Here is a 56554-nt window from a genome sequence, read left to right on the forward strand (position 1 = left end):
TCCCTGGTGGGTTTAGATGGTTGTGTAGGAACTTTCATCTTCACACCAGGGACCCCTATATGTTGTGGTGACCCGCTGAACCCATCGTGTTCTACTTCACCCCGCTACGCACCCCGAAACCGGAAGAGCCCCTATAGTGGATAGGCCGCTTGGATAGGCAGCTTAGATAGCTTGGCCTGCCGGGTACAGCGGGTAGGGGACAGGCTGATTCTGTGTTGAGGCGGGAGCAGGAGTGGACTGCTGTGAATCCGCGGCTGCTGCTTGCGCCGGGATCTCTGGAGCTTCCTGCTGGACCGTTTCACCGTTGAGAATCGGCGTGATGATGTCACGGATGAGCGGGATCATGGAATCAGCGAAGGCCTTCGTGAAGTGGTGCATATCGCGGTAGACCATCACGTTGCCGATGACAACGGGGCAGTCTCCAGCATCGTTGCAGAACCACTTGGAGGTATCCACCGCCAGCATGTTCTGGTACTGCGACAAGACTGCGGCACCAGGGTCGTAGCTCTCGTAGACCTCCTCGAAGCGCATGCCACAGCCCAGAGCATCCTTGGTGGCAACGTAGCATTCATCAAACTCCAGCCCGTTGCCTTCATCATCGAAACCCCACGGGTTATCGCGGAAACCTACGAAGGGAATCTCGTGCTTCGCCAGCTCGTCCCAAAAGGCCTTGTATCCTGGCGGGACAGCGTCGGGGCCGTGGCCGAAGGGCTGGCCAGGACGGGTCGAGTTCGACACCACCAAGGCTGGGTCGGCATCGATGATGCGCTGCACGGCGTGTTTGCTCCATTCTGCGCACTCGGGCTTCACAGAGAGCTCATCGCCCAACTCAATTGGGCAGCCCACACGAGTGAGCGGGACAAGCTTAAAGCCCATCTCACGGCCCAAGTAATCCAAAGCAGAGGAGTACTGTTCGGCGTGCGAACCTCCCACCAAGAACACCTCGACATCGGAATCCATATCGCCAAAGACACAGGGAGTTTCGCCGTCTCTGCGGGTTTCGAAGAAGTAGTCCGTGGGTTGGTCCTCCGGAATAAAGCACCAGTTATCCGCCACCGGCGGAGTAATACCGCGTGCCAAGATGGGGTCAGGCTTAAATTCGACGTTATCGGGAGGCGTGATGCCATAGGGGAAGGTGGTTGCGCCCGGGTAGAGCGCCGGATCCAGCACCTCAGCATTGGCTTCGTCCAAAGTACGTGCCCACAGTGGCTGAATAGCCACGAGCGCCACGGTGCAGGCGGCCACCACGACGCCGCCAACTCCGCGAGCAGCGCCCTTGCGGGTGCGCAAGTCAGCGAGGCCGCGGTGCACTGGGAGATCGTCGGCAAGCGGGCGTTTGCGGTGCTGACGCAGAGGCTTCTCGACGAATCGATGAGTCACATCCGCCAACCCCAGCGACACCGTGATGATGATGACGCCCAGCCACCATGGAGGAGTCTCCAGACCCAGAGCTACCGTAAAGATAATGAGCAGGGGCCAGTGCCATAGGTAGAGGGGATAAGCAATATCACCCAGCCAGCGCGAGATACGGGAGGTCAACACACGGGAGAAGGAACCACCGGAGCCGATGATGATGAGTACAGCGCCGCCAATCGGCAGTAGCGACAGTGGGCCGGGGAATGCCAAAGTATCGGAAATGACAAGGCCCGTGCAGGCCAGAGCAGCCAAACCCACGGCAACGGCGATGTTAGACAGACGCTGTGGCATCTGCAGGCGCGAGCCATAAATCACCAGCACAGCACCTAAAGTGAGCTCCCACGCGCGCGACCACGTGGAGTAGTAGTTCTCCGGGGTGCCGAAGAGGCCGTCGCGGCTAGCGTAGGCGAAGGACGCGATGGTGACCACAATTAGAATGGGGCCAGCAATCGAATTGACGGTGGGGAAGCGCTGGGGAGTAAGGCCCGTGTGCTTCGGGCGCAGCCGCATAAACGCCGCCAAGCCAAGGGCGAACAGGATGCCGATGAGATAGAACTGGCCCTGTACTGCCATGGACCACATGTGCTGCAGCGGTGATGTCGTCGCTGATGCCGCCGCATAGTCGGCATTTTGACGCGCTAGCTCCCAGTTCTGGTAGTAAAAGACCGTCGCCGTAATCTGCTTGGTGAGCTCGGTGTTCATGAGCTCTGGGGCGAACAGCCGCACGAGAATATAGCTTGCGCCGATAACCAGCACTAGGGCGGGCACGAGGCGGCGAATCGTTCGCCAGATGGGCCACCACGGGTTGAGGGAGGCATTCGGGCGTGCGGCGTAGCGAAGCTGGGAACCCAGGAAGAAGTAACCGGACAGCAACAGGAAGACGTCCACGCCACCCGAGACACGGCCGACGAAGACGTGGTAAATCACGACCAAAGCGATCGCGATGCCACGCAGGCCGTCAAGGTCGTAGCGGTAGCGGAATCTGGATGGGGCTTGTTGAGTCATAAAAAGATCTATGTGTGGCAGCGAATTGACCGCATTACAGACTACCCCTTTCACGGGGAGGGGCATAATACCGCGGCGAAAGGGTGGATTTCCTATTTTCCACCTGTATCGCTAAAGTTGGAGAGGTTGTCTGCGTACCGTGCGTGGATAACACTGATAACTTCATTTCTGCGTAACGCCGCAACCGCCCACGGACGGCCGGCACGTCACGCGCAGGATAAATCCAAGGGTTGAACCGGCGCGCCATTCCAAGGCGCGTGGCTGCACTGCCCGGTGACTAGAAAAGGAGCCAATCATGGCTGTAAAGATCAAGCTTCAGCGTATCGGCAAGATCCGCAACGCTGAGTACCGCGTCATTGTTGCTGACGCTCGCACCCGCCGTTCCGGCAAGGCTATCGAGAACATCGGTATCTACCAGCCGAAGCAGGAGCCGTCCCTCATCAAGATCGATTCCGAGCGCGCACAGTACTGGCTGGGCGTCGGCGCTCAGCCGACCGAGCCGGTTCTCGCCCTGCTTAAGGTGACCGGTGACTGGCAGAAGTTCAAGGGCCTGCCGGGTGCAGAGGGCACCCTGAAGGTTGCTGAAGAGAAGCCGTCCAAGCTGGATCTCTTCAATGCTGCTCTGGCTGAGGCCAACAATGGCCCGACCATCGAGGCCATCACCGAGAAGAAGCGTAAGGCCAAGGAAGAGGCCGAGGCTAAGGCTGCCGCTGAGAAGGCTGCCGAGGAGGCCGCTGCTGCTGAGGCTGCTAAGGCTGAGGAAGAGGCCGCTGAGGCCGAGGAGTCCGAGTCTGCTGAGACTGAAGAGTCCGCAGAGTAATCGCACTCGAAATACTTAATCCCCGCTTGCCTGTGATGGCCAGCGGGGATTTTTTATGACTTTTTGTAATTGCGGTGAGGATCCGAGGAATTCTCAAAGTCCAAGCCACGAATTGCGGCGGCAAAGACGGCCTTCGCCATCTCTTCTCTCTCTTCATCCGATAGCGACGCCAAGTGGCCGCTCGTGCACAGGACGGTAAAGCCATGCACAGTGGACCACCCAGCCAAGCAGTTGCGCATCATGTGCTTCCGGTCCGGGGTCTGCCCACTTTCACGAGCGTATTGCTCCATGTAGTCATAAAAATTATACGTGGCTTGCACACGCGGGTCCTCGCTAGGCCCGTCGGTCGCGGCTGCCAAGCCGCCGGGAATGTCGTAGCCTCGTGAGGCCATCATGCACTCGAAAAAGTCTGGCTCATCGAGGGCGTAGTGGTAGTAGGCAAACCCGGCCGCCATCATCTTGTCCACGATGGAGCCCTCGGTGTCCTGAAAAGCAGCGCTGAGGCGATTAATGAGCTCAGTGGTGGCGACGTCAGAGACGGCGTCGAGAAGCTCGGCTTGGTCTTTAAAGTGGCGGTATGCCGCAGTGGGGGAGACCCCAACTGCGCGAGTGGCTGCGCGAATCGTGACGGCTTGGGGGCCACCTTCGCGGCCAAGGACGATCGCCTCGTGGAGGATCGCCTCATGCAAATTTCCGTGGTGGTAAGGCTTAGAACTGTTCACGATAAAACGATGCTACTACGTGTCTATACATTCGTGCTAGTGTTCGGTGTCAACATCGTGAGCAGCATGAGCGCCGGTTCATCGCGACAAGATACCGCATGGGGAACATATGCCGGGAGGTGCACGATGTACCCAGGAGTGAGGGTTTCTTCTTGTTCCCCGCAGCTAAAGGTCACCGCACCCAGCAGTACCTGGACCGTAATCGGGTGTGCTGCCTTGTGATCAGGAAGATCCTGGCCAGGCGTGAAGGAAAAGAGAATCAGGTTCGCGCCGTCGGCGCTGAGCACGCGCTTGACCGCTGGGCGTGGGCGCGTGGAGTCGGGAGTTGGAGCTTCGTCGAGCAGGTTCAGAGTAGTGAGCACAGAACCGTCGTGGGTCGCATCGCCGAACGTGGTGACATCATTGATGGGAAGGTCAGTCATACTTTTCCAGGTTAGCCCGTTAAGCTTTAGGGCATGGAACTACTTATTGGCCGCGTGGTGAAGTCCCACGGCATCAAAGGCGAGGTTGCCGTTGAGGTAACTACGGATTCCCCCGAGGAACGCTACGTTGTGGGCGAGGTCCTTCACGGCAAACAAGGAAAGAAGGAACACGAGCTCACTATCGCCACGCTCCGCGCACATAAGGGGCGTCTGCTTATTAGCTTTAAGGAAATACCCGACCGTACCGCGGCGGACTCGCTACGCGGAACCCAGTTCTTTGCGGAACCCATCGAGGATCCAGACGACGACGGCTTCTATGACCACGAGCTGGAGGGGCTGCGCGTATTACTGGACGGCCAGGACATTGGGGAAGTGACCGGCGTGACGCATGGACCCACGCAGTCACTGCTCGAAGTCGAGCTGGCGAACGGAAAGGAAGCGTTGGTTCCCTTCGTCGAGGCGATTGTCCCGGACGTTGACCTTGATGCCGGTACCTGCACCATTACCCCGCCGGAGGGGCTGCTCGAGCTATGAGAATCGACGTTGTTACTATTTTTCCCGAGTACCTCGACCCGTTGCGTCACGCGCTGCTGGGCAAGGCGATTGAGCAAGGAAAGCTCGCCGTGGGTGTTCATGACCTGCGCCAATGGGCTACGGACGTGCACAAGTCCGTCGATGATTCCCCGTATGGGGGTGGGCCCGGGATGGTGATGAAACCTGAGGTGTGGGGCCCTGCGCTTGACGACGTCTCCTCCGGCACCGCCTCCACGTCCGATCTCGGCAGTGCCCTGCCGCACCTGTCAAAGCCGCGGCACGACGATATCCACGGCGTGGAATCCCGCGCTTATGCCGAGCCCAGCGCCGAAGAAAAACCTCTGCTTATTGTGCCGACCCCGGCGGGACAACCTTTTAGACAGGAAGATGCACAGGCGTGGTCGGCTGAGGAGCACATCGTGTTCGCTTGTGGGCGCTATGAGGGGATTGACCAGCGCGTTGTGGAGGATGCCGCTAAGCGCTACCGCGTGCGGGAAGTCTCGATCGGGGACTACGTGCTCATCGGCGGTGAGGTGGCAGCACTTGTCATCGCGGAGGCCGTGGTGCGCCTTATCCCGGGCGTGCTGGGAAATCGGCGCTCCCACGAGGAGGATTCTTTTTCCGACGGTCTTTTGGAAGGGCCAAGCTACACCAAACCTCGCGAGTGGCGTGGCCTTTCCGTACCAGACGTTCTTACATCCGGTGACCACGCCAAGGTGGACCGCTGGCGCCGCGAGCAGTCGCTGAAGCGAACACTGCAGCGCCGGCCTGAGCTGCTGGAGACAGCTGAACTAGATGCTGCCGACCGCGCATATCTTGAAGCACTCAAGGAGGATACGTCATGGACGTGAGCACTGACCTGTCAATCTTGATGACTGAAGCTGAATGGAACACGGTCCTAGCGGACATGCCGCAGCGCCTGCGCGAGGGCGGCGTCGAGCCGCGAGACATCAATGCTGAGATCGTGTCTTTTACCTGCGAGCCGGACAACATCCTGGTCAATGAGTATCTGAACAACCACGGTCACCCTCCGGTGAGCGAACACGTGTGGCGCGTCATCGTGAACGGCTCTTCAGATTTACCGCTCACGAAGGTGACCACGGCAGTTGCGGATTGCCTGCCGCCGCATACCTTGTGGTACGGCACCTCAGAAATTGGGCATACCGAATTTGGGCTAGGCACTTCCTGCGCGTGGCAGGGCGGGGTATAGGGTGGGAAGGTCTTAAGTCCCCGACCCATACAAAGAGGTTTTGTGAATATCGCAGCCACCATCGCCGGCGAGCTGGGCGTGAAAGAACAGTTCGTCGACGCCGCTCTCACGCTCATGGCGGAGGGTAATACCGTTCCGTTCATCGCTCGTTACCGCAAGGAAGCCACGGGCGGGTTGGATGATTCCCAGCTGCGCATCATCGAGGAACGCTCCACCTACCTGCGCGAGCTGGAGGAGCGCAAGGAGACCGTCTTGTCCGCGATTGAGGAGCAGGGCAAGATGACCGAGGAGCTGCGCGCGCTCATCGTGGCGTGTGAGACAAAGGCGCGCCTGGAAGACCTTTACTTGCCGTACAAGAAGCGACGCAAGACTAAGGCGGATATCGCGCGCGAGGCAGGCCTCGAACCGCTCACGGATAAGCTCATTGACAATCCCACTGCGGACCCGGCGGAGCTGGCGGGGGAGTACCTCACCGAGGGGTTTGAGGACACTAAGAAGGCCCTCGATGGCGCACGTTCCATCCTCATCGACCGTTTCGCGCTGGATGCCGACCTCGTCGGTGAGGTCCGTGAGCGCATGTACTCTAGTGGTTCCATGAACTCCGGCGTGGTGGAAGGTAAGGAAGCCGAGGGAGCGAAGTTCAAAGACTACTTCGAATTCTCTGAGCCCTTTGAAAAATTGCCCTCGCACCGCATCCTGGCGCTGTTGCGCGGTGAGAACGAGGGCGTGCTGCAGCTCAACCTCGATGCTGGCGAGGACGCCATGTACGAGGGCATGATTGCAGAACGCTTCGACCTCGACGTTGCCAGCTCGCGCTGGCTTGCCGACGCCGTCCGCTGGGGCTGGCGCACCAAACTCTCCATCTCCTCCGGTCTGGACGTGCGCATGCGGCTCAAAGAAAAGGCGGAGGAAGGCGCCCTCAAGGTTTTCGCCACCAACCTGCGCGACGTGCTCTTGGCCGCCCCAGCTGGCCAGCGCGCCACCTTGGGCTTGGATCCCGGTTACCGCAATGGCGTCAAGTGCGCGGTTGTCGACCCAACGGGCAAGGTCCTAGCCACCACGATTGTCTACCCGCACCAGCCACAGCAGAAGTGGGCTGAGGCGGTGAGGGAGTTGGCGTCGCTAAGCGCTGCTCATTCGGTGGACCTCATGGCGATTGGCAACGGCACCGCTTCGCGTGAGACGGAGAAGCTGGCCGGCGAGGTTGCTGACCTCATCGCGCAAGCAGGAGGTGCTCGCCCCACGCCGGTGGTGGTGTCTGAGGCCGGCGCCTCCGTTTACTCGGCCTCGCAGCTAGCGGCCGATGAATTCCCCGACATGGACGTCTCCCTGCGCGGCGCCGTTTCGATCGCGCGCCGTCTCCAGGACCCGCTGGCGGAGCTGGTGAAGATTGACCCGAAGGCGATTGGCGTGGGGCAGTACCAGCACGACGTCAACCAGGTGGCGCTTGCTCGCACCCTCGACGGCGTGGTGGAGGATGCCGTGAATGGCGTTGGAGTGGACCTCAATACAGCCTCAGCACCGTTGCTGGAGCGCGTGGCCGGCGTGAACTCCACGATTGCCGCCAACATCGTGGCGTATCGCGATGAGAATGGCACGTTTGTCTCGCGCAAGGAGCTGAAGAAGGTGCCGCGCTTGGGGCCGAAGGCATTCGAGCAGGCGGCAGGCTTTTTGCGCATCAGCGGTGGTAAGGATCCGCTCGACGCCTCGGCCGTACACCCGGAGGCCTACCCGGTGGTGGCGCGCATTGCGGAGAAAACCGGCCTGGGAGTGTCGGAGCTCATTGGTAATTCACGGGTGCTGACAAAGCTTAGCCCGTCCGACTTCGCTGACGAGACCTTTGGCGTCCCGACCGTTACGGACATCATCGCGGAGCTGGACAAGCCCGGCCGCGACCCGCGCCCGGAGTTTAAGACCGCGACGTTCAAGGAAGGCGTGGACAAGGTCTCGGACTTGAAGCCGGGGATGATTCTGGAGGGCACCGTGACGAACGTTGCGGCTTTTGGCGCGTTTATCGATGTGGGCGTGCACCAGGATGGCCTCGTCCACGTCTCCGCCATGAGCCACACGTTCGTCTCCGACCCGCACGATGTGGTCCGTTCGGGCCAAGTGGTCAAGGTGAAGGTCATGGAAGTCGACGTGGAGCGCCAGCGCATTGGCTTGTCGCTGCGGCTCGACGACGAACCCGGCCAGCCCGCCCCCAAGCGCCGAAACGGTAATAACGGTGGTGGCCGCTCGGATGGAAAGAACTCGCGCCGCACTTCTGCTCGTAGCGGTGGGCGCTCCGATCGCGGCCGCGCCGACCGCGGTAGCAGCTCGATGGCTGACGCTCTGAAGAAGGCCGGCTTCTAAACAGGCTTAACCACCCCCTATCGATCAAACGGTCGGGAGTTCAACCGTTTCAGCGTCCAACCGGCAGCTGGGATCGCCGATGTCGCGGATGCCCGGTGGTGGGCGTCCGCGTGGCGATTTACCCGCCGGGCGGCCCGTTTGGGCGCCTGCACGACCGGTGATGCGTGTCCGGTAGCGCGTGGCGGTTTAACCGGGTTTGTCTGGTCCCCGTGCTGTAGCTTGCTGGGCTAGTTGATACGCCGTTTGGGCAGTGATTGGTTCTGCCCACGGTGGGACGTAGGTGACGTCGCCGCGAATTCTAAACACGTAGCCAGCACCGGTGGGTTTATCCGGGTCATCATCATTAACCCCGTTGTGATAGGCACACAACATGGTCAGATTCGGCGGGTCAGTCGCCCCTCCTGCCTTCCATGGCACTAGGTGATGCACCTGGGCATAGTCAGCAGGCTTGTTGCACCCCTTCCTGGCACAGGTGGGGTGCTCAGCACTAGCCATCATGCGCTGCTCGAACCCGGCTAAGCGCTTCATGCGGTGCAGCCACACCGGCCCAATCGTGGGGTGAATGAGGGTGACGTAGCCGATCTCAGCAAACTTGTAGTTCAAGAACTGCGTGCCGGTCATACGCCCACCATTGGTGAGCTCAAGGACGATGTCGTCACCGTCGCCGGAGATAATCTTGTCGAGCTTGTCCAAGGTCACCACCACGCTGGTGAGAACAGCTGGTTTGGTACCGCCGTGAGATTTATTGAAGAAAACGTGCCGGGAGGCGTCAAGCAGGTTTTTCTGGTTGATGGATTCCAGCACGCCGCGCATCTCGGTGACGGTCATGGGGTCATCGGTAATTGTGAGTGAATGCGGACCGTCAGCACGATAGGTCATGCGCACCCCAGGGGTGGGGATGCGCTTGGGTTTGAGCTCTTTGAGCCGTTTGGCCGCCACAGCAGGGATGTTCGATGCTGGTGTACCGGCGAGCTTGACACGCAGGTTCCACGCGTGCAGCTGGTTCTTCAGCTTCTTCGTGTAGGACTCAATAAGGCTTAGCGTGGCCAGATCATGGCCTTGTTCGGCGGCTCGGCTACGGGCGGTGCGTTGCTTACCCGTGAACTTGGTGGTGCCGAAGTAGATGTGGTTTAAGCGTGCAAGCTCGGCGGCATCGGCAGGTGCAGCGCCGAGCGCGCGTAAACGTTTCTCGCCTCCTACCGCTTGCTTCACCAATGTGATCCCCGAGTTGCGGTAGGAGAAATAGGTTTCTAAATCCCCCATGACCCAGAACCCTAAAACAACCCGCCCAACCCCGCAACCGGAAGGGGAATGCGTGACATGCAGACAACGAATGCCCGTAAGTTCACGCTAGTAACTCATCCGGTGGTATGTTTGTTGAAACAAACGACATAGTGGCCTCGCTCACGTTTGACCTTTAGATGAAAATGCCTGGAAGGACGGCTACCAGCGGACCTGAACTAGCACTATGAGGAGGCGGGCATGAGCCAAGCAACCGAAACGAGTAGTACGCATGCAGCGAATGGCGCTTCGCCAGCGAAGGTGGACAGGGGAGCTGACAGCGGTGAAGCGATGGGGTGGCACCGCGTATTGGACTGGCGTCCACGGAGCACGCTGTCGCGCGTTTTGATTGTCTTTCTGCTCGTCGCACCCATCGTCGTTGCCGGCACCATGATGTGGGCCATGTGGGATCCCTCGAAGTACATGCGCAATATTGACTTGGCGGTGGTGAATGAGGATGTGGGCGTCGAGAAGCAAGGCAAGTACACCAATTACGGTGATCAGGTTGTCGAAGGCCTCATGGAAACGGATTATCTCAACTTTTCAGAGGTCAGCAAAGACGATGGCGACCAAGGACTGCTCAAAGGCAAGTACCTCATGGTCGTGACCATCCCGAAGAACTTCTCCGAGCAGGCCGTGACGATTATTAGTGAGAAACCGGTCAAGCCGGAGATTCACTTCGCCACCAACGATTATTACGGAACGAATGGCTCGGTGATTTCGTCGAGCCTCATCCCGCAGGTACAGACCAGCGTAGAGAACGCGATTTCCAAGAAATATGCCGACCAGGTCATTGAGGGACTCAACAAGCTCAGTGATGGATTGGGAACGGCAGCGGAAGGCGCAGGGCGTTTGGACGAGGGCGCGGGCAAGCTGCAAGACGGCGGTGGCCGCGCGGTCGAGGGCATTGCCAAACTCGACTCCGGTGCGACTGAGCTCAATAACGGTACGGGTCAACTTTTGGATGGCACGACGCGGCTTAATGATGGTGTGGGGCGCTTGAGTGCTGGCGCCGCACAATTGGATGATGGTGCAGCACAGCTTGCCGACGGCTCGGATAAACTGCTCGCTGGCACCGGGCGCCTTGCTGATGGTGCAAGCCAGATTGATGGCGGTGTCAATCAGCTCACGGGCATGCTAATTCCAATTCTCAAGCAAGCCCAGGCAGTCGCACCGGCACTGCTGCAGCTTGTCGACGTCCTCCGCAACCTCGGCATGACCGAGCAGGCCGAGCAGTTGTACTCTTTGGTCTCCAAGCTCGACCCGGCAGCTAGCGGCAATATGGTGGCTCAGTTAGAGAAGCTGTCAGCCGGTACTGGCCAGCTTTATTACAACTTGTCCGACCCAAACTCGGAATACCTGGGCGGCATGACGGCGCTCAACGACGGTGCCCACCGCCTGGCCGGAGGAACTCAAGAACTGCGCAACGGTGTGGGTGAGCTCAGCAGTGGTGCCGTCCAGCTTCACGATGGTGCTTCTCGTCTTCATGAGGGCACAGGCACACTCAAAGATGGCACAAGCCAGTTGGCGGCGGGTGGCACAGAGTTGAAGGCAGGTATGGACCAGCTCAAGGAAGGCTCCAACGAACTAGCCACCAAGCTGGCCGATGGCGCCGCGAAGGCTCCGTCTATCAGCCAGCCAGATACTTCTGCACAGAACATGGCGGTGCCTATTAATTTCACCTCGTCCAATGTTCATCCGGTGCAGACCGTGGTCAACCCGATCGACCCGACGCACAAGAACATCACGGGCGGAGCATCGATGCTCTTCGTGCTTGTCTTTGGCTTCCTCGTTATGCTGCTTCTCGCGATGACGCTGCCGTACTATCTGGGGCGGCGCAATGGGGCCGCATCCAGTCCGGTTCGTGGCGTCTTGGCAGCGTTCGGTGTGGTGGCAGGTCTCAACTTCCTGGTTTTGGGCTTCATGGCGTTCATGTCAGCCACGGTGGGGTGGTCCCCAGCCAGCTGGCCGATGATGCTGCTCGTTATTGCTGCAATTGCGGCGGTCGGTGCGGCGACGTACCAGTTCTTCCTGGTCACGTTCGGCCGCAAGATTGGAGCTATCTTCTCCGTCGGCGCCTTTGCCCTCGGAATCATGGTCTTTGGCGGCGTGTGGCCAGTGGCGGCTATTCCACGTCCGCTGAGCATTTTGCATCCTTTCCACCCGATGTCGTATGCGAAGAATGCCTTTACCCGAGCTACTGACGGCATCCACGATGGCACCTTCTGGGCGGGCATTGCCGTTCTGTTTATCGTGACCGCGTTGGCGCTGGTGGCCTCTTGCGTGGTGTTCCGCGCGCGCCACCACGGTACCGCTCGCATCCTCGACGAGCACCTCTTCCGCCCGAAGGTGGCGGCGAGCGCCTAGAAGCTGTACGCGCCGAAGCCTCCGGGGAGGTTGCGCAGCTCGATGCCCATTTCGGCAGCGAGGTCGGCATAGCGCAAGACAAAACCGGCGCTTCGCCCGCCTGAGGGGCAGGCCACGTACACCAGGTCCGAGTCACAGGAAGAGAGGGCGAGGCGCACAGAGTCGTTGTCAGTGACGGTATGCCATGGCAGTGATACCGCGTCCGCAGTGAGAGTGGGGTGCTCAGAGATGTCGAGGAGGGCGGCGTGGCCGTCGCGAAGCTCCGGCGGTAGTTGCGGTTCGTCGGGCAAGGCGGTGACGAGGAGGCGGTCTGGGTCGGCGCCCACGCGCAGCGAGCGGAAGCCGCCGGGGAGCGCGTCGTAGGATGTCACGCGCCCGACCATGTACCGATGTTCGGGGAGTGCGCCGAGCGTGGCGAGGGCTGCGGTGGCCATCAGTCCGGCAATGACAGACGTCGTGGCCCCGAGAACCCCAGCGGTGGAGCACTCGAGGGACTCACCTGTGGGCGGGGAGGGGAAGAGATCGCGCAGGCCCACCCCGCGCCCGTCAGCGCAATTGGGGCCGGAGTGCCACAGAGCGGCCTGCCCGCCGTAGCGCAGCACGGTTCCCCAGGCCAGCGGGGTGGAGGTAATTTCGCAGGCATCGGCGACGAGGTATTTCGTGTCGAAGGTATCTGAGCCATCGAGGACGAGGTCGGCCGCAGCGCATAGCTCGAGGACGTTAGTGGAATCGAGGCGTTCTTTACGCGCGGTGATGGTGAGCTCGGGGGCGAGTTCACGGGCGCGTGCGGCTGCGACCTCCGCCTTGGGCTTGCCGACGTCCCCCGCACCAAACAACACCTGCCTGTGCAGGTTACTGATGTCGACGGTATCGGAATCAATGAGCGTGATGCGCCCGATGCCTGCCGCAGCGAGTTGCTGAAGGGCGGGGCAGCCAAGACCTCCTGCGCCAACGACGAGCACGTGTGACGCGTGGAGTCGTTCTTGGGCGACGTCGCCGAAGCCCGGCAGGAGGCGTTGGCGCGCGGTCCGGGCGCGTTCGGTTTTGCTGAGCACGATGGCAGTCCTTCTAGATTGTGGGCTACAGGACCTGGTCAGCCCAGTTGGCCAGACCTTCGAAGGTGGAGGAAGCCTGGGCGTGCTCGCGCTGCGGGATGCGCCCGGCGTTGCGTGCGAGGCGTCCTGCTTCGACGGCGTGGCGCATGGCGGTGGCCATGGCTTCCGGGTTCTGGCAACGGTTGACCGCGCTGGCGAGCAGCACGCCGGAGCAGCCGAGTTCCATGGCGAGGGTGGCGTCGGAGGCGGTGCCGATGCCGGCGTCGACAAGCACGGGCACTGAGGCGCGCGAGCAAATGAGCTCGAGGTTGTGTGGGTTGAGGATGCCTAGGCCGGTGCCGATGGGGGCGCCGAGCGGCATGACGGCCGCGGCGCCTGCATCCTCGAGGCGCTGGGCTGCCACGGGGTCATCGCTGGTATAGGCCAGCACGGTAAAACCTTCGGCGCTGAGCAGCTCGGTGGCGTCGAGGGTCTCTACGACATCGGGCAGTAGCGTGTGTTCATCGGCGATGACCTCGACTTTGACCCAGCTCGTGCCGAGCGCTTCGCGGGCCATGCGGGCGGTGAGTACCGCCTCGCGCGCGGTGCGGCAGCCGGCGGTATTGGGCAATGGCGCGATGTTGAGGCGGCGCAGCAGATCAAAGACGCTCTCGCCGCCGCTGGTGCCAGCGTGGCGCCGCATGGCCACGGTGGTCAGCTCGGTTCCGGATGCGACGAGCGCGCGCTCGAGCGCCTCGTGGCTCGTGGCCCCACCAGTGCCCATGATGAGGTGGGAGGAAAAGGTGGTATCGGCGATGGTGAGCATTTAACCTCCTTGGACTGCGGTGAGGATTTCCACGGCTGCGCCTTCGTTAAGTGGGGTGGAGTCCCACTGTGAGCGGGGAATGACCTGTTCAGCGACGGCCACTGCGGTGCCGTCAGGAGCGATGCCCTTTTCCTTAAGCAGCTGGGCGACGGTATCGGCCGCCGTGTCATAGGCCTGGCCGTTGAGGATGAGGATCATTGTGGCTCCTTGAGATGTCGCAGGGGATTGCAGGCAGTGAGATCGATACTGGGATCGGTTCCTTCGATGAGCTCGCGGGTACAGCGCGCGGCTAGGGCCGTGAGCAGGATGCCGTGGCGGAAATAGCCGGTAGAGATGACGAGCCGGTCGCTGACGCGGCCAAGATAAGGCAGGTCATCCGGCGTGCCGGGACGAGCACCTGCGCTGGCCTCGAGGAACTCGCACTCCTCGACGGCGGGGAGGATGCGGATGGCGTCGCGAAGCAGCGCGTAGACCCCGCCGGCTTGTGCGGAGGCCAGGGAATCCTCGCGGGTCGTTGCGCCGACGGCGAGGGTGCCATCGGCTCGAGGGATGAGGTAGATGGGGCGATCCTCCACGAAGCCGCGGACGACCCGGGTAAGCAGCGGTTGTAGGTGCTCTGGCACGCGCAGGCGCACGATGTCGCCATACACCGGGCGCAGTTGGAGGGGAGAGCGTTCAAATCCCGCTGAGCGTGCCCAGTCGACGTCGCGGGCGCCCAGTCCAGCAGCCAGGACGACGTCATCCGCGTGGAAGTTGCCAGCGGGAGTGCTGACCATGCCTGTAGCGGCATCAATCGACTGTGCCGCCGTACGGAAGAATCGCACGCCGAGCTCTTGGGCTGCGCTCAGCAGCGAAGCGGCCCACTGGCGGGGAAAGACCTGGGTATCACCGGGGATGCTCACGGCAGCGGCGAGACGCGGGGAGAGAAGCGGTTCGGCGCGGCGGGCCTCGCGCACGGTGATGCGCTCGACCTCCATGCCGTGGAGAGATTGATAGTCAGCTAGCTCAACAAGGTGCTGGGCATCCGCACGGTCGGCGGCGACGACGAAGGTGCCTTCATCGCGGTAGCCGGTGGGTACCTCCGTGTGGGACGCCACCAGATCGATAAGTTCCGGGTACCACTCGCCGGAGGCTCGCATCAAGGGAAAGAGCGGATCCTGCTGGTACATCACCTCTGCAGTGGGGGCGAGCATCCCGCCGGCGAAGTGCGTGGCTCCGGAGGCCGGCGCAGGATCCAGCACGGTGACCTCGTGACCCCGGGAAGCCAGCTCCACTGCGGTGGCTAGGCCCACTACACCTGCGCCGACAATGATGACGGAAGAATCAGAGGCGATAGTCATCGCGCACCTTCATCGAAGCCGGACAGCAGCTCGCGGCAGTAGGCTTCAGGGTCGTCGGCATGCATGATGCCGCGCACGACAGCTAGGCCGGCCACGCCAGTTGCGGCAAGATCAGCTGCGTCGTTGGCGGTGACATCCCCGATGGCCACGAGAGGAACGCGGGAGAGCTTCACCAACTCTGGATAGGCATCAAGGCCCAGCGGCGGGCGGCCGGAGTCCTTCGTTGGGGTGGAACGGAAGGGGCCGCAGCCGATGTAGTCAATATATTGAGCTACCTCGTTGGCCGCCTCGACCAGCTGGCGAGTACCCGTGGTTAGCCCAATGATCGCCTCTGGCCCTAACAGTGCGCGGGCCTGCGCCACGGGCAGATCGTCTTGACCAATGTGCACTCCGTGAATTGCTTCGCCGTCGTGGCGGAGGGCAGCGGCGACGTCCACGCGGTCGTCGATAAGCACACGCGTTTCTGGGTTGGCCTGTGCCACCGCACGCGCTACGTCACGGCCCAGCAGGTAGAGGTCGCGGGCAGAAATCGGCTTAGAACGTACCTGTACGACCCCCGCCCCGCCGCGCGCTGCAGCAGCCGCGATGCGAACGACGTCCGCATGCGAGCCCGCGCCCGTGACGAAGTAGCAGCGAAGATCAGGCATTGACGCCGTCTTCCTCGTGGTACAGCTGCGAACCCTGCGCCTTAAACTCCTTCGATTTGCGCTCCTCGCCTGCGCGGGCAGCAGCGATAACGTCCGGGTCTACGGAGCCTTGGCCTGGGAAGCTGGGCATGCCGAGGGAATCGGAGAACGTATCGCGAATGTCTTGGCTGATGCGCATGGAACAGAACTTTGGCCCGCACATGGAACAGAAGTGTGCGGTCTTGGCCGGCTCGGCGGGCAGAGTCTCATCGTGGTAGGCCTGCGCGGTATCCGGGTCGAGGGAGAGCGCAAACTGGTCGTGCCAGCGGAACTCGAAGCGGGCCTTGCTCATCGCATCGTCCCAAGCGCGCGCCCCCGGGTGGCCCTTGGCCACGTCGGCCGCATGGGCCGCGAGCTTATAGGTGATAACGCCGGTCTTCACATCATCGCGGTTGGGCAGGCCCAGGTGTTCCTTCGGGGTGACGTAGCACAGCATGGCCGTGCCACCCATGGCGATGTGTGCCGCGCCGATGGCGGAGGTGATGTGGTCATAGCCCGGCGCGATATCGGTGACCAGTGGGCCTAGCGTGTAGAAGGGAGCATCAGACGCCCAGTCCTGCTCCAGCTCGTTGTTCTCCTGAATCATGTTGAGCGGCACGTGGCCGGGGCCTTCCACCATGACCTGAACGTCGTACTCCCAGGCGCGCCGGGTGAGCTCGCCGATAGTCTTGAGCTCAGCGAACTGTGCGGTGTCATTGGCGTCCGCCAGCGAACCCGGGCGCAGGCCATCGCCGAGGGAGAAGGCGACGTCGTAGCGCGCGAAAATCTCACACAGCTCGTCGAAGTTTTCATAGAGGAAGGACTCCTTGTGGTGTGCCAGGCACCAGCCCGCCATGATGGAACCACCACGGGAGACAATGCCCGTCACGCGGTTCGTGGTCAGCGGCACGTAGGGCAGCAGCACGCCGGCATGGATGGTCATGTAGTCCACGCCTTGTTCGCACTGTTCGATGACGGTATCGCGGAAGATTTCCCAGGTCAGGTCTTCTGCGACGCCGTTAACCTTTTCCAAAGCCTGGTAGATGGGCACGGTGCCGATGGGCACCGGCGAGTTGCGCAGGATCCACTCACGGGTGGTGTGGATGTCATCTCCAGTGGACAGATCCATGACGGTATCCGCACCCCAGCGCGTGGCCCAGCGCAGCTTCGACACCTCTTCCGCAATGGAGGACGTCACCGCAGAGTTGCCAATGTTGGCGTTTATTTTGGTGAGGAACTTCCGTCCGATGATCATCGGCTCCGATTCCGGGTGGTTCACATTATTGGGCAGGATGGCGCGGCCGCGCGCGATTTCGGAGCGCACAAACTCCGGGTCGCAATGCTCGCGCAGGGCTACAAATTCCATCTCCTTGGTGATGATGCCCTGGCGTGCGTAGTGCATCTGGGTCACACGCTTGCCTTCCTTTGACCGCAGCGGCTGGCGACGTTCGCCCTTCCACTCTTGGGAAGCCGCACCGCGGCGCTCGGCGGAGCGGCCGTCATCTGCCAGGTTGCGGGCGCGGCCTTCGTAGGGCTCTACATCGCCGCGCTCGGCAATCCATTCTGCGCGCAGTGCCGGCAGGCCCACCTCAGGTTCACACTCCGGGCCACGGGTGCGGTACACGCGGAAAGGTTCGTTGGGGCCGGTGGGGGAATCATCCAGCTGGATTTCCGTCTCAGGCACCTCGAGGCCCTTCTCCCGGATGGGGGAGTAGGAGTGCTTGGGGTGGATCTCTCCGGAGTCGGAGGACTGGATGGGGTTATGGGTAGCCGTCATGGCTGCTCCTCTCTTCCTTCGCTGGTGCTAACCAGACAGGTTCGAACGGTGCAGGCGCGGTGTCAGCGCCACTCTCAGCCCGCTTCCTGCGGGCACCCGTGGGGTATCAGTGCGTTTCCCACCATAGAGGGTAAATCCCAGCCATGTCAGGCATTTGGAACAATTTGGCCGGTGGGGGTGGGATATGGAAAGATGACGTTGTTCTATGTAACAGGCACGAACCGGTCAGCTACCGAAAGGTTGCGCTAGGGTCCTCTGTCTTAAACTGAAAAGGAAAACATTCAATGGCAAACCTCATTGACAAGGTTGACGCAGCACAGCTGCGTGACGATATCCCGTCCTTCCGCCCGGGCGACACCCTCGACGTCAACGTCAAGGTTATCGAGGGCAACACCGAGCGTACCCAGCTCTTCAAGGGCGTCTGCATCCGCCGCCAGGGAGACGGCATCCGCGAGACCTTCACCGTCCGTAAGGTCTCCTTCGGCATCGGCGTGGAGCGTACCTTCCCGGTTCACTCCCCGAACATCGCCTCCATCGAGGTAGTTCGCCGCGGCCGCGTTCGCCGCGCCAAGCTGTACTACCTGCGCGACCTGCGCGGCAAGAAGGCCCGCATCAAGGAGCGCCGCTAGTTCTAGCTGCTCTGCTCAGCCCTCCGCTTCCCACCTTTCCTGGTGGGAAAGGCGGAGGGCTTTGTGCTTTACAACGCCGCTCCTGCCGAGCCGCATACCGAGGATGTCGTTACGCATTGCTAGGATTTAGCGCGTGGATAAAGACAAGGACATGACTAAAGGTGTCTCTGAGGACCTCACCGATGGCGTCGCGAGCGGTGAGCAGGGCGCAGAGAAGAACGTGGATGCGGCGGTAGGGGGGACGTCGGCAAGCACTGCACTGCCTGCGAAGAAGCAGGATAAGGAAAAGAAGCAGATGCCGTGGTTCCTGGAGACCGTCATCGTCGTGGTCTGCGTACTCGCGGTGGTTGGCGTGTTCCAGAACTTTGTGGGCCGCCAGTACGTCATCCCTTCCGGTTCGATGGAACCGACCTTGCATGGCTGCGCCGGCTGCAACAATGACCGCATTTTCACCGAGAAGGTCTCGTATTACGGCGACAAGAACCCAGAGCCGGGTGATGTTGTGGTCTTCAAGGGCACCGAGGATTGGGATACCAACTGGCAATCCCCGCGCTCGGATAACCCGGTGATTCACCGCATTCAGGATGCTTTGAGCTATGTCTCCCTCACCCCTCCGGATGAAAACACCCTGGTTAAGCGAGTCATCGCTACCGGAGGCCAGACTGTGTCCTGCCAGGAAGGTGACCCAGCCGTCATGGTGGATGGCAAGCCCATCGAACAGGACTATGTTCAGGACCCGCCCACCTACCGCGTGGATGAAACCACCGGCTCCTATGCTTGCGGCGGCGCGTATTTTGGTCCGGTGACCGTACCGGAAGGCAATATTTGGGTGATGGGTGATAACCGCACGGCGTCGGCGGACTCGCGCTACCACATGCAAGATGAGTACCAGGGCACCATCCCCCTGGAGAACGTGCGCGGCAAGGTCATGTTTGTCTTCTTCCCCTTCAACCGCATCGGTGGGGTCGATGACCCGGACATCCAGTCCTAAACGCAGCCCGGAAGCCGCACGCCTGCGCACACGCGATGTGCTGTGGGCGCTTGCGGTCACCTTTGCTGTGTTGGCGCTCATCCAAGCCTTCGTGGGGCGGATGTACCTTATTCCATCGTCCTCGATGGAACCGACCCTGCATGGCTGCCCTGGGTGCGCGAACGACCGCATCGTTGTGCAAAAGGTCAGCTACTATTTCTCTGACCCGCAGCCGGGAGATGTAGTGGTCTTTTCTGGACCAGATTCGTGGAATACCTCGTTTGACGTCGCACGTTCCCGCAACGTTGTCGTGCGCGGGCTGCAAAACTTGGGTGCCGTGGTGGGGTTGGTGCCTAATGGGGACAACATTCTGGTCAAACGTGTCATCGCCACAGGTGGGCAGACCGTGTCCTGCGAGGAAGGCGATCCTTCCATCATGGTCGACGGCCATGCCACGAGTCAGGAATTTGTCCTTGACCCGCCAGAGATTCCCATCGATAGCAGCGTGGGCTCCCAGGCGTGTGGTGGTGCCTTTTTTGGCCCGGTGACTGTACCGGAAGGCCACCTGTGGGTCATGGGAGATAACCGCACCAATTCCCTCGACTCCCGCGCGCATCTGGGCGATAAACTGCAGGGCACCATCCCCGTAGAGAATGTGCGTGGCAAAGTCGAAGCCGTGGTCCTGCCGGTCAACCGTGCGCATCCCATTGACCATCCAGATCTATGAGGCGGCTGAAGCAAAAGCGCACGTATGAGGTGGCGTTAACAAAGGCGGGCCTAGGGCCGGTGGCGGGCGTGGATGAAGCCGGTCGCGGGGCCTGCTGTGGACCGGTGACGATTGCAGCCTGTATCCTTCCGGAGCGCATCGTGCCTGGGCTTGAGCGTCTTGATGATTCCAAGAAGCTGAGCCCTGTTGCACGCGCCCAGTTGGAGCCGATTATTAAACGGCGGGCTTTAGCCTGGTCCGTGGTGCACATTGAAGCCCGAGACATCGACACCTTTGGAATCCAACACGCCAATGTGTCCGGAATGCGCCGCGCGGTGGCGCAATTGGAGGTCCGTCCGGGCTATGTGCTTACCGACGCCCTCCTCGTCCCCGGTATCCCTTCCCCGCAGCTGCCGATCATCGGTGGCGATGCCGCCGCGCGGTGTATCGCAGCAGCGAGTATCTTGGCCAAAGTGTCGCGGGACCGTTTCATGGACGACCTTGAAGAGCGCTACCCGGGCTACGGGCTGGGCAGTCACAAGGGATATGGCACCGCTGCGCACCAAGAAGCCATCGCTCAGATGGGGGCAACCCCGGAGCACCGGATGAGTTATCGCAATGTTGCTGGCGCCCATGCGGATTTCCTCGCGCGCGCCTGAGCGCTTCAACGCTGTGCGGGAAGTAAGCTGAGGCACGTTCTGTCACAACACGTGACAACCGCCGTAGACGTGAGCGAAGGAGAAGCACACCGTGAGCGCTGAGGAACTCGATAACTACGAGGCTGAAGTCGAGCTGTCGCTGTACCGCGAGTACCGCGATGTGGTCAGCCAATTCTCCTATGTGGTGGAGACCGAACGCAGGTTTTACCTGGCCAACGCCGTCGAATTAATCCCGCACACGTCCGGACCTGATGTCTATTACGAGGTGCGCATGTCGGATGCGTGGGTGTGGGACATGTACCGCTCCGCGCGTTTTGTGCGCTACGTCCGCGTCATTACTTACAAGGACGTCAACATTGAGGAGTTGGACAAGCCGGACTTCGTGCTTCCGGACTAGTCCAAGCTGTGGATAACCCTGAGGGTGTGGGGTGACCCCGGACTCGTTATCCACAGATATGCCGTGTGGGGCTGTGGGCCCCTCGTCGGGAGATAGGTGCCTAGGGTGTTCTGGATAGTGCCGTGAGGTCCACGGCACGAGGACTGGGCTTGTGTCGTGCTTGCGGCGTGTAGTGAACACGACCATTTCAAGGAGCACCTCCATGACCAGAACCTCAGCAACCTCGCTTCGGACAGGAGCCGTAAACACCCCGGCCGCAGGCCAGACCATCCGCCCTCAAGACGCTTTAGGGCGAGCGGGTGAAAAATTCGCCGCCGACTTCTACCGGGCACGCGGCAGCCAAGTAATAGCTGCAAACGTGCAGTATTCGGTGGGGGAGATAGATCTCGTTGTACGTGAGCGGGATGGAACCATCGTCTTTGTTGAGGTAAAGACCCGCGCCACGCGCAACTATGGCGTCGCAGAAGCGGTGACGAAGCGCAAGCTGCAGCGCCTACGCAAGGCTGCCGCCTACTGGCTCGATGGAAAGCCGCTTTCCGACGTCCGCTTTGACGTCCTCGGCCTCGTACAATCTGGCGCCGACTTCGATGTGGAGTACTTCCAGGGGGTGGAACATGGCGCTCGGTAGGTGCGACACGATTGCGCTTGACGGTGTACTTGCCAAAGTCGTTGAAGTGGAAGCCAATGTCGGGCCAGGACTCCCGGGAGTACACGTGGTGGGCTTGGGCGATGCCGCGATTTCTGAGTCACGCGACCGCATCCGCACAGCGGTGAGCAACTCTCACTTGCCTTGGCCCAAGACCAAAGTCGTGGTGTCGATGTCCCCGGCGTCGCTGCCCAAGGCCGGAGCCCATTTCGACTTACCCATGGCACTTGCCATTCTGGCAGCGGGGCAGGCGGACAATAGCCGTCTTGACGGGACAATCGTGCTGGGTGAACTGGGACTTGATGGCCGCGTGCGTCCTGTCTCCGGCATTATCCCCGCGCTCCTGGCGGCACGCTCACAAGGCTACGACACGCTCATCATCCCGCCAGGCAATGCCGCGGAAGCAGCGCTCGTACCGGGCGTGCGGGTTCTTGTCGCGGAGACACTGTGGGATGCCTTCGCTTGGGCATGCGGTAGCGATTGCCTTGCCACAGCGGACCTCGTTGCACGCGACGTCGTAGCGCTGCGCGAGGAGGTGTCCGACTTCAGCGAGGTGGCCGGGCAGAAGGAAGCGAAGTGGGCAGCAGAAGTTGCCGCAGCCGGCGGACATCACGTCATGATGGTCGGCCCACCTGGGTCTGGAAAGTCTATGATTGCCTCCCGTTTGCCCAGCATTCTGCCGCGGTTGACTACCGACCAATCAGTTGAAGCTACCGCTATTCATTCGGTGGCAGGTTCAGTAGGGACTGTCATTTCCCGGGCACCCTTTATCGCCCCGCATGCCTCAGTGACGAGAGCCGCGCTTATTGGTGGTGGTTCGGGCCGCCCGCGGCCGGGAGCGGTGAGCTTAGCTCACCATGGAGTTCTCTTCCTCGATGAGGTCAGTGAGGTACCAGCACAAGTGTTGGACGGCCTTCGCGCGCCGTTGGAAGAAGGGCAGGTGCGTTTAGCCCGGGCGCGCCGGGAGGTCACATTCCCTGCACGTTTTCAGCTGGTGCTCGCGGCGAACCCCTGCCGCTGCGGCACAGAAGATTCAGCGCGCTGTGAATGCAGGTCGGTGGACCGGATGAACTATCTCTCCAACCTTTCGGGCCCCTTGCGTGATCGCCTCGACATTATCGTCTCCTTGTCCGGCCAGTCCGCAGTGCTCAATGCCGAAGGCGAGGAGACCTCAGCTGTCATTGCGCAGCGCGTAGCCGAAGCCCGTGGACGCATGACCGCTCGATGGGAGAAGGACGGTCTAGGCGTGGTGAATAACGGTGCTGTTCCGGCCTCGTATCTGCGGCGTCATCGTCCCGCAGCTGAATCCGCCATGATCATGCTGGCAGCCTACTTGGCTGAAGGGGAGCTCAGCCAACGCGGTGTAGACCGAGTACTGCGATTGGCCTGGACACTGGCGGATCTCGACGGCACAGTTCGACCTGACCTCGACCACGTCAGCCGGGCACTCGACCTGCGCGGCGCAGGAACAATCGAAAGGCTGGCGGCATGAGTGAGCTCAATCTATCGACACCCCAGCACACTTGGGCCTACCTCAACCGCGTGGTGGAGGGACCCTCACCTGTGCTGCATGGATTGCTCACTCACTACCCCGCAGAAGAGATTGCCCACGGCATTTATAGGGGAGAGGACTGGATCGGTCCGTTGCGCCAGTCCACGGCTTCGCGGCGTGATTGGTTGCGTCAAGACGAGGACCTAGCCGCCGCGGAAGCAGTAGGAGCGAGGTTGATTACCCCGGACGACAATGAGTGGCCGGGCGAGGAGTTCTCCAGTGCTTTCGGTTTCTATCAACAGGGGCTTGTCGATGCACCCGCCACCTTCGATGACCAAGCTGTCCCTCCCCATAGTTTGTGGGTACGCGGCGGTAATCTGCGTGAGGCCGTAGCGCAGTCTGTTGCTCTGGTCGGCACTCGTGCAGTTAGCCGCTACGGCTGGGAAGCAAGCCGGTTATTAGCAGGCGGCTTAGCTACCCACCAGTGGACAGTTATCTCTGGCGGCGCGGTTGGTGTGGACACCGCTGTTCACGAAAGCGCCTTGGACGCAGGCGGCCAAACAGTGGCGGTGGCCGCCTGCGGCATCGATATTTCCTATCCGGCGCGCAACGCACAGCTCTTTGAGAAGATTGCCGCGTCAGGCTGTGTTGTTTCGGAGTTCGCGCCTGGGACCCGGCCGCAGCGCTTTCGATTTCTTTCTCGTAACCGGCTGGTGGCAGCGATGACGGCAGGCACTGTTGTAGTGGAGGCTGGCTTTAGATCGGGTGCGCTCAACACCTTGAACTGGGCGGAAGCTCTGGGCAGAGTAGCTATGGCGGTGCCGGGGCCGATCACTACGTCGGGTTCCTTGGGCTGCCACCAGCGCATCCAGGAAGGTCGCGCGCAGTTGGTGGCTTCTGCTGATGAGGTACGAGGTTTGGTTGGCCAAGTCGGTGCCGTGGACGCGGCGGGACAATACGAGTTGGAATTCCAGCCCACAGCGGTCCAGCGGCTTTCTCGAAACGAGCTCAAGGTGTATGACTCCACGCCTCCTGAAACCGCGGATGAAGGAGCGAGTGCTGAAGACATTGCCGCGGCGGCAGGGATGCGCGTGGCCTTGACAGTGCACCTGCTGGTGGCGATGCAGAAGATGGGGGTGATAAGCCGCACTGGCTCGCTCTGGCAGCGTACCTGAGTACACTCTTGAGCTATGAGTGGCGCAAGTGAAAGCAGTGGGCGGCGCGTCGGGGCACAGCTGGAGGAAGCGATAGAGGATTTCGCTGAATACCAGCGTGTGGTCCGCGGCCGCTCTTCCGCCACGGTTCGTGGATACTGCTCAGACTTGCGTCTATTGAGTGATAGCGTTCCTGACTTTGCCTCCTTCACGTTGACTGCGCTGCGCGCATGGCTGGCCCGCGCAGTCGAGGAAGGGAAGTCTCGGTCCACGCTTGCACGACGTACCGCCTCAGTGCGCGCATTTTCGGCTTGGGCTGCGCGTGAAGGCTACCTCGCCACCGATGTGGCGCAACGCCTGGTTACGCCGAAGGTGGGTAAGCACCTGCCCACCGTCATGTCACCCTCGGCTGCCGGTGAACTTATGGGCAATGCAGTCTCCACTGATGAGGTTCACTTCCTACGTGATAGCGCCATGCTGGAATTCCTCTATGCCACGGGCGTGCGTGTTGCGGAACTGGTTGGGCTGGATATCGGCGATATTGACCTTGCACGGCGAACCGCGCGCGTCACCGGTAAAGGAAATAAGCAACGCGTTGTGCCTTTCGGGGTAGCAGCCGCAGAAGCGCTTGAGGCGTGGTTAAGTTCTGGGCGCGGCCAGCTAGCGGGTGACACGGAGGCAGTGTTCGTAGGAACCCGTGGCGGCCGTATTGATGCCCGTCAGGTTCGACGAGTCGTGGAGCGCGCCGCTCAAGTGACAGGGCAATCGGGCCTGACCCCACACGGCCTCCGGCACTCGGCCGCCACACATCTTCTAGAAGGCGGCGCTGACCTTCGTATGGTCCAAGAGCTATTAGGACACTCTTCGCTGCAGACCACGCAGGTCTATACGCACGTCTCGGCGCAGAGGCTCAAGGACGTCTACGCGCGATCCCATCCACGGGCTTGAGCCGGATGACGGGTTCGCCCAACAGCCCCAATGGGTCGATGTAATCCTCACGGCCTTCCACGGCACCCCAGTGGAGTCCCGGATAGCCGTCGACGGACGGCGCCAGCGTGCCAATGATGTCTCCCTCTGCGACATGGTCACCTTTTTTGACTCTCGCAAAGACAGGTTGATAGGTCGTGCGAATCCCGCCGTCATGCTTGACGGATACCACGGGTTTACCAGCGACCGAACCCGCGAAGTGCACCACTCCATCCCCGGCCGCGCGCACAGAGCCGCCTACTGGCAGGGCTAAGTCAACACCGCGGTGACCGGCCAGCCAGCGTTGTTCGGGTGGCTCGAATCCCCGCAATACCTGAGTAGCTGTGGGAAAACCGGTCGTCGGATCGACGTAAGGCAGAGCCTGCGGAACAGTGACTACGGCAACGTGAGCTAGGACGGCTACGGTCGCAAGAACGGTGGTGATGTGAGAACGGTGCTGCATGTTTTCAGCATTGATGCCTGCGCTTGTCGTGGGAAGGGAGAGAAAGTGAGGTGTGGATAACCTGTTAAAGAAGAAACGTATGTTTCAGCCGTGGGGAAGCTAGGTGAGGCTGTCAACAAAGTCCCTGTGAGTTTAGGGTCTGTCGTTTTGGAATCCTCGCGCGTGCAGTACTAAGCTGGCCGTCAGCAGTCTGTGTTCACTGCTCTTGTGCTGTCCTTCGGGCCTTGTGCCCGCAGCGCATGAAGAGAGGAATTCTGGATTGACTACGCGCGGCGAAGTTGTCGCTTCCTGGGTTAAGGAAGAGACAGTCTGTGGTTGACGTGGTCCCCGCTGAGGTGGGGTGTTGACCTAGGCCTTCGTTGCTAGGGTGCGGGATAAAATACCGCACAAATTTCTGCAAAACCGAAACAACGTATAGAAAGCGAGCGAATCATGGCAGTTGTAACCATGCGCGAGCTCCTCGACGCTGGTGTCCACTTCGGTCACCAGACCCGTCGCTGGAACCCGAAGATGAAGCGCTTCATCTTCACCGACCGTAACGGCATCTACATCATTGACCTGCAGCAGACGCTGACCTACATCGATGAGGCCTTCGAGTTTGTTAAGGAGACCGTCGCACACGGCGGCACCATCCTCTTCGTTGGTACCAAGAAGCAGGCTCAGGAAGCTGTTGCCGAAGAGGCAACCCGCGTTGGCATGCCGTACGTCAACCACCGCTGGCTGGGCGGTATGCTCACCAACTTCCAGACCGTGTCCAAGCGCCTGAAGCGCATGAAGGAACTGCAGGCTATGGACGCCGCAGAGGACGGCTACAAGGGCCGTACCAAGAAGGAAGTTCTCATGCTTACCCGCGAGCGCGTCAAGCTCGAGCGCGTCCTGGGCGGCATCTCCGACATGACCAAGGCTCCGTCCGCACTGTGGATCGTTGACACCAACAAAGAGCACATCGCGGTCAAGGAAGCTCACAAGCTCAACATCCCGGTTGTAGCCATCCTGGATACCAACTGCGACCCGGACGAGGTCAACTTCCCGATCCCGGGCAACGACGATGCTATCCGCGCCACCAAGCTGCTCTCCGGCATCATTGCCACCGCAGTGGAAGAGGGCAAGAAGGCTCGCGAAGAGCGCCAGCTTGCTCAGGCTAAGGAAGCTGCCGGCGATTCTGCTGAGAAGGACGCTCGCGACGCCGCTGAGGCTGCCGCTGCTTCCGACCCGGCCTCCGCTGAGAAGGCTGAGGACGCCGAGAAGTCCGCAGAGTAATCTGCATTGTCAAAGCCCCCGCACCGCGCGGTACATATAGACCCGCGGCGATGGGGGCTTTTTCTCACGCGCCACAACATGGCGAGTGACACGCCACCACGCCGTCAACAGGCACCGCGGTGTTGAGCGCGTTACCCTCGCGGGGGAGTTGAGAATCACTAACACCCCCTCAACGCGACGTGGTGGTAGCGATTCAGCTACGCTGTTTCATCGAATACCGTTTAATTCCAAGGAGGAACGCTCCAACTATGGCGAACTACACTGCTGCAGACGTTAAGGCACTGCGTGAGGCCACCGGCGCCGGCATGCTCGATTGCAAGAAGGCTCTCGACGAGTCCCAGGGTGACTACGACAAGGCTGTCGAGTACCTGCGCATCAAGGGCGCAAAGAACGTGTCCAAGCGTGCTGAGCGCGAGGCTACCGAAGGCCTCATTGCTGTGTCCGGCAACACCATGGTCGAGATCAACTGCGAGACCGACTTCGTGGCTAAGAACGATGCCTTCAAGTCCTTCGCTTCCAAGATTGCTGAGGCCGCTGGCGAGGCTAAGGTTAACTCCGGCGAGGAGCTCAACAACCTCGAGATCGACGGCAAGAAGGTGTCCGAGCTCGTCGACGAAGAGTCCGCAAAGACCGGTGAGAAGCTGCAGGCACGCCGCGCAGTCACCATTGAGGGTGACAACGTTGCTGTTTACCTGCACCAGCGTTCCGCTGACCTGCCGCCGGCAGTGGGCGTTCTCGTTTCCTACGAGGGTAATGCTGAGGGTGCCCACGCAGTGGCACTGCAGATTGCTGCCATGAACGCTGAGTACCTCACCCGCGAGGATGTTCCGGCTGAGGTCGTTGAGAAGGAGCGCGAGATCGCTGAGGCTACCACCCGCGAGGAGGGCAAGCCGGAGGCTGCTCTGCCGAAGATCGTGGAAGGCCGCCTCAACGGCTTCTACAAGTCCGTCGTCCTGCTTGAGCAGGCTTCCCTGTCTGACTCCAAGAAAACCGTCAAGCAGGTTGCTGACGAGGCTGGCACCACCATCACCAGCTTCGTTCGCTACGAGGTTGGCGCCTAAGCCTCTTTCGGACGAGACGCGCTGAATACTGCGTCCCCTTCTCTTTCCTCCACCCACAATGTACGGAGGAAGGGGAGGGGACGTTGGCGTTTTAGGGACGTCGTCAAGCACTGCTCACGCTCTGCCGTGGGTGAATATTTATGACGGACGCGGCTATGGTTAAGATGGAACAGAAAAATTGAAGTGCTCAACTCGGATGCTCATTGTGGAGCACCGCCACGCGTGAAGGAGACGATGAAGGCCGTGACGACCCCTGGACCGAAGCGAACCGGATACAAGCGAGTCATGCTGAAGCTGGGCGGTGAGATGTTTGGCGGAGGCAAGGTCGGCATCGACCCGGATGTAGTGGAAAACGTCGCCCGACAAATCGCTGAGGTGGCTAACCAGGGCACTGAAATTGCCGTGGTCATCGGCGGTGGCAACTTCTTCCGCGGCGCCGAACTCTCCCAGCGCGGCATGGACCGTGCCCGCTCTGACTACATGGGCATGCTGGGCACCGTCATGAACTCCTTGGCACTGCAGGACTTCCTCAAGCAGCAAGGCATTGACTGCCGCGTGCAGACCTCCATCAACATGGCGCAGATAGCAGAACCCTACCTGCCACTGCGTGCAGATCGCCACTTGGAGAAGGGCCGCGTCGTCATTTTCGGTGCAGGTATGGGTATGCCGTACTTTTCCACCGACACCACCGCCGCCCAACGCGCGCTCGAAATTGGGGCGGAGGTGCTCTTCCTGGCCAAGGCCGTCGACGGTGTGTACTCCGCTGACCCGCGCACCAACCCGGATGCTGAGCTTTACTCCGAAATCACCCCGCGTGAGGTCATTGAGAAGGGCCTGAAGGTAGCAGACGCCACCGCATTCAGCCTGTGCATGGACAACAACATGCCAATCCTGGTGTTTAACCTCCTTACCGACGGCAACATTAAACGTGCTGTTAATGGTGAGAAGATCGGCACGCTGGTCCAGTCTTAGTACAAACCGGCCGCGACCTGCTAGATTCTTTCCCAGAACTTTTAACTATTGCAAGGGAGTTGTAAACCCTCATGATCGACGAGATCCAGCTCGAAGCAGAAGAGCACATGACCGCCTCGGTGGAGCACGCCCGCGAGCAGCTCCTGACCATCCGAACCGGCCGTGCGAACCCGTCCATGTTCAATGGATTGGTAGCAGACTACTACGGTGTGCCGACCCCGATTACGCAGATGTCCACCATCTCCGTTCCGGAGCCGCGCATGCTGCTCATCAAGCCCTACGAGCAGTCCATGATTGGTGAGATCGAGAACGCTATCCGCAACTCGGACCTCGGCGTAAATCCGACCAATGACGGCCAGGTACTGCGCGTGACTGTTCCGCAGCTCACGGAGGAGCGCCGTCGCGACATGGTCAAGATGGCTAAGAGCAAGGGCGAAGATGGCAAGATTGCTATCCGCAACATTCGCCGCAAGGCGATGGAGCAGCTCAAGAAATTGCAGAAGGATGGCGACGCGGGCGAGGATGAGGTCATCGCCGCTGAGAAGGAAATGGAAAAGATTACCTCCGGCTACATCGAGCAGGTGGACAAGCTCGTCGCCAACAAGGAAGAGGAGCTCATGGAGGTCTAGCCTCCTGCTGTGAACTCCGAACCGCCGCCGCGCCAAGGCACCGACCAGCACGGCGGCATTTTTCTGTGTAGGACCCCCACGATGACATTTCATTAGTTGTGAAGGAGCTAGCGTGACAACTGAGCACTCACGGCACACTCGCCGGATGCCCAAGCCGAAGAATAACGCGGGACGAGATCTGCCTGCTGCTATTGGCGTAGGCGTCGGACTTGGTGCACTGGTTGTCTTCGCCGTGTGGGCTGGCCCCTTCGTGTGGTACTTGGTGGTTGCTGCAGCGCTTGGCGTGGCCATGTGGGAGGTCCTGACACGTCTGCGGGAGCACTCCTATTATGTGCCGCGCACGTTGCTCATCGTCTTGGGGCAGGCGATGGTGTGGGTCTCGTGGTTCCTGAATGCTCCGGGGCTCGTAGCGGTCTATGTCGTGGCCGTGCTAGCCCTCATGTTTGGGCGTCTTTTCCATAATGGACGACATCGCCCGCCGATTAACTATCTGCGCGATATGTCTGTGGGCATCTTCGTTCTGACGTGGATTCCGCTTTTCGGTACGTTCGCGGCGATGCTCTCCCGCGTAGAGACGCCTTTCGCATCCGGAGCGGCGTCCATTGTTGTCTTCATGCTGTGCGTCGTGGCGTCAGATACCGGTGGCTTCATTGCAGGTGTTATGTTCGGCTCGCACCCCATGGCCCCTGCCGTAAGTCCGAAGAAGTCCTGGGAGGGCTTTGCTGGCTCTGTTGTGTTCGGCACCGCCACCGGCGCGCTGTGCTTTGCTTTCTTGCTGCACCATACCCCGTGGGTTGGCGCGCTCATGGGCCTTGGACTCGTATTTTGTGCCACGTTGGGTGACCTCGTGGAATCACAGTTCAAGCGCGAGCTGGGTATCAAGGATATGTCGGACTTGTTGCCGGGCCACGGCGGCCTGATGGACCGACTCGACGGCATGCTGCCGTCAGCAATGGTGACCTGGGTGGCCATGAGCTTCCTGGCCACCCTTACCCCCTAGGGTGTGCTCGGACGCCTAGCGTCGAGCCTGCTTGCGTACCTGGCGGCGTAGCTCAAACATGCGCCAGCCACCGACGAGCGCCATGATGAGTGCACCGGCAATGGCGCAGATGAGGTAGGTTACACCGGCCGGGAATTCGACAGACCAGTTGAGGAAATTCAGCGGTACTTCGTGCTGGTTCTGCAGAATGAAGATGATGAGCACGATCAGCAGCAAGAAGCCCACGATGAGGGCAATCCAGGTGCTGGCGGCGAAAGAACCCTTGACCTTGCCGTCGTTCTTGTCCGCGGTTGGTGCCGGGGTGGTTGTCGAAGTGGTGTTGTCAGTCGTCGTACCGACGGGCTCTACAGCGCCCGTGGTTTCCGGGGGAGTCTCATAGGCAGCGGTGTCAGGCTGTGCGTCGAAGTTCGTGCTGGGCTCGCCCTCAGCGAAGGGGCCGGAGGTTGAGCGGAGGTTGTCAGAGCTATTTTCTGGATTCGTCATACACCTATTAAATAGGTCAACATGTCACCTTCGCCACTTCAGCGGAGATTCGATTGGATAATGTGGCCAAAAACGTGGAAAAATGGGCCTCACCATGGCTGAACCACTGAAATTGAACTTCTCCGCTCCGCGGCGCGGGCTACCCCCGAAGCACTTCGCGGACTTGTCCGAGGACGAGCGCATTGAAGCGCTCGCCGAACTTGGCCTGCCCAAGTTCCGAGCAAAGCAGCTGGCCAAGCACTACTACGTCCACCACACCGCTGATGTCTCCGAGATGACGGACATCCCGGCTGCTTCCCGCGGAGCTGTCCAGGAAAAGCTCTTCCCGGAGCTCATGACACCTATCCGCCAGACTTCCACGGATGATGGCGAGACCACCAAGTCCCTGTGGCGCCTGCACGATGGCACGCTGTTGGAGTCCGTACTGATGCGCTACCCAGGCCGCGCTACGCTGTGTATTTCTTCCCAGGCTGGGTGCGGCATGGCGTGCCCGTTTTGCGCCACCGGCCAGGGCGGCCTTGACCGTAACTTATCCACGGCTGAGATTGTGGAGCAGTTCCGTCACGCCGCACGGCTTATGGAGGCAGAAGGCGGCCGCCTGAGCAACGTCGTGTTCATGGGCATGGGTGAGCCACTGGCGAACTATAAGCGCGTGGTCCAGGCAGTCCGCCAGATTACCGGCCAGGACCTGACTGGCTTCGGCCTTTCGCAGCGCAACGTCACCGTCTCCACCGTGGGCTTGGCTCCTGCTATTCGGAAGCTGGCGGATGAGGATCTCTCCTGTACTCTGGCAGTTTCTCTGCATACCCCGGATGATGAATTGCGCGATACCCTCGTGCCGGTCAACAACCGCTGGCCGGTCGATGACGTGCTCGACGCTGCCCGCTACTACGCCGATAAGTCCGGCCGCCGCGTGTCCATTGAGTACGCCCTTATTCGTGACAAGAATGACCAAGACTTCCGCGCAGACATGCTGGGGCAGAAGCTGCACGCAGCGCTCGGTTCCAAGGTTCACGTCAATGTCATTCCGCTTAACCCCACGCCTGGCTCCGAATGGGATGCAGCACCCAAGGCCCGCCAGGACGAGTTTGTGCGCCGCGTCATTGCTCAAGGTGTGCCGTGCACGGTGCGTGACACTAAGGGCGATGAGATTGCCGCGGCCTGTGGCCAGCTCGCCGCTGATGAACGCGAAACTGCTTAGCAGACCGCTTACAGTTTCCTAACAATCATTTCCCGGCAGGCGTAAGCGGTCTTCCAGTGTTAGCGGGGCTTGATACCGTTAACAGTTATGACTCATCCTTATCGCGAGGCGCTTGTACCGGACCCGCGCACCCAGGCCTTGGCCGTGCGTGACCTATGCAAGTCCTTTGGCAACCAGACTGCTGTAAACCACCTCAATCTTGATGTGCCACGTGGCTCCATTTTCGGTGTCGTGGGGCCCAACGGTGCAGGTAAGACCACGATGCTGACCATGGCATGTGGTCTGCAGCGCCCCGATGCTGGGCAGAGCTTCATCGCAGGGCACGACGTGTGGGCCGATCCCATTCCGGCCAAGCAATCCATGGGGTTGCTCATGGATGGTGCTCCTGTCTTTGACCGGCTGACCGGCGCTGAGTACCTCCACTACTTGGGTGCGCTGCGGCGGCTAGACCGTGGGGAGTCGTTGCGTCGTGCGCAGGAGCTTCTCGACGCCCTCTCGCTTACCGACGCCGCCAACAAACGCATCGTGGACTATTCCGCCGGCATGACGAAGAAGATTTTGCTGGCCGGTGCTGTCCTCCACAACCCGGAGGTGCTCATTCTCGATGAGCCACTGGAGGCTGTGGATCCAGTTTCTGGACGCCTCATTCAACAGCTACTGCGCGCTTATGCTTCGCGCGGTGGCACTGTCATTTTGTCTTCTCACGTCATGGAGCTTGTCGAAGGCCTCTGCGATCACGTTGCCATCATCAACGGCGGCCAGGTGATCACCTCTGGCCATGTTGACGATGTTCGCCAGGGACAAAGCCTCTCCGATCTCTTCATTTCAGCCGTGGGTGGGCGTGACTTGGATGCGTCGAAGTTTGGCTGGCTGCGAACCTCGGCAGAGGGAGCGCTGGGCACGGAAGGTGCTGAGTAATGACCTCAACACTGTTCCGCCTTCACCGCACCTTGTGGCGGCGTAGCGTGGCTTCCAATGCCTCGTCCATTTTGACGGCACTTCTCATGGCCTTGTACGGCTTCGGCGGCCTTGTCAGCCTCCTTTTTATGGCGTGGGCGGATATTGAACAGCCTGGGCACGGCTTTCAGTCCCTCACGCTGGGCGTTGCCGGCGGCATGCTCATCTATGTCATGCTCGCCATTTTCATGCCGGCGGGGGAGAACCAGCTTTCACCCTCGACATTGGGTGCACTTCCCTTAACTTCACGAGAGGTGTATCCAGGCCTGTTGTGGTCCAGTATGCTCACCACACGCGCTATCTTGTCGGTACTTTTCTCCACCGTCTACGCGGTTGCCGGGGCTATCATTCTTTCACTTCAGGGCGCCGGTATCTACGCGGTGCCTTTTGTTCTCGGGATGGTTGTGGCGTGCCTGACCACCATCGTCTTGGGGGAGTGCGTCGGGTTCCTCGGCACTGCCATTGCTAATTCCGAAAAGTCCGGCGCGCAGGCTGCCGTCATGATTATTTTGGGATTGCTTGTTTTCGGCGTCCTTCAGTTGCAGTCAGTGCTGGAGAATTTACCTTCGGTGGGGGCCATGGGTTCGATCGCCGCGTGGACGCCGTTTGGTGCCGCGGTGGGATGGGCACTTTCGCTTGCCGCCGGCCACTTTGTCACCGCCCTAGCCCAACTTCTCATCGCCCTTCTCACCGCTGCAGCAGTGATGTGGCTGTGGATGCGCCAGGTGGCCCAGGCTATGCGCAACCCTGATGCCGGGAAGACTCATGCAGCGGAGGTAACAGGGGAGGGGGTGACCGCATTCGAGATCGGCTCCTGGTCCTACTCGAGCCCGGCCGCCATGGAATTCACTCGCGCTCTGCGCTATATTCGCCGCGATAAGCGCCTGATGGGCATACTGCTCATGATGCCCATGTTTGCGGTACTCGTCATCTATCAGTTGTGGCGCGGTGATGACTTCGTGGCCTACTTCATGTTGTGCTTTAGCGCGGTCATGATGTCCTCCGTCCTATCCAATGACTACGGCTTTGACGGACCATCAAATTGGGTCAGCATGGTTGCTCCTGTTGCCCCGCGTGTGATTCTGCATGCCCGGCACCTAGCCCACATGGCGGGACCATTTGTGGGCTACCTCGTGCTGGCGCTCATCGTCATTATCTTTGCGGAGGACACTCAGGTAGCAGTCCTGGCTGTTAGCGCGAGCGTGGGAATGTTCATTGCTACCTGCGCCATCAGCATGGGACTTACTGTGCTGAATCCTTATCCGTTGTCGGAGCCTGGTGCCAGCCGCTGGAACGACAAATCTGGTTACTCGGGCGCTGCCTTTGTCGCCGCCTTTGCTGGTCTACTCATCTCATGGATGCCGGTGGTGCCCGGCATCATCGTCTCCTGGATGGCCTATGACCATGGTTGGCCGCTGGTTATCGGACCTCTGGTATCGCTACTGCTACCAGCGGTGGTGTATGCCGTGGTCTGGCGCAGGGCCGGGAACTACGCTGATGCACACGTCCCCGAAATCTACGCCAAGGTTGACCGTTACGTCAGCTAGCCCGCACACTCCCTGCAAGCACAAATAACAAAGCTCCCCGCGTCCACTGCATGTGGAGCGGGGAGCTTTAAAGCTGGTGAAGAGGCCTAAAGCCTTAGTTGGACACCGGCTTGGCAGCGTGGCGGCCAGTTACCGGGTTAGCGTTGACGCCTGCGGTGGTGGCACCACGCAGGTGAGCGATGCGGGACGGCTCAATGTTGAGGGCACGCAGCTCGTCATCAGTCAGCTCAGCGTAGACGTTGTGAACGGTCTTCTGCTCATAGGCCCAGTCCGGCTCCTGGTGGCCTACCGGCTTGTTACGGGCAGTCAGGGTGCGTACCTGGGAGAGCTTCGGCTGCAGGGCGTAAATCACCAAACCGAGGGCGATGAGGATAGCGAGGGCGATAAGCCAGACGGTCTCCACGTGGCCCTTGTGGTTGCCGAAGTTGTAGGCCAGCAGGAACAGGACGGAAGTCCAGCCAGCGATCTGAACGCCCGAGCGGCTGATGCGGGACCAACCGAAACCTGCGGACGGGACGTCATCGGTGGAAACGCCGTCGAAAACCTGCGATGCCGGCTTGTGGGAAGACACTTGCTCTCCTTTGTCTGTACACGCAGCTCACCTGCGTGAGCGCACGAAAATGCCAGTTATTCTGTGTAGTAGTTTAAAGCATCCCGACGCCAACCGCGATTAAACACCCCCGCAACCTTGTCGTCGCTGTGTGCGCGACTCCGACTAGGGTTAACAGAGTGAGTACCCAACGCATTCTTATCCTCGGATCTACTGGCTCGATCGGCACCCAGGCACTGGAGGTTATCGCAGATAACCCGGAGAAATTCACCGTCGTCGGTATTGCTGCCGGCGGGTCGAACCCCCAGCTAGTTATCGAGCAGGCTCGCGCCCTCAATCTTTCGTTTGACCACGTGGCCGTCGCCAAGCCTGAGGCGGCACGAGAGGTCTCCGAAGCACTCGGCGGTACTGTGCTCTCCGGCCCCGATTCAGCCGAACAGCTCGTTCGCGCAGTGGAGGCAGATAAGGTGCTCAATGCCCTTGTCGGGTCAATGGGCTTGGCCTCCACCATCGCGACCTTGGAGATGGGGGAAGTCCTGGCGTTGGCCAACAAGGAATCCCTCGTAGCCGGTGGATCAATTGTTACCAGGTTGGCGTCGGAGGGGCAGATCGTGCCCGTGGATTCTGAACACTCAGCCATGGCGCAGTGTCTGCGCGGAGGAAGTGACGCTGAGCTCGATCATCTCGTACTCACCGCCTCGGGTGGCCCCTTCCGTGGCTGGACGCGCGAAGAGATGTGGGAGGTTACCCCGCAGCAAGCTGCCCAACACCCCACCTGGTCCATGGGGCAGATGAATACGCTCAACTCGGCCACGCTGGTCAACAAGGGCCTTGAGCTGATTGAAGCGACGCTGCTTTTCGACGTCCCACCGGAGAGCATCGAGGTCACTGTTCACCCCCAATCCATTGTGCACTCCATGGCTACCTTCACGGATGGCTGCACGATTGCGCAGTGCTCCCCTCCGTCGATGAAGTTGCCTATCTCCTTGGCACTGGACTGGCCACACCGCGTGCCGGGTGCCCAACCGGCCTTGGACTTTTCGACTGCTCACGATTGGCGCTTTGAGCCCCTCGATGATGACGCGTTTCCTGCGGTGCGGTTAGCGCGCGAGGCGGCCGCCGCGGGCGGTACTCATGCCGCGGTGTACAACGCGTCCAATGAGGAGGCAGCCGCTGCCTTTTTGGCGGGGCGTATCCACTTTCCGGAGATTGTTGACGTTGTTAGCCACGTCTTGGGTGAAGCGACGCAGTTCGCTGGTGTACCCTCTACCGTCGATGACGTCCTCGCCGTGGAAGGCGAGGCCCGCCGCCGCGCGAACGCGCTGGTGGATTCGCTCGCTCGATAGAAAGCCCCTTCACCTATGGCAAATGTCCTGGGCATCATTCTTTTCGCTCTAGGAATCGGCATTACAGTCGCCCTACACGAGGCCGGACACATGTTGACTGCCCGCGCCTTCGGTATGCGTGTGCGCCGTTTCTTTATCGGCTTTGGCCCTACAGTGGCGTCATTTAGCCGCGGTCATACCGAGTATGGCCTTGCTGCTTTCCCCGTGGGCGGGTTCTGCGATATTGCGGGTATGACTGCCCAGGATGAGTTCCTCACTGAAGAAGAGGAACCACATGCCATGTATAAGAAGCCGTGGTGGCAGCGCATCATCGTGCTGGCTGGCGGCATCACGGTCAATTTGCTTTTAGGCTTTATTATCCTGCTCATCATCGCAATGACTACGGGTTTGCCCAATCCGGATGCGGATGTGCGCCCGCGCGTGGGCGAAGTATCCTGTACGTCTGATCAAAAGGCCGATGGTGAACTCGAACCCTGCCAAGGCTTGGGCCCAGCAGGGGAGGCGGGCGTGGAACCAGGCGATATCGTGCTGGCCCTCAATGGCGAGGCTGTGGACTCCTTTGCGCAGCTGCGCGATACCGTTTTGCAGCATCCAGGTGAGACCGTGACACTTGAAGTGGAGCGTGATGGTTCTCCACGTTCCTTTGACATCGCCCTCGACACGGTAACTCGCCTCAACGCGGAAGGTGAGCTCGTTAGCGTCGGAGCTATTGGCATGACCAACCAACTCATTGACATCGTGGAGACCTACTCCTTTGTAGAAGCCTTCCCGGCAACGGCGCGCTACACCGGCTTCGTGCTCGATGCCACGGTGCAAGGGATCGCACAATTTCCAGCCAAAATCCCAGGCGTGGTCGCCTCCATCTTTGGACAGGAACGCGATGTTAATGGTCCGATGTCTGTCGTCGGTGCTTCGCGGGTGGGTGGCGAGCTCGTGGAGCGAAGCCTGTGGTCCTCCTTCTTCATGATGCTGGCATCACTGAACTTCTTCCTTGCCTTGTTCAACCTCATCCCGCTTCCGCCCTTCGACGGTGGACACATCGCCGTCATCCTGTACGAAAAGCTGCGTGACGGGATTCGCCGCCTCATGGGAAAGGAGCCGAAGGGTCCGGCGGACTACACCAGACTCATGCCGATTACTTACGTGCTTGCGTTCCTTCTGATGGCGGTGGGTGCGCTCATCATCGTCGCGGATGTGGTGAACCCGGTACGCCTCTTTGGCTAAGCACACACGGTGCTAGAGTGGGGGCGTTAAACCTCGATTATCCAAGGAGCGCACATGTCGACCCCCATCGGTCTTGGAATCCCTGACGGCCCACCTCCCACCTTGGCGCCGCGCCGTAAGACGCGCCAGCTGATGGTCGGCCAGGTAGGCGTGGGCTCAGAGCACCCCATCTCGGTGCAGTCGATGACGACGACGAAGACGCACGACGTCAACGCCACCCTGCAGCAGATCGCGCAACTTACCGCCAGCGGCTGTGACATTGTTCGTGTTGCCTGCCCGAAGACTGTAGATGCTGAGGCCTTGCCAGCGATTGCGAAGAAGTCTCCCATCCCAGTTATTGCAGATATCCACTTCCAACCCAAGTACATCTTCGCTGCGATCGACGCCGGATGTGCAGCGGTTCGCGTCAACCCGGGCAACATCAAGGAATTTGATGGCCGCGTCAAGGAAGTAGCCAAAGCTGCCGGTGACGCAGGAATCCCGATTCGCATCGGCGTGAATGCCGGTTCGCTGGATAAGCGCATCATGGACAAATACGGTAAGGCCACCCCGGAGGCACTTGTCGAGTCCGCTCTGTGGGAAGCTAGCCTCTTTGAGGAGCACGGCTACGGTGACATCGCTATCTCCGTTAAGCACAATGACCCTGTCATCATGGTGGAGGCTTACCGCCAGCTGGCCGCTCAGTGCGACTATCCGCTGCACCTCGGTGTCACTGAGGCGGGCCCGGCCTTCCAGGGCACCATCAAGTCCTCTGTTGCCTTCGGCGCTTTGTTGGCGGAAGGCATCGGTGACACTATCCGCGTATCCCTGTCCGCTGACCCGGTCGAGGAGATTAAGGTCGGCGATCAGATTCTGCAGTCGCTGAACCTGCGCCCCCGCAAACTGGAGATTGTTTCCTGCCCGTCGTGTGGCCGTGCCCAGGTAGACGTGTACAAGCTGGCCAACGAGGTGACTGAGGGCCTTGACGGTATGGAGTTCCCGCTGCGCGTGGCCGTCATGGGCTGCGTGGTGAACGGGCCGGGTGAGGCACGCGACGCCGATCTTGGTGTGGCCTCCGGTAATGGTAAGGGCCAGATCTTCGTCAAGGGCGAGGTCATCAAGACCGTGCCCGAGTCCAAGATCGTGGAAACCCTCATTGAAGAAGCGATGCGCCTCGCAGAGGAGCAGGGCCTTGAAGCCGTCGAGGGCGCCAAGGCTGAGGTTCGCGTCACTCAGTAAGCACCTTTCGCGGTGTGGGGCGGCCGTCGTGTCGCCTCCACCTGCTACACTGCCCAAACATGAAGAGGTTGGTGGCGCTGCTGGGCGCAGTAAGTATCGCGGCGTCCTCGGTGGTTGCCTGCACTCCGAAGCCGGTCTCGGCGGAACCTGTGGCCGAGCAGTTCCTCGAGGACATGGAGACCCGCAACAACGAGGAACTCGCCGCGCTTATCGACGATCCCTCGACCGCCACCTCAACCCTCGACGCCACCTTTGCTGGCCTTCAAGCCGAGGGACTCGACGTGGAGCTGACTGGCGTCGAACAAGAGGATGCCCGCGCCACCGCTCATTATTCCGTGACATGGACCCTGCCGCGTGACCGTACCTTGCGCTATGACACGTCCATGCCCTTGACCCGCAAGGACAAGGAATGGACGGTGCGCTGGCAGCCCAGCATTGTGCATCCTGATTTGGGTGCGCACCAGCACCTTGAGCTGCGTTCTATTGCTCCGAAGCGGGCTGGTGTCGTGTCTTCTGATGGCGTGGAGCTTATGTCCCCGGGGCTGCAGTACCGGTTGGTCGTCGATACTGATACGGCAGGTGATGTACGCCCAGTTGCGGCTAAGATTTCGAGTGCGTTGAGCCAAGCCCACCGCGATGATGACTCGATTCCCGAAGTCGACGCGGGCGAACTTGCCAAGCAGATGGAAGAGGCCGACGGCTCCTACTCCGTCGCCATGCTTACTGATGCCCAGGTAGGCCGTGTGCGCCCAGCGTTGGAGAATCAGAAGGGCATTCGTTTCAACGAAGAACCGGCACTCATCACCCGCGATACTGGCCTCGCACCAGATATTCTCGCCCGTGTTCGCTCCATGGTCTCCGAAGAGGTTAACGGCACTAACGGATGGTCTGTGTCCGTGGTGAACGAACATGGTGCTGCGCTGTCCGATGTCGAATATCACGAGCCTGAGGCCGCTCCGTCCATTAAGGTATCGCTGGACTACGACGTGCAGCGCGCGGCCCAAGAAGCAGTTAATCTGCGCTCAGAGTATGAAGCGATGATTGTTGCCATGCGGCCATCGACTGGCGAGATTCTCGCGGTAGCCCAGACTCCTGAAGCCGATAAGAAGGGTGATATTGCCCTGCAGGGCCAGTACCCTCCGGGCTCGGGGTTTAAGATTGTTACGGCCGCGGGGAGCGTCGACAAGCACGGGCTCAACCCCGATTCCATCGTGTCGTGTCCCGGAACCAAGGACCTGTACGGGCGCATCGTGACGAACTACAACGGGTTCTCGCTGGGTTCTGTAACGCTGCGCGAAGCTTTTGCTCAATCCTGCAACACCACATTTGCTGAGATTTCAACGAACATGGACAAAGGTGAACTGCAGAGGATTAGCAAGCAATTTGGTTTGGGCATCGACTACGAGATTCCTGGCTTGTCGACGGTGACGGGTTCCATTCCAGAAGGGGAGACGCCTCTGGACCGTACTGAGGCCGGTTACGGTCAGGGCCTTGACCTTGCCTCTCCTTTTGGCATGGCGCTTGTGTCCTCTACTGTCGCGGCCGGCAAGACGCCTACGCCTACCTTCATCGAGTCCCACAAGACAAAAACCTCTGAACAAGTCGAACCGCCCAGTCCAGAAACGATTAATCAGGTGCGCGACATGATGCGCCAAGTGGTCGTCGGCGGTACAGCTGCAGGTATGCAAGCCGGGGGCACTATCTATGGCAAGACCGGTGAGGCGGAAATCAACGAAGGATCACATGCGTGGTTCACCGGATACCGTGACGATGACATCGCGTTCGCCACGCTGGTTGTGCTGGGCGGTGGCTCAACTATTTCGGTCAATATCACGGATAATTTCCTCCAGCGCCTTGATGAGTATCGCGCTGAAGGCCACGGCGACTTACCCGTGGCCGAGGAACAGCAGCCGCCTTTGTGAGCCTTGAGGACAGAGGGCTACCATGGGTAGTCATGACTACGCGCGCGAAGCTGAAGCAAGAAAAAGACACTCCCATCCGCACAGTTCCGAAGGACATCGAGCGTCCTGAGTACGTGTGGAAGGACACGGTGCAGGAGGCTCAAGGCGAGCCCTTCATCCAGACCCCGGAGGTCATCGAAGCCATGCGTGAGGCATCCCGCATTGCTGCCAACGCCCTCCAAGAAGCCGGTAAGGCCGTAGCACCTGGTGTTACCACGGATGAGGTGGACCGCGTGGCCCACGAGTACATGTGTGACCACGGTGCTTACCCCTCCACACTGGGCTACTTGGGTTTCCCGAAGTCGTGCTGTGTGTCCCTCAACGAGATTGTGTGCCACGGTATCCCGGATACCACGGTGATTGAAGACGGTGACATCGTCAATATTGACGTCACCGCTTTCAAGAACGGCGTCCATGGTGATACGAACGCCACTTTCTTGGCTGGCAACGTTTCTGAGGAGCACAAGCTGCTGGTGGAGCGTACCAAGGAAGCAATGATGCGCGGCATCAAGGTGGCGAAGGCAGGCCGTGAGATTAACGTCATTGGCCGCGTTATCGAGTCCTACGCCAAGCGCTTTGGGTACAACGTGGTGACGGACTTTACTGGCCACGGTGTGGGCCCAACCTTCCACAATGGACTCGTCGTCCTGCACTACGACTCTATGACCTACCGCGACGTCCTGGAGCCGGGCATGACCCTGACGATTGAGCCGATGATTAACCTTGGCTCCCTCGACTATGAAATCTGGGACAACGGTTGGACCGTGCAGAACACTGATGGCAAGTTCACGGCACAGTTTGAGCACACCATCGTCATCACTGAGGACGGCAATGAAATCCTCACCTTGCCGGGTGAGCTTGACTAGTTGGTCGCACACCACACCAACTAAGTAGCCCAAGGGCCCTAACTGACGCTGATCCGCCAGATCTTGGCGGCGGGTGCAAGATCTGCGTAAGTTAGGGCCCTTACTTTGGGCCTTGAAGAGCAAAAGCGCCCCGCTCCGGAATGGAGTGGGGCGCTTTTTACGGCGCTAAAGAATTAGCGGCGGAAGAACGGATCCAGAACGTGTGCCGGAACGATGTGGTTGTACACAGCGAAGTTGTAGGCAGCGAAGAGAGCGCCTGCAATAGCGGTACCGATAGCAGCGTAGGTGCCCTCGCGCCAAGCCTTAGCCCAGGTCTGGTTGGTGGTGTCATCAGCGGTGTTCTCGCCGAGGAGGTCGGCGCCGGCGACCTTCTTGTCAGCGCCGGTAGCGTCGCCCCACTTGGAGGACAGGGTAGCGTCGCTGTCGTCCTCCTTGACCTTCTCGTTTGCGGAGGACAGCTCAGAGGAGAGGGAGGTTTCCTCGGAGTTGTTGTCAGCAGCGAAAGCAACGGAGGTGCCAGCGAAAGCAACGGAAGCGGCGGTTGCAGCAGCAACAGCGGCGGTGCGGAAGTTACGCATGAAGTTTAAGCCTTTCGGAAAGTGTGAGTGGGGCGTCTTAGAAGGACGGGCCGTGGACGAAGAAGTTGTAGACCACGCCGATGAGGCCGGCGATGGAAGCGACGGCGCTGGCAACGCCAACGCCGTAGAAGGTCTTGGCCCAAGTCGGCTGGTCGCCGATGGTGGTGCACTCACCAGCTTCGCCCTCATCGCAGTGCTCAGACTTGGAGGAACCAAAGATGGCACGGCCGTCAGCCTCGGTGCCGATGTTGTCGTCCTCGTCGATGTTGAACCAGCCGCCAACCTTGGAAGACAGGGAGCCCTCCGGCTTGTCGTAAGGCTGACCAGACTCAGCGTCGTTGATAGCTTCGGTGGTGTTGGAGCCGTCGAAGGTGGCTGCGGTAGCAACGGTGGTGCCGCCGAAGGCAACTGCGAGAGCGGTAGCGCCGGCGAGGGCTGCATTGCGGATACGCATATCAAATGTCCTTAATGTCGTACGTGCAAGGCCTCCAAGCGGAGGAGCCTCGATTCACTGGGATAGGGATTAGTTTGGTATCCCCAAAACACACTGAGCCGGTGAGAGCATCGACTCGTTCCGGTGTCTGTATAAAACGTAGCCAACGGCCACTCAAAATGCACGCCAGTTGTGATATTCCTACTCCTTCGCGGGGCAACTACCCCCGAAATAAGTAGGCAGCTGGATGCGAGCTGTGAGATGTTGTCCGTGTAAAGAGTGTCGTACGGTGCGGTTTAGTCAATTGTACTGGGCGGCGCTGCATAAAAAGTGAAATGCGTCACATCCGTGAATCTAATTACCATTCCAGACCTAAAACAGCATTTTCCACGACTTCTGGTAGAGCCGGATGGATCCAATACTGCGAGCGAGCAAAGTTGCGCAGATCGATGTCATAAGCCATTGCAGTAATAAGTTGCTGGATAAGCGTAGAGGCCTGCGGGCCCATGAGGTGCGCGCCAAGAAGCTTTCCGGTCGCCCGGTCAGCCACGAGCTTGCAGACTCCCGTGGAGTCCTCCATGGCCCAGCCATAAGCGACATCCCCGAAATTTTGGACCTTGACGGCGATGTCAAAGCCCTCGTCGCGTGCCTGGGCCTCAGTAAGGCCGACCGTGGCTATCTGCGGATGGGTAAAGATGGCGGAGGGAACGTGCTCGTGCGGCATGGAGTGCAGGTCCTCTGGGTGAAGGAGGTTGTGCTGCACTGCGCGCTGTTCAGCATTAGCGACGTGCTTGAGCATGTAGGGCGAGGAAACATCACCTAGTGCCCACACGCCGTCGCACGTGGTGCGGCCGAAGTCATCGACCTTAATGCGCCCATCCTCATGCATATCGATACCGCTGGTAGACAGATCCATCTGGTCACCATTGGGCTTTCGACCGGTGGCGACGAGAATGGCCTCTGCCTCTAGAACGGTGCCGTTATCAAGCGTAAGTTGCACGCCGTTCTCTGTAGATTCGAGAGCGGTGCCGGTGCCGATGTGGACGTCGAAACGCTTACGGGCGATGTCATTGAACCGCGTGCTCAGATCCTCATCTAGGAAGCGCAGGAGCTTTTCAGAACGGTTGATCACGGTGACCTTGGTGCCCAAGCCATCGAAGACGTGGGCAAACTCCATGGCGATATATCCGCCGCCCACAACGATGAGGCTCTGCGGCTGCTTCTCCAAACGCATAATGTCCTCGTTGGTGTGAACGGGGACATCGGCGCTGGCGTAGGGCTCAGGGAGAACTGGGCGCGAACCGGTAGCAATGACAATCTGATCGCCAGTAATAATGTCCTCGCCGCAGCGCAGCGTCTTCGGGCCAATAAACCGGGCATGTTGGTCAAAGACCGTAATATTAGGGGTCTCCTCGCCACGACGGTAGGCCTCGCCGCCTTGGGCAATCTGGTCGATGCGGTTGTGGAAGACGCGGGAGACAATAGCGTCCCAATCCACGGAGTCCACATGCGCGCTGACCCCGAGGCGCTCGCTGTCACGTGCGGCAAGAGCCACGTCGGCAGCGTACACGTACATTTTGGTGGGAATACAGCCTACATTGAGGCAGGTGCCGCCGAAGGTTCCCTTCTCGATGATGGCAATGCTCTTGTCATCAAATTCTGGAGAAGGGATGGAATTTCCCGATCCGGTACCGATGATGACGAGGTCGAAGTGTTGTGCGGAAGTCATGGAGCCATTCTAGGCAACCGCTCACTACTCAGCTGGCACGACGGTGCGCAGCCACTCGGCGGAGGCGGAGAGGGCGTCGTCAAGCGGCTCGGGCTGGGAGAGGAAGAGGTCGTGACGGCCGTTGCGGACCACGTGGAGGGAGTAATGGGGGCTCAGTTCCTTGGCCCAGCGCTGGCTCTGGCGCTTGTCGACGACCGTGTCTGCCGTATTCGACGATTCCGAATACTCCTTGCCCAACTCCGACCTATGAGAGGTCATCGTCAGCAGCGGCACGCCAATGTTGACGTGGCCTGAGTGAATAGCGTCGAAGCCACGGAAGACGGCTGCCAGCCAGCCGAGGTATTTCTCGTGCCCGCCTAGGGGCTTCAGCGTCAGGTCATAGTCCCAGTCGCCATGGTGGCTCGCATGTACCGATTCGCCATACGCAGTGAGGTCGTCGCCGGGAATGGCGAATCGCGGAGCAATTTTCGCGCCGGCGTAAACCACGTGCTTGGCAGCTTCGTAGGCAGTATCCGAAATTCCCATCATGGCCAACCAAGGGCTATTGAGAATAACGCCCGCAATACGTGCGAACCGCGCGGAGTCAGTACGGCGCAGTCGGTCGAGCCACAAGGCGACAATCGTGCCTGCAGTCGAGTGGCCCAGGATGACCACGGAGGGGTTGGGGAGGGCATCGAGCGCCGCGTTCAGGTCGGCATCGTAATACCGGAGGTCACTAATGTAGTGCCAGGTTTGGCCCTCCTGCCGGGAGCGGCCGCACTTGCGCAGATCCACAGCATAAAAGGCATAACCCAGCTCGTAGAAGTATTCCGCGACGTGGGTATGGAAGAAGTAATCCGTCATGCCGTGAACCCACACGATGGCGGGGCGATCATCGTGAGCGGCAGATTCCTCGCCGCCGGGGCAGTAGCGCACCAGCGTGGCGCGCACGTCCCCCTCACCATCGGGGTCGGCGCCAAGCTCAAGTGGGGTGGATTGGAATTCCGGGCCGAGAATGTCGTCGGTCCATGCGCAATTATTAATAGTCATGGCCCACATAATAGGGTGTGAAACTAACCTGGTGCTGTGGGCTGTGTCCGCGAAGGCTTATGGCTTGCACCACAAAAGGGGTAACTCGCAGCGGATCGGGCATTTCTTCCTTATGGAATGCCTATTTCATCATAAGGGGCGTAAGGTGAAGGTAATGCTTGACGGGTCTACCACGTGTGGACCTGCGTGCCAGCTTGGTTTCTAGCATCGTCGAGCGCTTTCTCACCCCGCCCTGTGTAGTTCCTGCACAGGGCACTTGACCACATCGAATACATCAACTCAAAGAGGTAATAAGCACAGTGTCCTCCGACAAGAAGACAGCACAAGTAGTAGACGAGGTTGAGGTTGCCCTCATCGGTGCGGGTATTATGAGCGCCACCCTTGGTGCCATGCTCCGTGAACTTGAGCCGAGCTGGACCCAGATGATTTTTGAGCGCCTCGATGGTCCTGCGCTTGAGTCTTCCTCCCCGTGGAACAATGCTGGTACCGGTCACTCTGCACTGTGCGAGTTGAACTACACCCCGGAGAAGAACGGCCGCATTGACGTTTCCAAGGCTATGAACATTAACGAGAAGTTCCAGATTTCTCGCCAGTTCTGGTCCCACCAGCTCAATAACGGCATCCTTACGGACCCGCGTGCGTTCATCAACCAGGTTCCGCATGTGTCCTTCGCGCAGGGCTCCATTCAGGTGGATTACCTCAAGCGCCGCTTCGATGCGCTCAAGGACAACCACATGTTCCCGAACATGCAGTTCAGTGATGATGATGCCACCTTCCAGGAGATGCTGCCGCTCATGTCTGAGGGCCGTGACTTCAATGCCCAAAAGGTGGCTATTTCGTGGACTGATGCTGGTACCGACGTCAACTTTGGCGCACTGGCCAAGCAATTCTTCACCGCAGCGAAGGCCGCTGGCACTGAGATCCGCTACGGTCACGAAGTTGTGGACATTAAGCGTGATGGCTCGAAGTGGCGCGTGACCGCCAAGAACCTGCACACCGGTGACTACGAGGCCGTCCACGCCAAGTTCGTCTTCGTAGGCGCTGGTGGTTACGCATTGGATCTGCTGCGCAAGGCCGGTGTTCGTGAGGTCTCCGGCTTCGCTGGTTTCCCAGTGTCTGGCCTGTGGCTGCGTTCCAAGAACCCGGAGTTGGTGGAGCAGCACAACGCTAAGGTTTACGGCAAGGCTGCTGTTGGTGCTCCGCCGATGTCTGTGCCGCACTTGGACACCCGTGTTATCGACGGCGAAAAGGGCCTGCTGTTCGGCCCGTATGGCGGCTGGTCCCCGAAGTTCCTCAAGAAGGGCTCCTACCTGGACCTGTTCAAGTCCATCCGTCCGGACAACCTGACCTCCTACCTCGGTGTTGCCGCCCAAGAGTTCGGTTTGACGAAGTACCTCATCTCTGAGGTCCTTAAGGATTTCGACAAGCGCGTCGAGACCCTCAAGGAATATGTCCCGAATGCCGATCCGAACGATTGGGAGACCGTCATCGCCGGTCAGCGCGTTCAGGTTATTAAGCCTGCCGGTGCACCGCAGTTCGGCTCCCTCGAGTTCGGCACCACCCTCATCAACAACCCGGAGGGCAATATCGCTGGTTTGCTCGGCGCATCCCCGGGTGCCTCGATTACGCCGGCCGTGATGGTGGAACTGCTCGAGCGTTGCTTCGGTGAGCACATGATCCAGTGGGGCGACAAGATTCAAGAAATGATCCCGTCCTATGGCATCAAGCTCTCCAAGGATAAGAAGCTCTACAACGAGATGTGGGAGTACACCCAGAAGACTCTGCAGCTTGAGCAGAAGTAGGTATCCAGCCAACTCTCAGTAACTCGCAGGAAGCGTTCAGTGCGATGGAACGCTTCCTCAAGGCTCAAGCTCCATACTTATGTTGTGCGTTTGAGAGAGCGCATGCGAGAGATAGAGAGAACCCCAGCCACGCGGGGCAGTCGGCCTGAGAAACCGACTGGGAGCGTGGCAGTGAGAGATAGAGACGCACCGGCGCCCCGAGACTCCGTTCCCTTTCCTGCGGAGACCTCGGGGCGTCGGTGCTTTTCTATGTGCCGCAGAAAGTCAGGTAGCCCTCGGTTCCGCCAGGCTTTTCATACTCAGGTGCTGCGTTGTAGGGATGGGTTGCGGCGTGGTAGAAGCGAGCAAGCTCGGCCCGGTCAGCGAGTGCTTCTTCCACGAATCGCGGGCGGGGAATCACGCGTGGAACGCGGCTTTCGAGCGTTGAGACATCGGGGGCGCTAGCGCAGTAACGATCGACGAACTCCTCGTCCCCAAAGAGTCCGTATGCTTCTGTGCGGTCTCCAGCGGCGGCCGTCACGAGTGCGCGGTGAGCACGCGTGAGATCTGGGCCAGCGGTTGTGAGTGCAGCGGTGTAGTCGGCGTAAAGCTCTTCCGGCAGCTGCAACCGTTGTGACACCTCCTTAAAGCGTGCCTGTTCATAGCGCTCTCCAAAGGAGTTGATAGCCTCCTGCGCCCAGGTGAGGGCGGTGTCTGGGGAGGCGTCGACAAGCGGCAGCAGTGACTCCGCCAGACGCGCCAAATTCCATCCCACCATGTCCGGCTGGCGGCCGAAACGATAGCGGCCCTGCGTATCAATGGAACTAAAACACTCGTTAAGGTCATAGTTTTCGATGAAGGCGCAGGGGCCATAGTCGATAGTTTCACCAGATAGCGTGGTGTTATCGGTATTCATGACACCGTGGATGAAGCCTAACTGCATCCAACTAGCCACGGTGGCTGCTTGCGCATCCATGACGCGAGTGAAGAGTTCACGATAATCCACACCGAGGTAGTGGCGTTCAATTGTGTAATCCGCGAGCTTTTTCAGCAATCCTGGCTGCTGTGAGTGGGCAGCGAAGTGGAAGGAGCCGACGCGAATGTGGCTTGATGCGACACGCACGAGTACGCCGGCTTCCTCAACAGTCTGGCGCTGGATGGGCCGCCCAGTGGCAATGACAGCTAATGACCGCGTCGTTTGCACACCGAGCGCATGCATAGCTTCAGAGAAAAGGTACTCGCGCAACATGGAGCGCAGGGTGCCGCGGCCGTCGGAACCGTAGCGCGAATAAGGGGTAACGCCGGTTCCTTTGGCATGGAGGTCCCAGAGGCCGGTTGGGTTCTGCGGGGCGGTGGGCCCGCTGATTTCACCGAGAAGAAGCGCGCGGCCATCACCCATGGAAGGGTTGTACTGGCCAAACTGGAAGCCAGCATAGGCCATGGCATGGGGAGTGTCGGGACCGTGCCCAAGAAGGAACTCGAGGCCCTGTTCGCTACGCAGCCAGTCGGGGTCGAGACCCAGCTCGACGGCGAGCTCCTCATTGAGGGCTATGAGTCGTGCTGCCGGCTGTTCTTCGCCGCGGGCAGCGGCAACCATGCTGGGCAGGTGAGCGGCGAAGTCATGATGGAGCTCAAAAGGGAGAATCGAGTCAGGCATTCTAGGACTCCAGTGTTCCGCGCACCCGCACGTGGGCTTCGCCACCGACCCAGATATTTGTGCCGTCATCCTCGATGAAGACGCGGCCATCGCGGCCGACCTTGCTTCCTTGGGCCGCCGTGTACTGCGCGGGAACGGCGTCCTTCGCGCGCAAGAACTGCGCTGCACCGCCGTTGAAGGAACCGGTGACGGGGTCTTCGAATTGTGCATTGATGGCGCGGACCTCATAGGCTGGGCCCTCGGCCTTATCAGTGCTGGAGCTAAGCCCCACGACACCAACCTTGACGCCTGGGGTCGGCGTGGGGTTAAGAGCGCGCACGGCATCAGCGGAGCCGAGTTGGACAAGGCGCCAACCAGGGCCGTTGTCGACCCATCCAGAATCAACCACCTCGTCTGGGGAGATACCCAGGGCCGACACTGCTTCAGCTAGCTCCACTTCTGACAACGTTCCCTCGCGCACGAGAGGTGGGGTAGCGAAGGCAAAGCGGCCTTCCTCCTGGCGAACAGTCACCAGGCCCACTCCGCATTCCTGTACCAAAGTTCCACTCTTGCCGGAGAGCTCCGCCGCGACGCGTGCGCTACCCAGCGTGGGGTGGCCAGCAAAAGGGAATTCCTCATAGGGAGTGAAGATCCTGACAAGGTAATCGGCAGCCGGATCGGTGGGCGAGCACAGAAAGGTGGTTTCTGAGAAGTTGGTCCAGTGCGCGATGCGCTGCATCTCTTCGGTACTGAGGCCATCAGCATCGGCAACGACGGCCAACGGGTTACCGCTGAATGGACCGGTGGCAAAGACATCTACTTCGAAGAATCGGTGCTGCATAGGCTCTCAGTCTAGTCGCATGGATATGTGTGGGGGTCTACGCTGGGCTGCATGAGCCAAGCACTCTTTAGCCGCGTCGAGCCAATCCAGACCATGGCGGATGGCACCGTAAAACAGGTCAATCCCTTTTCCGGAACCGAGGTGTGGACGGTGCCAGGTCGCGGTAACCGCCCGCTCGCGCGCCCCGCAAAAGACCCACAGCCGCTAGGTGCTGACGCTTACTCTCAGACCTGTGCCTTCTGCTCTGGTCGCATGCTGGATACCCCACCTGAGAAGTCCCGCATCCTTTCCTCAGGGGAGATCCAGCGCGGCCTTTTGCCGCACGAGCTCGATAGTTCACGTCCAGCCTTCAGACGAGTTCCGAACTTGTTTGAAATCGTCTCCTACGACTATTGGCATGACAATTATGGTTTCACCATGGGTGACGATTTGGCACGACACAAAGAACGCTATGAGGCCGATGAGGCCGGGCGTGCGCACGTGCTGAACGTCGTGCGCACAAAACTCACGGCGGCGGGAAAGGACGCAGAGCTTGACGACGAATCCCTCCTCGCCCTCGCCGACGGCTTCTTTGGCGGCTGCCACGACGTCATTATCGGCTCGCGCCACTTCGTCGACGGCGCCACGAACGATAGCCAGCTGGCCTCCTCGGGCACGCTGAGCCCCGATGAACATTTCTTGCTCACGACCTTCACCGCTGATTCGACCCGTGAGCTTTACCAACGTAACCGTTACGCTGCCTACGTGGCTGTCTTCCAAAACTGGTTAGCTCCCGCAGGCGCGTCCTTTGACCACCTGCACAAGCAGCTCGTGGCTATCGACGCCCTGGGTATGGCTGCTAACCAGGAGAACGCCATCTTGCGCGGGCACCCAAACATGTACAACGACTGGGCAGTAGGCTACGCCGCCAAACGCAATCTCGTAATCGCAGAAAATGAGTATGCAGTGCTCTTCGCTGGTTTTGGGCACCGCTATCCCACTTTGGAAATATTTTCCAAGTCGCCGCGCTGTGAGCCATGGGAACAAACCCCAGGTGAGGTTCGCGGCATGTCGGATCTCATACACGCCGCGCATGCGGCAGTCGGACCAGACGTGGCCTGCAACGAAGAGTGGCACCACCGCCCACCCAGTGTGGACTTGCCGCAGCCGTGGCGCGTCATGATCAAGCTACGTGTATCCACACTCGCCGGATTTGAGGGCGGCACCAAGGTCTATATCAACACCATCGATCCATGGGGTCTGCGTGACCGCGTCGTGGATGCGCTTTTCCGCCTGCGCGAACGAGGCGAAATCGCTTCCGGCATCGCCATTGCCACGGAGTGCGAGCTTAAGCGCAACAGTCTGCGCTATAACCCGTTGGTGTAGCGCGTCAATCTACGAGCGTTTGCTCACCACCAGAGCTTAAATACTCACGCAGATAGGGCAGCCCCAGTGCGACCGTGCCGTGGCGAGGAGCATCGATAAGCCCTTGTTCTAGGAGTCGAGCCCTCACTTCGCTAGTCGACGTCGTTGAAGACTCCAATTCTTCAGCCACCGCTCGGGATAGGGCTTCCCCCGCGTTGTCTGCCACGCGTGCTAAAGCGTAAAGATAGTCCATTTGCCGAGGTGTTAGTGCGCGTACTGCGGGGTCATGAACTTGCTCGCCCATCATCGAGACTGCTTCAGGGATAATATCCTTCACCGTCGCTGTGGTGATCACAGCATGGTTGGCAGCTGCTGCTGACTTCCACGCTAGATAGCCAATGAGCTGGATGAGGAAAGGGTAGCCGTGGCTGGCGTTGGAGGCGGTTACAGCTGCGTCGGCATCGAAGTGGATATGCGTAAGGGCAGAAGTGTCCGTGAATGCGGCAAGCGTTGCAGGAGAGTTTACTGGTCCTAGTCGGAAACGTCGGGCGCGGCGCAAAAATGTAGTTCCGGGCAAGTGTAAGAGTTGGTCCACGCCAGCAGTGAGACCCGCCATGACTATAGCCACGGTGAATTCGTCACGTACGAGGTGCTGAAAGGCTACGGCGATGCGCTCGAGATCTGATGGATCAGCGTCTTGAACCTCGTCCATAGTGATGAGGATGCCGCTTTCATGAAGGTGGCCGGATAGTTCTCTGAGCTTCGATTCGAGCGTTGGCACTGGTGGAACACTCGTTTCTTCGGTGCCTATACCGCCGACGCCTGCGATACGAATTTCTTTGATACGGCGAGTTGAAGGGGAAGTAAGTTCTTGGATTTTGGAGGGAATAATGGATTCGACAAGTTCCTTGATAGCGTCGCTGCGTCCGCTCACTCTGATGATGACCCAACCCTGCTGTGCGGCGATATCCTCGAGTTCAGTAAGCAAAACAGTTTTTCCCATCCCGCGGTGGCCGCTGATGAGCATGGCGCGATTTGGGTTTCCCACGCCGCCATTGAGCCCTGCTCGAAAGTCATCGAGCACCGCGTTGCGGCCAGCCCATTTTAGGGGGCTGGCGCCGAATGTAGGACGAAACGGGTTTCCAGTCATGTGGCCAATGATACCCCAGCTGGATAAATGGATAAATGGATAAATGGATAAATTGCAGGGGCTGGATAAATGGATAAATGGATAAGTCAGACCACGAGGACTAGCTCACTGCCACGAAGCTCAGTGCTCATACCAGCAGCCTCAGCAACCCGTGCCGCATCGTCGATGGACTCCACCTCGCTGCCGTGGAGCGCGAGTACTCGAGCGAGTTGCCCCTTGTAGTGCTTGTTGAAGTGGGAGACCACCTTGCGTGAGCCGTCTTCTTGGAGAGACTCCACCCGGACTGTAGCGGCCTCCTTGAGCTTGCCCAGCTGCTGGTAGGTGCCAGAACGCATGTCGATGACCAGTTCCTCGGCGGCAAGCGCGCGCAGCTCGTCGCTAATGGCAGTACCCCACCGTGACTTGAGAGTCCTCCCACCCAATTTCGTGCCACCGGAGAGCCGGTAGTGCGGGATGAGGTCATCGGCGTGTACCAGACCAAATAAGGCATCGCCTACCGCGAGGTAGCGCCGCGCTTCTGGGGGAAGGGAAGGGGCATCGAGGGCGTCGTACAGCACGCCGGTAAAGCGCTCCAGTGCAGGCATGGTGGGCGAGGATTCCAACTGGTGGTTGGACTCGGCCTCCGCGCGCAATTTCTCCGAAATCTTCAGTACCTCGAGGGCTTCATCAAGGTCGAGAGACTGAAGCTCTGCGGCAATGTCGCGCCGAGTGGGATTGAGTGCTGGGAAGGAGAGCCCATCCCAGTTGAGGGCAGCGCCGTTGCCGCCGTGGGCCTTTGTCTCAGATGGAGGGAGGATGATCAGCATGGCTACATGCTAGCGATGTAGACTGAACAACCATGATTACACGTCTTTCTGAGCTTTTCCTCCGCACTCTTCGTGAGGATCCGGCTGATGCCGAAGTACCCAGCCACAAGCTTCTCGTCCGTGCAGGTTACGTGCGCCGCGTCGCGCCGGGCGTGTACACGTGGCTGCCGCTTGGTCTTCGCGCCATGCGCAAGATTGAGGACGTTATCCGCCAGGAGATGAACGCCATTGGCGGCCAAGAAGTTCTCTTCCCGGCGCTGCTGCCGCGCGATCCTTATGAGGAATCAAACCGCTGGACGGAATACGGCGATAATCTCTTCCGACTCAAGGACCGCAAGGGCGCCGACATGCTGCTGGGCCCGACCCACGAAGAGATGTTCACCACCGCGGTGAAGGATATGTACTCCTCCTACAAGGATTTCCCAGTCACGCTCTACCAGATTCAGACGAAGTACCGCGATGAGGAGCGCCCGCGCGCCGGCGTGCTGCGCGGCCGCGAGTTCACCATGAAGGATTCCTATTCCTTCGACATGACGGACGAGGGGCTCGATGAGTCTTATGCCCGCCACCGCAAGGCCTACCAAAACATCTTCGACCGACTAGAGATCGATTACGCGATCTGTAAGGCCACCTCTGGTGCTATGGGTGGCTCGGCCTCCGAGGAATTCCTCGCCGTGTCCGAGGTGGGCGAGGATACCTTCGTTCGCTCTACTGAAGGCGACTACGCCGCCAACGTGGAAGCCGTAGTCACCCAGGCGCCGGAAGAAATCCCCTTCGAGGGTCTGCCGGAGGCCCAGGAGCACGAGACTCCGAAATCCGAGACCATTGAGTCTCTGGTGGAGTGGGCTCAGGGTGCCGGCATTACTGTCGACGACCACGAGGTCACCGCAGCGGACACCCTCAAGTGCATGATGATCAAGGTAGCCGGTCCCGCGGCCACGGAGGAAGAGAAGGAATGGGAGCTCGCCGCTGTGCTCATTCCGGGAGACCGCGGTCTCGATGAGAAGCGCCTCGAAGCGTCACTGGAACCGGCTGAGTTCGAGCTCGCAGGGGAGGAAGACTTCAAGAAGAATTCCTTCCTGGTCAAGGGCTACGTCGGTCCGCGTGCGCTTAACGCTCACGACGTGAAGGTTTATGCCGACCCGCGCGTTGTCTCCGGAACCTCGTGGATTACGGGCGCGGATGCCCCGCAGCGTCACGTCGTCGGTTTGGTGGCCGGCCGTGATTTCACCGTGGATGAGTTCATTGAGGCCGCCGAGGTTAAGGAAGGCGACCCTGCCCTGAATGGCCAGGGCACGCTGACCCTGGAGCGCGGCATTGAGCTGGGCCACATTTTCCAGTTGGGTCGCAAGTACACCGAAGCCTTTGACGTGCAGATCCTCGATGAGAATGGCAAGCGCGCTGTTCCCACTATGGGTTCCTACGGCATTGGCGTGACCCGCATGCTCGCTGTCTTGGCGGAGCAGCGCCACGATGAGAAGGGCCTCAACTGGCCTGTGGCCGTAGCTCCGTACCAGGTGCATGTGGCTGTGGCTAATAAGGACGCTGCCGCCATGGAAGCCGGTCAGAAGCTTGTGGAGGACTTGGACCGTGCGGGCATCGAGGTGCTTTTCGACGATCGCCCTAAGGTCTCCCCAGGCGTGAAGTTCAAGGACGCCGAACTACTCGGCATGCCCTTTATTGCAATCCTTGGTCGCTCCTTCGCCGACGGCATCATTGAGCTGCGCATCCGCGGTGGAGAGACCCGCGAGGTACCGGCTGACGAGATCGTGGATACCCTCACCGAGCTCATCCGCGGCTAAGCAGCGTGAAGGCGGTGCGATTGAGCAGCCACCGCTATGAGCCATCGCCGCCATGCAGCGGTGGCTTCAGCCTCGCTGTCGCTCTCCGATGCTGCCGCGGCGTGCGTCGCGGCATCGGTCCATTTCAACGTGTCATTGTGGGCTACCTCGTCGATGAAGGAACGAGCGGAGTCGGCATCATTCGGTAGTCCATCGGTGGGGGAGTCATAGGCAGCGGCTGACTGGGGCACCGTGCCGAGCTGCGCGAGAGCCGCCTGCAGAAGCAGGATTCGGTGCTCATGCAGGGAGAGGCGCTCGTCAATGGTTTCCTCCAGATCGGCAGTGACATAAGAGCGAGCAAAGTCAAGGGCATATACCTGCTGGTATTCCCATTCGAGTAGCTCCGCTGCCTGATCCTGCTCCGCGGTGGTGAGCTCGGGCGTATCACCCGGTTCCTCCCCATTCCAGGATTCGAGCGCAATGGCCTGAGCCACGACGAGTGCTCGGGACTCGGATGCGACATGGTCGATCTGCTCTTCGGTGGCGGCGGAGGCGTCGCCAAGCACGGCCGCAACATCGGAAGCCTCCCGCGGCTCAGTATCGTGGTCGACCTCGCAGGAGCGTGGGGCTTTGCCTTCCTCATTGCGGCCACACAGACGCTCAATTTCCGCGTAGAGCTCCTCAGCCTGCTGTGCACGAAGCGACGCGGCATCGGCATCGATCTCCTTCAGTGCTTCAGAATCAGCACGTGCTGCCTGCGCCAGGGAGGCTAAGGCGGGGTCAGCGCGCGGTCCAAAATAATCCACGATGGCATCGGTGGCTTGGCAGCCACTTAGCCACGGCGCGGCACAGAGGAACAAGGCAGGTACTACTACTCGGCGGTTCACGCGATAGACCCTACCCGTGTGGCCTAGTCTAGAGCGCATGGCATTCCCAACACCCGCTCAACTTACTGACATCCTGCAACCGGTCGCTGCGTCCCGGGGCCTCGACGTTGAGGACGTGAAGACCACACGTGCGGGAAAGAAATCACAGGTCATCATCCGCGTCGACGGTGACGAGCGACCCAGCTCCGATGTCATTGAGGAATTGTCGCAGGAAATCTCTGCGTTGTTCGATGCGAAGGAAGATGCAGGCGAGCTCAGCTTTGGTGCTGGCTACACCCTTGAGGTCTCGACTCCAGGCGTGGATTTCCCACTTACCGCCGCGCGGCACTGGCGCCGTAACCGTCAGCGCCTTGTGGGCTTTGCTCTTGTCGACGCCCCCGATACCACCCACGTCGCCCGCATCGGCGCCGTATCGGAGGATGGGGAATCAG

The 56554-nt window shown here is 60.1% G+C and carries 53 protein-coding genes, 1 pseudogene and 1 riboswitch (1 of these 55 cut by a window edge); of the genes and pseudogenes, 32 read left to right on the forward strand and 22 right to left on the reverse strand.

The annotated features are described in order from the left end of the window. Nucleotides 1-162: 162 nt before the first annotated feature. Nucleotides 163-2421, reverse strand: coding sequence for an acyltransferase family protein (locus QP922_RS10710; RefSeq protein ID WP_284809430.1), 2259 nt, complete (start codon nt 2419-2421; stop codon nt 163-165). A gap of 295 nt (nt 2422-2716) precedes the next feature. On the opposite strand from QP922_RS10710, the gene rpsP reads away from it, so the two are divergent. Continuing rightward, the gene (gene rpsP / locus QP922_RS10715) at nt 2717-3241 is read left to right on the forward strand and encodes a 30S ribosomal protein S16 (protein ID WP_070669852.1); all 525 of its coding nucleotides are present in this window, start codon (nt 2717-2719) and stop codon (nt 3239-3241) included. Between the two features lie 53 nt (nt 3242-3294). On the opposite strand, the gene QP922_RS10720 is transcribed toward rpsP, so the two are convergent. Together QP922_RS10720 and QP922_RS10725 are read right to left on the reverse strand one after the other, a co-directional pair. Further along, nucleotides 3295-3963, reverse strand: coding sequence for a TetR/AcrR family transcriptional regulator (locus QP922_RS10720; protein ID WP_284809431.1), 669 nt, complete (start codon nt 3961-3963; stop codon nt 3295-3297). Nucleotides 3964-3986: 23 nt separating this feature from the next. Continuing rightward, nucleotides 3987-4385 (reverse strand): cupin domain-containing protein, encoded by a 399-nt coding sequence (locus tag QP922_RS10725; RefSeq protein WP_284809432.1) that lies wholly within the window; start codon nt 4383-4385, stop codon nt 3987-3989. Nucleotides 4386-4418: 33 nt separating this feature from the next. On the opposite strand from QP922_RS10725, the gene rimM reads away from it, so the two are divergent. From rimM to QP922_RS10745, 4 genes are read left to right on the forward strand one after another with little or no spacing between them, the layout of a single operon-like run. After that, on the forward strand, nt 4419-4919 hold the full coding sequence (rimM, locus tag QP922_RS10730) for a ribosome maturation factor RimM (RefSeq protein ID WP_284809433.1): 501 nt from the start codon (nt 4419-4421) through the stop codon (nt 4917-4919). Then, nucleotides 4916-5770 carry a tRNA (guanosine(37)-N1)-methyltransferase TrmD gene (gene trmD / locus QP922_RS10735; protein WP_284809434.1) on the forward strand — a complete coding sequence of 285 codons (855 nt, stop codon included), beginning with the start codon at nt 4916-4918 and terminating at the stop codon, nt 5768-5770. Before rimM ends, trmD begins: the two co-directional genes overlap by 4 nt. Further along, nucleotides 5761-6129: a hypothetical protein gene (locus QP922_RS10740; protein WP_284809436.1), complete on the forward strand. Its 369-nt coding sequence runs from the start codon at nt 5761-5763 to the stop codon at nt 6127-6129. The genes trmD and QP922_RS10740 overlap by 10 nt, the downstream gene beginning before the upstream one ends. Nucleotides 6130-6171: 42 nt before the next feature. Then, nucleotides 6172-8481: a Tex family protein gene (locus QP922_RS10745; RefSeq protein WP_284809438.1), complete on the forward strand. Its 2310-nt coding sequence runs from the start codon at nt 6172-6174 to the stop codon at nt 8479-8481. Nucleotides 8482-8667: 186 nt separating this feature from the next. On the opposite strand, the gene QP922_RS10750 is transcribed toward QP922_RS10745, so the two are convergent. Next, nucleotides 8668-9744: an HNH endonuclease signature motif containing protein gene (locus tag QP922_RS10750; RefSeq protein WP_284809439.1), complete on the reverse strand. Its 1077-nt coding sequence runs from the start codon at nt 9742-9744 to the stop codon at nt 8668-8670. A 219-nt stretch (nt 9745-9963) separates the two neighbouring features. On the opposite strand from QP922_RS10750, the gene QP922_RS10755 reads away from it, so the two are divergent. Continuing rightward, nucleotides 9964-12129, forward strand: coding sequence for a YhgE/Pip domain-containing protein (locus tag QP922_RS10755; RefSeq protein ID WP_284809441.1), 2166 nt, complete (start codon nt 9964-9966; stop codon nt 12127-12129). On the opposite strand, the gene QP922_RS10760 is transcribed toward QP922_RS10755, so the two are convergent. The 6 genes and pseudogenes from QP922_RS10760 to thiC form a co-directional block, all read right to left on the reverse strand. Continuing rightward, on the reverse strand, nt 12126-13184 hold the full coding sequence (locus tag QP922_RS10760; protein WP_284809443.1) for a ThiF family adenylyltransferase: 1059 nt from the start codon (nt 13182-13184) through the stop codon (nt 12126-12128). The genes QP922_RS10755 and QP922_RS10760 overlap by 4 nt on opposite strands. A gap of 25 nt (nt 13185-13209) precedes the next feature. After that, nucleotides 13210-13989 (reverse strand): thiazole synthase, encoded by a 780-nt coding sequence (locus tag QP922_RS10765; RefSeq protein ID WP_284809444.1) that lies wholly within the window; start codon nt 13987-13989, stop codon nt 13210-13212. Further along, the gene (gene thiS, locus QP922_RS10770; RefSeq protein ID WP_070672274.1) at nt 13990-14187 is read right to left on the reverse strand and encodes a sulfur carrier protein ThiS; all 198 of its coding nucleotides are present in this window, start codon (nt 14185-14187) and stop codon (nt 13990-13992) included. It abuts the gene before it with no gap. After that, the gene (gene thiO, locus QP922_RS10775; protein ID WP_284809445.1) at nt 14184-15329 is read right to left on the reverse strand and encodes a glycine oxidase ThiO; all 1146 of its coding nucleotides are present in this window, start codon (nt 15327-15329) and stop codon (nt 14184-14186) included. Before thiO ends, thiS begins: the two co-directional genes overlap by 4 nt. Beyond that, nucleotides 15326-15976, reverse strand: coding sequence for a thiamine phosphate synthase (locus tag QP922_RS10780; protein WP_284809446.1), 651 nt, complete (start codon nt 15974-15976; stop codon nt 15326-15328). The genes thiO and QP922_RS10780 overlap by 4 nt, the downstream gene beginning before the upstream one ends. Before the next feature lie 138 nt (nt 15977-16114). Further along, nucleotides 16115-17771 (reverse strand): annotated as a pseudogene (gene thiC / locus QP922_RS10785) (phosphomethylpyrimidine synthase ThiC); the annotation flags it as partial. After that, a riboswitch (TPP riboswitch) is annotated at nt 17767-17881 on the reverse strand. It overlaps the preceding pseudogene by 5 nt. Nucleotides 17882-18055: 174 nt before the next feature. On the opposite strand from thiC, the gene rplS reads away from it, so the two are divergent. The 9 genes from rplS (at nt 18056) to QP922_RS10830 (ending at nt 25372) form a co-directional block, all read left to right on the forward strand. Further along, nucleotides 18056-18400 (forward strand): 50S ribosomal protein L19, encoded by a 345-nt coding sequence (gene rplS, locus QP922_RS10790; protein ID WP_070672267.1) that lies wholly within the window; start codon nt 18056-18058, stop codon nt 18398-18400. Between the two features lie 295 nt (nt 18401-18695). Beyond that, nucleotides 18696-19391 (forward strand): signal peptidase I, encoded by a 696-nt coding sequence (lepB, locus tag QP922_RS10795; RefSeq protein ID WP_284809504.1) that lies wholly within the window; start codon nt 18696-18698, stop codon nt 19389-19391. Beyond that, nucleotides 19369-20097, forward strand: coding sequence for a signal peptidase I (gene lepB, locus QP922_RS10800; protein WP_284809448.1), 729 nt, complete (start codon nt 19369-19371; stop codon nt 20095-20097). The genes lepB (QP922_RS10795) and lepB (QP922_RS10800) overlap by 23 nt, the downstream gene beginning before the upstream one ends. Continuing rightward, the gene (locus tag QP922_RS10805; protein ID WP_284809450.1) at nt 20094-20735 is read left to right on the forward strand and encodes a ribonuclease HII; all 642 of its coding nucleotides are present in this window, start codon (nt 20094-20096) and stop codon (nt 20733-20735) included. Before lepB (QP922_RS10800) ends, QP922_RS10805 begins: the two co-directional genes overlap by 4 nt. 91 nt (nt 20736-20826) lie before the next feature. Next, complete coding sequence (locus QP922_RS10810; protein WP_039675937.1) at nt 20827-21132, forward strand: DUF2469 domain-containing protein; 306 nt, start codon at nt 20827-20829, stop codon at nt 21130-21132. Nucleotides 21133-21334: 202 nt separating this feature from the next. Then, nucleotides 21335-21760: a YraN family protein gene (locus QP922_RS10815; RefSeq protein WP_070672262.1), complete on the forward strand. Its 426-nt coding sequence runs from the start codon at nt 21335-21337 to the stop codon at nt 21758-21760. Beyond that, nucleotides 21747-23270: a YifB family Mg chelatase-like AAA ATPase gene (locus QP922_RS10820; protein ID WP_070672261.1), complete on the forward strand. Its 1524-nt coding sequence runs from the start codon at nt 21747-21749 to the stop codon at nt 23268-23270. The genes QP922_RS10815 and QP922_RS10820 overlap by 14 nt, the downstream gene beginning before the upstream one ends. Further along, entirely contained in the window at nt 23267-24445 is a 1179-nt protein-coding gene (dprA, locus tag QP922_RS10825; protein ID WP_070672259.1) for a DNA-processing protein DprA, read from the forward strand. Before QP922_RS10820 ends, dprA begins: the two co-directional genes overlap by 4 nt. Nucleotides 24446-24460: 15 nt before the next feature. Continuing rightward, nucleotides 24461-25372, forward strand: a complete 912-nt coding sequence (locus tag QP922_RS10830) for a tyrosine recombinase XerC (protein ID WP_284809454.1) — start codon at nt 24461-24463, stop codon at nt 25370-25372. On the opposite strand, the gene QP922_RS10835 is transcribed toward QP922_RS10830, so the two are convergent. Continuing rightward, nucleotides 25335-25853 (reverse strand): M23 family metallopeptidase, encoded by a 519-nt coding sequence (locus tag QP922_RS10835; RefSeq protein WP_284809456.1) that lies wholly within the window; start codon nt 25851-25853, stop codon nt 25335-25337. The genes QP922_RS10830 and QP922_RS10835 overlap by 38 nt on opposite strands. A gap of 432 nt (nt 25854-26285) precedes the next feature. Here QP922_RS10835 and rpsB point away from each other — a divergent pair, with 432 nt between their 5' ends. From rpsB to QP922_RS10860, 5 genes are all read left to right on the forward strand, one after another. Beyond that, nucleotides 26286-27113, forward strand: a complete 828-nt coding sequence (rpsB, locus tag QP922_RS10840) for a 30S ribosomal protein S2 (protein WP_284809458.1) — start codon at nt 26286-26288, stop codon at nt 27111-27113. A 248-nt stretch (nt 27114-27361) separates the two neighbouring features. Next, entirely contained in the window at nt 27362-28174 is an 813-nt protein-coding gene (gene tsf / locus QP922_RS10845; protein ID WP_070672253.1) for a translation elongation factor Ts, read from the forward strand. Nucleotides 28175-28408: 234 nt separating this feature from the next. Further along, the gene (gene pyrH, locus QP922_RS10850; RefSeq protein ID WP_039675921.1) at nt 28409-29146 is read left to right on the forward strand and encodes a UMP kinase; all 738 of its coding nucleotides are present in this window, start codon (nt 28409-28411) and stop codon (nt 29144-29146) included. A 71-nt stretch (nt 29147-29217) separates the two neighbouring features. Next, nucleotides 29218-29775 carry a ribosome recycling factor gene (gene frr, locus QP922_RS10855; protein WP_039675919.1) on the forward strand — a complete coding sequence of 186 codons (558 nt, stop codon included), beginning with the start codon at nt 29218-29220 and terminating at the stop codon, nt 29773-29775. Nucleotides 29776-29920: 145 nt separating this feature from the next. Beyond that, the gene (locus QP922_RS10860; RefSeq protein ID WP_210388181.1) at nt 29921-30775 is read left to right on the forward strand and encodes a phosphatidate cytidylyltransferase; all 855 of its coding nucleotides are present in this window, start codon (nt 29921-29923) and stop codon (nt 30773-30775) included. Between the two features lie 15 nt (nt 30776-30790). On the opposite strand, the gene QP922_RS10865 is transcribed toward QP922_RS10860, so the two are convergent. Beyond that, nucleotides 30791-31258 carry a LapA family protein gene (locus tag QP922_RS10865; protein WP_070672251.1) on the reverse strand — a complete coding sequence of 156 codons (468 nt, stop codon included), beginning with the start codon at nt 31256-31258 and terminating at the stop codon, nt 30791-30793. 94 nt (nt 31259-31352) lie between these two features. On the opposite strand from QP922_RS10865, the gene rlmN reads away from it, so the two are divergent. The 3 genes from rlmN (at nt 31353) to QP922_RS10880 (ending at nt 34963) form a co-directional block, all read left to right on the forward strand. Next, the gene (rlmN, locus tag QP922_RS10870) at nt 31353-32459 is read left to right on the forward strand and encodes a dual-specificity RNA methyltransferase RlmN (protein ID WP_070672319.1); all 1107 of its coding nucleotides are present in this window, start codon (nt 31353-31355) and stop codon (nt 32457-32459) included. A gap of 87 nt (nt 32460-32546) precedes the next feature. Beyond that, the gene (locus QP922_RS10875) at nt 32547-33377 is read left to right on the forward strand and encodes an ABC transporter ATP-binding protein (RefSeq protein ID WP_284809463.1); all 831 of its coding nucleotides are present in this window, start codon (nt 32547-32549) and stop codon (nt 33375-33377) included. Beyond that, entirely contained in the window at nt 33377-34963 is a 1587-nt protein-coding gene (locus tag QP922_RS10880; protein ID WP_284809464.1) for an ABC transporter permease, read from the forward strand. The genes QP922_RS10875 and QP922_RS10880 overlap by 1 nt, the downstream gene beginning before the upstream one ends. Nucleotides 34964-35057: 94 nt before the next feature. On the opposite strand, the gene QP922_RS10885 is transcribed toward QP922_RS10880, so the two are convergent. Next, nucleotides 35058-35534 carry a DUF2631 domain-containing protein gene (locus QP922_RS10885; protein WP_284809466.1) on the reverse strand — a complete coding sequence of 159 codons (477 nt, stop codon included), beginning with the start codon at nt 35532-35534 and terminating at the stop codon, nt 35058-35060. Nucleotides 35535-35692: 158 nt separating this feature from the next. On the opposite strand from QP922_RS10885, the gene dxr reads away from it, so the two are divergent. The 5 genes from dxr to map are packed head-to-tail and all read left to right on the forward strand — an operon-like array spanning nt 35693 to nt 42128. After that, nucleotides 35693-36859 carry a 1-deoxy-D-xylulose-5-phosphate reductoisomerase gene (dxr, locus tag QP922_RS10890; protein WP_284809467.1) on the forward strand — a complete coding sequence of 389 codons (1167 nt, stop codon included), beginning with the start codon at nt 35693-35695 and terminating at the stop codon, nt 36857-36859. Nucleotides 36860-36874: 15 nt separating this feature from the next. Next, entirely contained in the window at nt 36875-38083 is a 1209-nt protein-coding gene (locus QP922_RS10895; protein WP_284809468.1) for a M50 family metallopeptidase, read from the forward strand. Between the two features lie 54 nt (nt 38084-38137). Further along, the gene (ispG, locus tag QP922_RS10900) at nt 38138-39301 is read left to right on the forward strand and encodes a flavodoxin-dependent (E)-4-hydroxy-3-methylbut-2-enyl-diphosphate synthase (protein ID WP_115022667.1); all 1164 of its coding nucleotides are present in this window, start codon (nt 38138-38140) and stop codon (nt 39299-39301) included. Between the two features lie 59 nt (nt 39302-39360). Then, nucleotides 39361-41223: a penicillin-binding transpeptidase domain-containing protein gene (locus tag QP922_RS10905; RefSeq protein WP_284809470.1), complete on the forward strand. Its 1863-nt coding sequence runs from the start codon at nt 39361-39363 to the stop codon at nt 41221-41223. Between the two features lie 32 nt (nt 41224-41255). Further along, a complete protein-coding gene (gene map / locus QP922_RS10910; RefSeq protein ID WP_042531345.1) occupies nt 41256-42128 on the forward strand; it encodes a type I methionyl aminopeptidase in 873 nt (290 codons plus the stop codon). Nucleotides 42129-42301: 173 nt separating this feature from the next. Here map and QP922_RS10915 read toward each other — a convergent pair whose 3' ends face one another. From QP922_RS10915 to QP922_RS10930, 4 genes are all read right to left on the reverse strand, one after another. Next, nucleotides 42302-42706: a hypothetical protein gene (locus QP922_RS10915; RefSeq protein ID WP_070672237.1), complete on the reverse strand. Its 405-nt coding sequence runs from the start codon at nt 42704-42706 to the stop codon at nt 42302-42304. Between the two features lie 37 nt (nt 42707-42743). After that, nucleotides 42744-43160, reverse strand: coding sequence for a hypothetical protein (locus QP922_RS10920; RefSeq protein ID WP_070672235.1), 417 nt, complete (start codon nt 43158-43160; stop codon nt 42744-42746). 337 nt (nt 43161-43497) lie between these two features. Next, on the reverse strand, nt 43498-44868 hold the full coding sequence (gene mtr, locus QP922_RS10925; RefSeq protein ID WP_070672233.1) for a mycothione reductase: 1371 nt from the start codon (nt 44866-44868) through the stop codon (nt 43498-43500). Between the two features lie 24 nt (nt 44869-44892). Then, nucleotides 44893-45897, reverse strand: coding sequence for an alpha/beta hydrolase (locus QP922_RS10930; RefSeq protein WP_070672316.1), 1005 nt, complete (start codon nt 45895-45897; stop codon nt 44893-44895). A gap of 299 nt (nt 45898-46196) precedes the next feature. Here QP922_RS10930 and mqo point away from each other — a divergent pair, with 299 nt between their 5' ends. Beyond that, complete coding sequence (gene mqo / locus QP922_RS10935) at nt 46197-47699, forward strand: malate dehydrogenase (quinone) (protein WP_284809476.1); 1503 nt, start codon at nt 46197-46199, stop codon at nt 47697-47699. 247 nt (nt 47700-47946) lie between these two features. Here mqo and QP922_RS10940 read toward each other — a convergent pair whose 3' ends face one another. After that, nucleotides 47947-49335, reverse strand: coding sequence for a protein adenylyltransferase SelO family protein (locus QP922_RS10940; protein ID WP_284809478.1), 1389 nt, complete (start codon nt 49333-49335; stop codon nt 47947-47949). A gap of 1 nt (nt 49336) precedes the next feature. Next, the gene (locus QP922_RS10945) at nt 49337-50155 is read right to left on the reverse strand and encodes a PhzF family phenazine biosynthesis protein (protein WP_284809479.1); all 819 of its coding nucleotides are present in this window, start codon (nt 50153-50155) and stop codon (nt 49337-49339) included. A gap of 51 nt (nt 50156-50206) precedes the next feature. Here QP922_RS10945 and QP922_RS10950 point away from each other — a divergent pair, with 51 nt between their 5' ends. Continuing rightward, entirely contained in the window at nt 50207-51520 is a 1314-nt protein-coding gene (locus QP922_RS10950) for a DUF4921 family protein (protein WP_284809480.1), read from the forward strand. A 4-nt stretch (nt 51521-51524) separates the two neighbouring features. Here the strand turns inward: QP922_RS10950 and QP922_RS10955 are convergent, their stop codons facing one another. Both QP922_RS10955 and yaaA read right to left on the reverse strand, forming a co-directional pair. Further along, nucleotides 51525-52649, reverse strand: a complete 1125-nt coding sequence (locus tag QP922_RS10955) for an ATP-binding protein (protein ID WP_284809481.1) — start codon at nt 52647-52649, stop codon at nt 51525-51527. A gap of 86 nt (nt 52650-52735) precedes the next feature. Next, entirely contained in the window at nt 52736-53455 is a 720-nt protein-coding gene (gene yaaA / locus QP922_RS10960; RefSeq protein WP_284809482.1) for a peroxide stress protein YaaA, read from the reverse strand. A gap of 32 nt (nt 53456-53487) precedes the next feature. On the opposite strand from yaaA, the gene QP922_RS10965 reads away from it, so the two are divergent. Then, nucleotides 53488-55257: a proline--tRNA ligase gene (locus QP922_RS10965; protein ID WP_284809484.1), complete on the forward strand. Its 1770-nt coding sequence runs from the start codon at nt 53488-53490 to the stop codon at nt 55255-55257. On the opposite strand, the gene QP922_RS10970 is transcribed toward QP922_RS10965, so the two are convergent. Beyond that, the gene (locus QP922_RS10970; RefSeq protein ID WP_284809485.1) at nt 55254-56123 is read right to left on the reverse strand and encodes a hypothetical protein; all 870 of its coding nucleotides are present in this window, start codon (nt 56121-56123) and stop codon (nt 55254-55256) included. The two genes, QP922_RS10965 and QP922_RS10970, sit on opposite strands and share 4 nt — an antisense overlap. A gap of 37 nt (nt 56124-56160) precedes the next feature. Between QP922_RS10970 and rimP the strand changes: the two genes are divergently transcribed. After that, nucleotides 56161-56554, forward strand: the 5' portion of a protein-coding gene (rimP, locus tag QP922_RS10975; protein WP_284809487.1) for a ribosome maturation factor RimP. It continues 173 nt past the right edge of the window; 394 of the gene's 567 nt are visible here — the first part of the coding sequence; its start codon is at nt 56161-56163; its stop codon lies off the right edge, out of view.

Source organism: Corynebacterium sp. MSK218, assembly GCF_030232655.1.
Classification (GTDB): Bacteria; Actinomycetota; Actinomycetes; order Mycobacteriales; family Mycobacteriaceae; genus Corynebacterium.

Coding starts and splice junctions, on each gene's coding strand:
- QP922_RS10755 (WP_284809441.1), top strand. CDS start 9,964: ATGAGCCAAGCAACCGAAACGAGTAGTACGCATGCAGCGAATGGCGCT.
- mtr (WP_070672233.1), bottom strand. CDS start 44,868: ATGACTTCCGCACAACACTTCGACCTCGTCATCATCGGTACCGGATCG.
- QP922_RS10815 (WP_070672262.1), top strand. CDS start 21,335: ATGACCAGAACCTCAGCAACCTCGCTTCGGACAGGAGCCGTAAACACC.
- QP922_RS10765 (WP_284809444.1), bottom strand. CDS start 13,989: ATGCTCACCATCGCCGATACCACCTTTTCCTCCCACCTCATCATGGGC.
- QP922_RS10950 (WP_284809480.1), top strand. CDS start 50,207: ATGAGCCAAGCACTCTTTAGCCGCGTCGAGCCAATCCAGACCATGGCG.
- QP922_RS10740 (WP_284809436.1), top strand. CDS start 5,761: ATGGACGTGAGCACTGACCTGTCAATCTTGATGACTGAAGCTGAATGG.
- yaaA (WP_284809482.1), bottom strand. CDS start 53,455: ATGCTGATCATCCTCCCTCCATCTGAGACAAAGGCCCACGGCGGCAAC.
- QP922_RS10965 (WP_284809484.1), top strand. CDS start 53,488: ATGATTACACGTCTTTCTGAGCTTTTCCTCCGCACTCTTCGTGAGGAT.
- QP922_RS10710 (WP_284809430.1), bottom strand. CDS start 2,421: ATGACTCAACAAGCCCCATCCAGATTCCGCTACCGCTACGACCTTGAC.
- map (WP_042531345.1), top strand. CDS start 41,256: ATGACTACGCGCGCGAAGCTGAAGCAAGAAAAAGACACTCCCATCCGC.
- QP922_RS10955 (WP_284809481.1), bottom strand. CDS start 52,649: ATGACTGGAAACCCGTTTCGTCCTACATTCGGCGCCAGCCCCCTAAAA.
- ispG (WP_115022667.1), top strand. CDS start 38,138: ATGTCGACCCCCATCGGTCTTGGAATCCCTGACGGCCCACCTCCCACC.
- QP922_RS10895 (WP_284809468.1), top strand. CDS start 36,875: ATGGCAAATGTCCTGGGCATCATTCTTTTCGCTCTAGGAATCGGCATT.
- rpsP (WP_070669852.1), top strand. CDS start 2,717: ATGGCTGTAAAGATCAAGCTTCAGCGTATCGGCAAGATCCGCAACGCT.
- QP922_RS10805 (WP_284809450.1), top strand. CDS start 20,094: ATGAGGCGGCTGAAGCAAAAGCGCACGTATGAGGTGGCGTTAACAAAG.
- QP922_RS10835 (WP_284809456.1), bottom strand. CDS start 25,853: ATGCAGCACCGTTCTCACATCACCACCGTTCTTGCGACCGTAGCCGTC.
- dprA (WP_070672259.1), top strand. CDS start 23,267: ATGAGTGAGCTCAATCTATCGACACCCCAGCACACTTGGGCCTACCTC.
- QP922_RS10860 (WP_210388181.1), top strand. CDS start 29,921: ATGCCCAAGCCGAAGAATAACGCGGGACGAGATCTGCCTGCTGCTATT.
- QP922_RS10725 (WP_284809432.1), bottom strand. CDS start 4,385: ATGACTGACCTTCCCATCAATGATGTCACCACGTTCGGCGATGCGACC.
- rlmN (WP_070672319.1), top strand. CDS start 31,353: ATGGCTGAACCACTGAAATTGAACTTCTCCGCTCCGCGGCGCGGGCTA.
- thiS (WP_070672274.1), bottom strand. CDS start 14,187: ATGATCCTCATCCTCAACGGCCAGGCCTATGACACGGCGGCCGATACC.
- QP922_RS10945 (WP_284809479.1), bottom strand. CDS start 50,155: ATGCAGCACCGATTCTTCGAAGTAGATGTCTTTGCCACCGGTCCATTC.
- rplS (WP_070672267.1), top strand. CDS start 18,056: ATGGCAAACCTCATTGACAAGGTTGACGCAGCACAGCTGCGTGACGAT.
- lepB (WP_284809504.1), top strand. CDS start 18,696: ATGCCGTGGTTCCTGGAGACCGTCATCGTCGTGGTCTGCGTACTCGCG.
- QP922_RS10930 (WP_070672316.1), bottom strand. CDS start 45,897: ATGACTATTAATAATTGCGCATGGACCGACGACATTCTCGGCCCGGAA.
- QP922_RS10915 (WP_070672237.1), bottom strand. CDS start 42,706: ATGCGTAACTTCCGCACCGCCGCTGTTGCTGCTGCAACCGCCGCTTCC.
- pyrH (WP_039675921.1), top strand. CDS start 28,409: ATGAAGGCCGTGACGACCCCTGGACCGAAGCGAACCGGATACAAGCGA.
- QP922_RS10750 (WP_284809439.1), bottom strand. CDS start 9,744: ATGGGGGATTTAGAAACCTATTTCTCCTACCGCAACTCGGGGATCACA.
- trmD (WP_284809434.1), top strand. CDS start 4,916: ATGAGAATCGACGTTGTTACTATTTTTCCCGAGTACCTCGACCCGTTG.
- QP922_RS10905 (WP_284809470.1), top strand. CDS start 39,361: ATGAAGAGGTTGGTGGCGCTGCTGGGCGCAGTAAGTATCGCGGCGTCC.
- rpsB (WP_284809458.1), top strand. CDS start 26,286: ATGGCAGTTGTAACCATGCGCGAGCTCCTCGACGCTGGTGTCCACTTC.
- QP922_RS10920 (WP_070672235.1), bottom strand. CDS start 43,160: ATGCGTATCCGCAATGCAGCCCTCGCCGGCGCTACCGCTCTCGCAGTT.
- thiO (WP_284809445.1), bottom strand. CDS start 15,329: ATGACTATCGCCTCTGATTCTTCCGTCATCATTGTCGGCGCAGGTGTA.
- rimM (WP_284809433.1), top strand. CDS start 4,419: ATGGAACTACTTATTGGCCGCGTGGTGAAGTCCCACGGCATCAAAGGC.
- QP922_RS10865 (WP_070672251.1), bottom strand. CDS start 31,258: ATGACGAATCCAGAAAATAGCTCTGACAACCTCCGCTCAACCTCCGGC.
- QP922_RS10940 (WP_284809478.1), bottom strand. CDS start 49,335: ATGCCTGACTCGATTCTCCCTTTTGAGCTCCATCATGACTTCGCCGCT.
- tsf (WP_070672253.1), top strand. CDS start 27,362: ATGGCGAACTACACTGCTGCAGACGTTAAGGCACTGCGTGAGGCCACC.
- lepB (WP_284809448.1), top strand. CDS start 19,369: ATGACCCGGACATCCAGTCCTAAACGCAGCCCGGAAGCCGCACGCCTG.
- QP922_RS10780 (WP_284809446.1), bottom strand. CDS start 15,976: ATGCCTGATCTTCGCTGCTACTTCGTCACGGGCGCGGGCTCGCATGCG.
- frr (WP_039675919.1), top strand. CDS start 29,218: ATGATCGACGAGATCCAGCTCGAAGCAGAAGAGCACATGACCGCCTCG.
- QP922_RS10880 (WP_284809464.1), top strand. CDS start 33,377: ATGACCTCAACACTGTTCCGCCTTCACCGCACCTTGTGGCGGCGTAGC.
- QP922_RS10820 (WP_070672261.1), top strand. CDS start 21,747: ATGGCGCTCGGTAGGTGCGACACGATTGCGCTTGACGGTGTACTTGCC.
- QP922_RS10830 (WP_284809454.1), top strand. CDS start 24,461: ATGAGTGGCGCAAGTGAAAGCAGTGGGCGGCGCGTCGGGGCACAGCTG.
- QP922_RS10875 (WP_284809463.1), top strand. CDS start 32,547: ATGACTCATCCTTATCGCGAGGCGCTTGTACCGGACCCGCGCACCCAG.